Consider the following 57,671-nt stretch of genomic DNA (forward strand, 5'->3'; position numbering starts at 1 on the left):
TGTGCTGGCACCTTTGGGGGCGGGTGCCACCGTGGGCAAAAAGACGCTGCCTTTCACCTGCGCTTGGGCTTGTTGGCCTGTGATCTCGGCCGAGGCGTGCAGCTCGGTCACATGGGGCGATGCCAACAGATCACGCACCGCCAGCACATGCAGCGCCGCATGGCCCATGCCCGGATGTGCCGGTGGCGACATGGGGCTGCATTGCCAGCGCGGCCCCGGGTAGCCTGCAGGGCAGGGCGCGCTGCGGGCGGTTTGCCAAAAAGTGGCGGCTTGCGGTGGGTTGGCGTTGTATGACCTGGCCAACTCGGCCCGGCCCCATGCCAGTGCTGCTTCGGCCGCCAAGTGTGCCTGCGTGGCGTGGCTTTGGTTGTTGCTGGCCAAGCGGTCGACCCATACGCTGCGTGAGCTGTAAAAACTGGCCAGACTGGCCAGCATGACCAGGGTGATGGCCACCAGCAAGGTGATGGCCCCGCTTTGCACCTGGGCTTGCATTTTGGCTTGTGGCTCGCGGCACAACAGAAGGCGACTCATGGGCGCGTGCCACAAACAGCAGGCCAGGGTGTCGCCGGCACATCGTTGCGCAGCGAGATGGTCTGCGACAGGCTCAGGTGGCGTGTGGCATCTCGTGGCCATTGCGCGCTGGCTTGCACCGTGACCGAGCGAGCCACCCAAGGCCCTCGCCTTTCGCACAGCACTTGCCACTGCAGATCCAGCATTTTCAGGCTGCCGGCATCGGTCATGTCGGTCCACACCTCGGGTGTGCAGGCGGTGCGCACTTGCAGTTTGTTGTCTTTCAGGCGAAAACCCACGCAGTCGTTGTTGTCCACTTGGCCGTTCTGGTTGCGGTCTCGACTGAAGTCGATGCGGTCGCCTTGAATTCGGAGGTCTTGGGCATCACCGCAAAACGCATCCTGGCATTGCGCCGGGGATCGGTTTGACCACGCTTGCCCCAAAGATTGGGCCTGCCTGAGTTCCCGCCCCAGGACATCGAGGGCTGAGCGCAGGTCGTGGTGCAGATGGCTGTCTTGCAAGGCCCAGCGGTGCGCTTGCAGGTGCTGCGCCAGCATGTGGCTGCCGCCAGCCAGCACCACCAAGCCGACGCCCATGCCCACCATCAGCCCGACCAGGGTTTCGCCTTTTTGAGGCTTTTGTAGCTCTCTCGGCGGGTGCCGCAAACGGGTGTGACTCATGTGCGGCTCATGTATGGTTCACTGGCGCCAGCAACGGCTGGGGTCGGCGTTCAAATCAGCACCGCTGCTGAGCACCACGCTGCCCGTGGCCAGCACTTGCAGGCGCATCGGGCGGCAAGCGGTGTCGCTGGCTTGCCCACCCGTGGGGGTGGCGGTCAGTGTGTAGCCATCGGCCGATGTGTCTTCGATGGCGATCAGGTAATGCCCTGAAGGCGAGCGGTCAGAGGCCCAGCCCAAACTGGCCAGGTCTGCGGCGTGGCTGTCGTGGGTGCCGCGCCATCGGGCTTGGTCCAGTTGCAATTGCTGCAAGGCGCTTTGCGCATCGGCGCGCCGCGTCTGGCGTTGTTGTGCGGTGTAGGTGGGCAAGGCCACCGCAGCCAGCACGCCCATCAGTGCCAGGCTGATGAGCAACTCGCTCAAAGTCCAGCCTTGAGCGTATTGAGCGTGGCCTTTGCCTGCGCTCTGTCGTCTTCGGGTGTCGATGCACATGCCCAGCTCCCGTGCTGATGATGAGACATTTGATTGTGAATACTTAATAATGACTTGTACAGGCCAATGACACCGAATTCGGCTGCCCGGTTGGGTGTGGCTGGACAGCTTCATCGGGTTTCATCTGGAGAACAAGGCATGCGCAGCTTTCGACGCAATGGCTGGAGTGGCTTTACGCTGCTTGAAGCGCTGGTGGTGCTGGCGCTGCTGGGCACGCTGATGGCGTTGGCCGCGCCCAGCTTGACCGAGCTGCGTCAAAAACACCAAATGCAAAGTCAGGCAGAGCGCCTGCTCGGCAGCCTCATGCTGGCACGTTCAGAGGCTTTGCGCCGCCAACAGCGGGTGACGCTTTGCTTGCGCAGTGCTGGCGATCTTTGTGCTGCAGAGGGCCGTTGGGGGCAAGGTTGGGTGGTGTTTGTGGATGCCAATGACAACGCTGTGCGCGAGGCGAATGAGCCGGTGTTGCAGGTGCAGGAAAGCGTGCCTTCGTTTTTGAAGCTCGAGGGCAACGCCACGGTGAACCGCTATGTGTCTTTTGGCGCAGAAGGGCGCAGCCAAACCACCACAGGGGCTTTTCAGGCGGGCACCTTGACATTGTGCAGACCGGGGCAAGCGGCCATTTGGCGGGTGGTGATCAATGCGGTGGGCAAGCCTAGGCTAGAAACGGCCATGTTGCCTGCTGACACCGAGTGTTGAGTTCGCAAACGGCAGGGTGCTGGGTTCTTAAGCCTTAAGGCCGTGATCAGTTGCGGACTTCGTCCACCAGCATTTTGAATTCGTCGATGTCTTCAAAATTGCGGTACACACTGGCAAAGCGCACATAGGCCACTTTGTCGAGCTTTTTCAGCTCGCGCATGACCAGCTCGCCAATGCGGTGCGACGCGACTTCGCGGCTGGGCAGTGCCAGCAGTTTTTCTTCGATGCGCTCAATCGCACCGTCTACCTGCTCGGTGCTCACGGGGCGCTTGCGCAGGGCCAGGTTCAAGCTGGCACGCAGTTTTTCGCGTTGGTATTCGATGCGTCGGCCGTCTTTTTTGACGATGGCCGGAAAGTTGACTTCCGGCTTTTCGTAAGTGGTGAACCGCTTCTCACACGCCCCACATTGACGGCGACGGCGGATGAAATCCCCGTCTTCGGCCAGCCGCGTTTCCACCACTTGGGTTTCGAGGTGACCGCAAAACGGGCATTTCATCGCCTTGTCCGATCAGCCGTAAACCGGGAAACGGCTGGTCAGCGCGTGCACCTTGGCGCGCACAGCCGCCAAGTTGGCTTCGTCCAGCGGGTTGTCCAGCACGTCGGCGATCAGGTGGGCCGTGGCGCGGGCTTCTTCGTCCTTGAAGCCGCGGGTGGTCATGGCGGGGGTGCCGATGCGCACGCCGCTGGTCACGAACGGCTTTTCAGGGTCGTTCGGGATCGCGTTCTTGTTGATCGTCATGTGGGCCGCGCCCAAAGCCGCTTCGGCCACTTTGCCGGTGATGCCCTTGGCTCGCAGATCGACCAGCATGACGTGGCTCTGGGTGCCGCCGCTCACGATGCGCAGGCCACGCTGGGTCAGGGTCTCGGCCACGATCTGGGCGTTCTTGATCACCTGAGCTTGGTAAGCCTTGAACTCAGGTTGCAGCGCTTCCTTGAAGGCCACGGCCTTGGCCGCGATCACATGCATCAGCGGGCCGCCTTGCAGGCCGGGGAAGATGGCGCTGTTGATGGCTTTCTCGTGCTCGGCCTTCATCAAGATGATGCCGCCGCGTGGGCCGCGCAGGCTCTTGTGCGTGGTCGAGGTCACCACGTCGGCGTGGGGCACGGGGTTGGGGTAGACGCCTGCAGCGATCAGGCCCGCGTAGTGGGCCATGTCGACCATGAAGATCGCGCCGACTTCTTTGGCCACTTTGGCAAAGCGGGCCCAGTCGATGTGCAGGGAGTAGGCCGAGGCACCGGCCACGATCAGCTTGGGCTTGTGCTCGCGGGCTTTGGCTTCCATCGCGTCGTAGTCGATGGCTTCGTTCTTGTCGAGGCCGTAGGACACGACGTTGAACCACTTGCCCGACATGTTCAGGGGCATGCCGTGGGTCAGGTGTCCGCCTTCAGCCAGGCTCATGCCCATGATGGTGTCGCCGGGTTTCAGGAAAGCCAGGAACACGGCTTCGTTGGCCGATGCGCCGCAATGCGGCTGCACGTTGGCGGCGTCTGCGCCAAAGATCTGCTTGATGCGGTCGATGGCCAATTGCTCGGCGATGTCCACGAATTCGCAGCCACCGTAGTAGCGCTTGCCGGGGTAGCCTTCGGCGTATTTGTTGGTCAGCTGCGAGCCTTGCGCGGCCATGACGGCGGGCGAAGCATAGTTTTCGCTGGCGATCAGCTCGATGTGGTGTTCCTGACGCGCGTTTTCGGCCTGGATGGCGGCAAAAATTTCGGGGTCGGCTTGTTCAATCAGAATGTTGCGGTCGTACATGGCAGTCCTTCAAAAGAGATGGAACCTTGGCTCAACAAGGGGGTTGTTGACAAGGGCTGCCCAGGCGAACGGCTGAAAACCCTGGTCTGGGCCTTGAGAGCCTCTTCCGGGCTGTGCGCTTCCCAGTGGTTTGGGGTGCTTCCGAGTTGGAGGGGCACCGCGGTCCACGTCAGAGTGATCTCGTCTTACTGGAAAACGGGGCTCCTATCGCCAGTCGCGCACCTGAATAGTGTATCCCAGCCTTACAAGCGCTTGGCCGGGTTTTTACTGCGGGGGCAGGCGGTCTTTGGCTGACAGGGCTGCGGTGTTTTGTCGTTCCGTGAGTTTTTCAAGCAATTTTTGCTCGGCTAATACCCGTTCGACATACAGCTGCTCGGTGGTTTGTCCGGAGGACATGCCGTAAAGGCGCAAAGCTTCCTCCAGTGTGGCGGTCTGCTGAATCAGGGCCTGCAAATGGCGCACACCGATGCGCAAATTGGTCAGGGGGTCGAAAGCCGACAATTGCCCGCCAAAACGGCTCAACTCATCCACGTGTGCTTTGCGTTCGATTTGCATCAAACCCACATTGCCCTGGCTTCCGGACGCAAACGGGTTGAAACGGGATTCGACCGCCATGATCGCCAGGATCAAGCTGGGCGGCAGTTGACTGCGCTCACCAATTGCCCAAGCTTCGGACACCACGGCGCCCAATGGCTCGCTGGAGACGCGGTACTTGCGGCTCAGCCAACGGGTGACCAACAGTTGGTCGGACGTCAGGTTTTTGAGGCTCTTGGCGGTTGAGCGATGGGCCGCATTGCCGGATTCGGCGGTGTCTGGAACTTCACCTTGTCTGATCTCAAGCCAGCCCAGCAGCACCTCGCTGGCGGAGGCCTGCAGCTCGGGGCGAGACACAAAAGTCAGGCTCACCAGCACGACCACCAAGCCAAGCAAAGCCAGGCTGTGGCGGGTGATTTCTACAAAACCTTCACGGACGTCCATGGCCCAAGTCTGCAGACTCAGACCCAGGCGGGACATGTTCAATGGCGCTGTCATAGCACTTCCTCTCATGCCAAGCGGCAGTGACTTGCATCACTTGAGCGCTTGTTGGTGGGGGGGACGCATTCTGCAAAACAGCCATGGGCTGGTGCAGCTAAAGCCGGGTTCGGCAGCGATATCGGGTTATCCCTAATTCGGGATGTGGACGAATTCTAGGAATATTTAATATCAAGTCAATACTATCAAAGTTTAAAAATATACAAAAAAGAAATATAAAGAGGCTGATGTGTCCGAAATCACAAGAGATTTCCGCCGTTTCATACAAGAGGGCCGGGTCGGACCAAATCCCGGCGAAAATACGAGGTTGTCGACAGCCGCCTTTGAAAATTTTTTGCAAAGATGCCCGGCCCCGACACTGATGCCGTATTTGGCATGGACTGTGTTTTTAAAGTTTTTACCGTGACTTCATCTTCTAAGCCTCTTGACCTCGCCGCTCTTGACCAGTTGACCGGAGGGGCTTTCAATGCCGCCACCTCGGGTGAGCGCAGCGCCCGTTTGCGTGAATGGCTCCTGTCCGAGCCTGCTGCCGACGTGTTGGCCGAGGTGTACCGGGAGATGTCCACACGCGACAAAGGCGCGGCCAAGCTCCTCAAAGAAAAGCTCGACGAGCTCAAACGCGCGCACGGCCAGGAAGCACTGGCCAGCGACTGGGCGCAAAAAGCCGAGCAGATGCTGCAAGCGCCGCGTCTGAACATTGCCGACGCGATGGCGTGGCAGCGAGATGCCGCCAAAGCCGGTGCGCCCCTCTCGCGCGAGCCTCTGGCCAGCTTGAAGGTCCGTTTGGCCGAAGTGGTCAAAGGCGTCGATGATCTGCAGCACCAGGTGATGGTGCAGCGTGAAGCCGCCGTGTTGCTGGCGCAGCGCATCGAAGTGCTGTCCACCAAGCCCATGGCCGAAGCGCAAGCGGCGCTGGCCGGGTTGCAGTCCGACGTGGCGCAGTGGCAATCACAGGCCCAGCAATTGACCACCAACGCCGTTTGGCCGAGTGTGGACATGAAATTTCCGAGCCAACTGGACGCGGCACTGAGCCAGTTGCAGGCGGTCTGGGATGGTTTCTCGGCTGCTTTGACGCTGGCGCAACAAGCCCAGGCCGACGCGACCGCGGCCTTGCCGTCGGTGCCCGTTTGGGCCGATGAAATTCGCCGTTTGCGCGGAGAAGCCGTGGCCGAAGTGCCCGCTGCAGCCGCTGGCGCGACCGAAGCGGTCAAAGAGCCCAAGCCAGCCAAACCCAAGATGGACGCAGCCCAGCGTCAGGCTCTGCGCGAGCAGGCCAACAAGGCTGTGACCGAAGTGCTCGAAGCGCTTGAAAAACAAATCACCGAACCACCGGTGCCTGCCGATGCGCCGGTCGCCTTGCGCGCCGTGCTCAAGACCCATGGCAAAAACCTGGACACCGCCCTCGACGAGCGCGTGCACAAGGCACTGACTGCCACGGGCGATGCCGAAGGCTGGCAACGCTGGTTGGCCGATCAGGTTCGCCAAGACCTGGTGAACCAAGCCGAATCCTTGCTCGATGCCGAAAAAGCCCCCACCGTGGGTGGCCGCAAGATGCAAGACAAGCTGCGCCAATTGCGTGAGAGCTGGAAGCAAACCGACCAAGGCGGCTTGCCCAACCACGCTTTGTGGAAGCGCTTTGATGCCGCGTGCAACGAAGCCTACAAAGCCGTGTTGGCCTGGCTGGAGCAGATGAAAAAAGACTCGGCCGAGCACCGTGCGCAGCGCGTGGCTTTGCTCGATGAAGTCAAAGCGTGGACCTTGGCCAACGCCGAGAGCGACGACTGGCGCGCCCAGTTGCGCGCTTTGCACCAGTTTGCTGACCGCTGGCGCAATGCCGGTCACCTGAGCGAAAAAGCTTTTGGTGAAATGCAGTCGCAGTGGAAGGCCGTGCTCAAAGCCGCCGCCGTCCGACTGGAAGCCGCCCAAAAAGCCAGCGTCGAGCGCCGTCAGGCCTTGATCAACGAAGCCCGTGAAGTGGGTGCTGCACCCGCGCTGCGCGTGGACGCCGTCAAGGCCCTGCAGCAACGTTGGCAAGTCGAAGCGCAATCGGTCCCCTTGGACCGCAAAACCGAACAAAAGCTGTGGGAAGTTTTCCGCGCACCGCTGGACGAAGCTTTTCAGCGCAAAGGCACTGACCGCCAAGCCTCTGCCGCACCGCTGAGCGCACGCGACCGTGCCGTGATCGATGCATCCAAAGCCCTGGACGAAGCCAATGCCGGTGGCGATGCCTCCAAGATTCGCGCCGCCATGGCGGCATTGGATGCCGCTTTGCGCGGTCAAGCCCAAGAAGCGCAGGCCGCGCAAGTGGCTCCTGCCGCCGCCCCAGCCAAAGCGTCTGTGCCTGCACCTGATGCTTCTGCACCAGATGCCGCAGAACCCGATGCCGCAGCCCCTGCACAAGAGAACGCTGAAGACGCCACTCCCGTTGCACAAAACGACGCAGCCGCCTCGGCCGATGCACCAGAAGTGACCGCCGAAAGCGCTGACGCCACCGAAGCTGAAGCCGAAGCACCGGTGGCCCCCGTGGCCCCGCCCAAACCGGCCAAGCCTGTCGTTGCGGTGCGTGGCGATGACCGCCCTGGTCAAAAGAAAACCGAAGCCGCTCCAGCTGGCCGCCGCGATGGCCGTCCCGGTGAGCGCGGTGCCCGCCCAGGTGGCGACCGCGGACCAGGCCGCCCCGGCGAGCGTGGCGGCGATCGCTTTGGTGACCGTGGCCCGCGTGGCGAAGGCCGTGATTTCCGCGAAGACCGGGGTCCGCGCTTGGGTGATGCCGCTTTCCGTGCGCAGCGCGAAGCCATGGAACGTGCCGAAATGTCGCTGCGCAAACTGGCCGCACAAGCCCACGGCGAAACGCTGACCCGTTTGATGACTGCTTGGCAAGATCGCCAAGCCGACGCGCTGCCCAGCGCACAAGAGCTGGGCCGTGCCATCAACGCCGCCACCCGCCAGGCTTGGGCGCAAGCGGTCAGCGCGCAGGCTAAAACGCCAGCCGCCACCGCTTTGTTGCGCCTGGAGATGGCGGCCGAAGTGCCCACGCCTGCCGACAAGCTGAGCGAGCGCCGCATGCTGCAATTGCAGTTGCTGACCCAGCGCAACCGACCCGGCCCCCGCGAAACTTGGGGTCAGGATGTGGCGCAGGTCTTGTCTGGCCCGCACGAAGAGGCCACTGCACGCCGTTTGCAAAACGTCTTGAAGAACCTGCTGCGCGGCTGATCGACCCTTCGCATGCAAAACGGCCGCTCACTGAGCGGCCGTTTTTTTGATCTGTCCCGGTGTCTGCCCGAGCGGCAAGCTGCTTCAGCGCCAATCCAGCCGCTCTGAGCCGCCTGCGCGTTGCAGCCTGAACACTTGCGCCCGCAAAGGGCTGTGGTCGAGCGACCAGTCGCTCAAGACATGCCGTTGGGCCGTGCCCAGCGCATGGTCTGCGGGCTGGTGGGTGTGGCCGTGGATGAGCCGATTCGCCTGCGCCTGCGTCAGCCAGAACAGGCTCATGTCGGGGTCGGCATCGGCAAAGCTCATGCCTTCATGCTTTTGCGATTCGCTGAGCGCCCGCAAGCTGCGGGCAAACTCCTGCCGCTCGGCCAGCGGCTTGGCCAAAAACGCTTGCTGCCATTCGGGGTTGCGCGCTTGCAGTCTGAAGGCCTGATAAGGCTTGTCGTCCAGACACAGTGCGTCGCCGTGGCTGAGCAAAATGCGTTGCGTGCCCAGTTCGAACAAAGTGGGGTCGCTCAGCGCCTCAACGCCACAGGCCCCCAGGTAATCCGGGCCTACCAGAAAGTCGCGGTTACCGGGCATGAAGCCGACATGGGCGCGCTGCGCGGTTTGGCGCAAAACCTCGGCGCAGCTTTGCAAAAACGGGTCTTGAGCGGCGGCATCGTCGCCCACCCAGACTTCAAACAAGTCACCCAGAATCAGCACTGCATCGGCCGGGGTGCGGGCCATGTAGTCACGCCAGGCGTCAAAGGTGGCGGTCTCGGAAGCCTGCAAATGCAGGTCCGAGATCAGGTCCACGGTTTGCCATGTCGCAGGCGCTGTCAGCAAGCCGATGTTCGGCCGGGTGGTGCGCGGGTCAGACATGGCGGGCTACGCTCAGATGGCGACGGCTTTTTCGATCACGACGTCCTCTTTGGGCACGTCACCGTGGCCGCCGCGGTTGCCGGTTTTCACGCCCTTGATCTGGTCGACCACTTCGGTGCCCTTGACCACTTTACCGAACACGGCATAGCCCCAGCCTTGCATGGAGGGGGCGGTGTGGTTCAGGAAGTCGTTTTTGGCCACGTTGATGAAGAACTGGGCGGTGGCCGAGTGGGGTGCCGAGGTGCGGGCCATGGCCACGGTGTACTCGTCGTTTTTCAGGCCGTTGTTGGCTTCGTTTTCGATGGTGGCATCGGTGGGCTTTTGGCTCATGCCAGGCTCAAAGCCACCGCCCTGGACCATGAAGCCGGGGATCACACGGTGAAAAATCGTGTTGTTGTAGTGGCCCTTGTTCACATAGGCCAGGAAGTTTTCGGTCGACTTGGGGGCTTTTTCGGCATCCAGTTCGAGGGTGATGACGCCGTAGCCGGTGATGTGCAGTTCGACTTGTGGGTTGCTCATGGTGTTACTTCAACAAAGTGATGGATTGGATGACAACCGGCGTCCGGGGAACATCGGTCGGGAAGGGGCCGCCAGCGCCTGTGGGCGTGTTGCGGATTTTTTGGACCACGTCCATGCCGGACGTGACTTTGCCAAAAACGGTGTAGCCAGCAAGCTGGGGGTGATTGACCAGCTGGCTGCGGGGCACGCTGGGGTAAACACGGCCCTGGTATTCAAATTTCGTCACCGGATCGCCATCGGGGATGGGCGTGGGGTCCAGAAAAGCGTTGTCCACCACGTTGATGAAAAACTGCGCCGTGGCCGATTGCGGGTCGTTGGTGCGCGCCATGGCCAATGTGCCGGTGGTGTTTTTCAGGCCTGCGGCCAGGGCTTGGCGGCCTTCGTGCTGCACGGGGGCGCGGGTTTTCTTCTCTTTGTATTGGGCGTCATAGCCGCCGCCTTGCACCATGAAGCCCGCAATCACGCGGTGAAAAATCGTGCCGTCGTAGTGCTTGTCGCTCACATACTGCAAAAAGTTGGCCACGGTTTTGGGGGCCTTGTCGGCGTACAGCTCAGCTTCGATGTCGCCCATCGAGGTGCTGATGCGCACTTTGCTCACGCCGCTGGTTTGGGCCTGGCTGGCCGCGGGCAGTGCCAGAGCCAAGGGCAGGGCGATCGACAGGGCGAAAGAGGTCAAAAAACGAAAACGGTTCATGGTGTCCTTTCAACAGGCGCAGCGCGCTTGACGGTGCAGATCACTTCAAAATCTGCTCGGCTGCCTGCAGCTTGCTGGCTGCACGGGGCTGCGATGGCATGGCTTTGTTGGCATTTTGATAGGCCTGAATGGCCAGCGCGATGTAGACATCGCCCAGGTTTTCGAGCGCTGTGGCGTAATCCGGGCGGGCACGCACGGCCGCTTGCAAGGCCTCCAGGGCTTCTGCGTATCGGTTTTGGCGGGCCAGCAAGGCGGCCAGGTTGTTGTGGGGCTCGGGCAATTCCGGGAAAGACCGGGTCAGGGTCAGCAAGGTTTCCATGGCGGCTGCGGTCTGACCTTGTCCGTCCTGAATCCGGCTGAGCAGCAAACGCATTTGCGGGTCGGTGGGCTGGGATTTCAGGTGTTCCTCTGCCTGGGCTTGGGCTTTGGCCCACTGCTGCGTGCCGACCAGTCGGTTCACATCGGTGTAGATGTCCGCTTTGGCACCTGCACTGAACAGCATCAAAATACAAGACAGGACGAACGGGAGTAGAGAGTGCATGCGCGCCAAAAGTATCGAATCTGGGCTGCCAAGAACTGGGAGCGGGGCCCCTGACGGGGATATACTGGACGGTCATTGTAGCGGAGGCCATGTGGCCGCAACGCTGCCTGCGAGACCTGCTGCCCACGTGTATGGCGGCTGCTTTTAAGCTGAATCTCCCGCTTTCCTCTTGCCTGCCCAGAACCCGATGCTGGTCATTGCCTTGTAGGTTTTTTGTGTTCCGAAATTTCTTTGATCTGACATGAGTCTGCGCATTTTCAACACGCTGAGCCGTGCTGTTTCCGACTTTTCGCCTGCCGAGCCGGGCCATGTGCGCATGTACGTGTGCGGCATGACGGTTTATGACCTGTGCCACCTGGGCCATGCCCGCTCGATGATCGCTTTTGACGTGGTGCAGCGCTGGCTCAAGGCCAGCGGCTACCAAGTGACTTATGTGCGCAACGTGACCGACATCGACGACAAGATCATCAAGCGCGCACTCGAAAACGGCGAAACCATCCGCAGCCTGACCGACCGCATGATCGACGCGCTGCACCAGGACGCCGACGCGCTGGGCATTGAGCGCCCCCAACACGAGCCCCGCGCCACCGACTACGTGCCCCAAATGCTGAGCATGATCGGCACGCTGGAGCAAAAAGGCCTGGCCTACCGCGCTGGCAACGGCGATGTGAACTACGCGGTGCGCAAGTTCCCGGGCTACGGCAAGTTGTCGGGCAAGTCGCTGGACGAATTGAATGCCGGTGAGCGCGTGGCCGTGGAGACCGACAAGAACGACCCGCTGGACTTTGTGCTCTGGAAGAGCGCCAAACCCACCGAGCCCGAAGACGTGAAATGGGCCAGCCCTTTTGGTGCGGGCCGTCCTGGCTGGCACATCGAGTGCTCGGCCATGGCCTGCGAGTTGCTGGGGCAGACCTTTGACATCCATGGCGGTGGGGCCGATTTGCAGTTTCCGCACCACGAAAACGAAATCGCCCAAAGCGAAGGCGCCAACGGCCAGACCCTGGCGCGCTTTTGGATGCACAACGGCTTCATCAACGTGGACAACGAGAAGATGTCCAAAAGCCTGGGCAATTTCTTCACCATCCGTGATGTGCTGAAAGAGTTTGATGCCGAGACCGTGCGCTTTTTCATTGTGCGCAGCCACTACCGCAGCTCGCTCAATTACAGCGATGTGCACCTGAACGACGCCAAAGGTGCATTGAAGCGCCTTTACACGGCGCTGCAAGCCGTGCCGCCTGCCGACGTGAAGATCGACTGGGCCGACCCCTTGGCCGCCCGCTTCAAGGCCGCGATGGACGAAGACTTTGGCACGCCCGAAGCGGTGGCCGTGCTGTTCGAGTTGGCGGGCGAAGTCAACCGCAGCGGCTCGGCCGAACGCGCTGGCTTGCTCAAGGCCTTGGGTGGCTTGCTGGGTTTGTTGCAAACCGACCCAACGGTCTATCTGCAAGCGGGCGCAGGCTTGGACGAAGCCGCCATTCAGGCACAAATTCAGGCCCGTGCCGATGCCAAAAAAGCCAAAAACTTTGCCGAGGCCGACCGCATTCGCAACGAATTGCTGGCCCAAGGCATTGTGCTCAAAGACTCAGCCACCGGCACGACCTGGGAGGCTGCGCAGTGACCGTGGCCGTGATTCCCGCTGTGACGCCCGTCACGCCCGCTTATTGGGCCGAGGCCTGCGCGCACTTGGCCAAAAAAGACCGGGTCATGAAAAAGCTGATCCCTCAGTTTGGCGACGCCATTCTGGAAACCCGGGGCGATGCCTTTGTGACCTTGGCGCGTTCCATCGTGGGCCAGCAAATTTCGGTCAAAGCGGCCCAGTCGGTCTGGGACCGTTTTTCGGTCTTGACCAAGCGCCTGACACCCGCCGCCGTGCTCAAGCTCAAGGTGGACGACATGCGGGCGGCCGGTTTGTCGGCCCGCAAAGTCGAATATTTGGTGGACCTGGCCATGCACTTCAGCTCGGGCACCGTGCACGTCAAGGCCTGGCAAGAGATGGACGACGAGGCCATCATTGACGAATTGGTGGCCATTCGGGGCATTGGCCGCTGGACGGCCGAAATGTTTCTGATTTTTCACCTCATGCGGCCCAATGTGTTGCCGCTCGATGATGTGGGCCTGATCAACGGCATCAGCCGCAACTATTTTTCGGGCGAGCCGGTCAGCCGCAGCGACGCCCGCGAGGTGGCCCAAGCCTGGAGTCCTTATGCGACCGTGGCAACTTGGTATATTTGGCGCTCGCTGGATCCGGTTCCGGTCGCGTATTGAGGGTTGGACGAGGCGTCCACCCGATCATGAACAGAGGAGTAAAACTTGGCCAAAAAAACATTTCTCGACTTTGAGCAACCCGTTGCCGAACTCGAAGCCAAGATCGAAGAGTTGCGCTACGTGCAATCCGAGTCGGCGGTGGACATCACCCTCGAAATCGAGCAGCTGAGCAAGAAAAGCCAGCAACTGACCAAAGACATCTACAGCGACCTGACGCCCTGGCAGGTCACCAAAATCTCGCGTCACCCCGAGCGTCCTTACACGCTGGACTACATCAACGGCATCTTCACCGATTTTGTCGAGATGCACGGTGACCGCCACTTTGCCGACGATCTGTCCATCGTGGGCGGCTTGGCCCGCTTCAATGGCCAAGCCTGCATGGTGCTGGGTCAACAAAAAGGCCGCGACACCAAAGAGCGCACCATGCGCAACTTTGGCATGAGCAAGCCCGAGGGCTACCGCAAAGCGCTGCGCCTCATGAAGACGGCCGAAAAGTTCAAGCTGCCTGTGTTCACTTTTGTGGACACGCCCGGTGCTTACCCCGGCATCGACGCCGAGGAGCGCGGCCAGTCCGAAGCCATTGGCCGCAACATTTTCGAGATGGCCCAGCTCGAAGTGCCGATCATCACCACCATCATTGGCGAAGGTGGCTCGGGGGGCGCATTGGCCATTTCGGTGGCCGACCAGGTGCTCATGCTGCAGTATTCGGTGTACTCGGTGATCAGCCCCGAAGGCTGCGCCTCGATTTTGTGGAAAACCAGCGAAAAAGCCGAAGTCGCGGCCGAGGCCCTGGGCATCACGGCACACCGACTGAAGGCGCTGAACCTGATCGACAAGATCGTCAACGAGCCTGTGGGCGGTGCCCACCGCGATACCGAGCAAATGGTGTCCTTCCTCAAGCGTGCCTTGGGCGACGCCTGGCGTCAAGTGGCGGACCTCAAACCCAAAGAGCTGCTGGAGCGCCGCTACGAGCGCCTGAACAGCTACGGCCGTTTCACTGATACCAAAGCGGGCAAATAAAAACTGCAGCTGGGCCGTCAGGCTTCACACATGGCTCCCCGATCGGTGCCTTCCCTCGAACAGGCCCTGGCTGATTTCAGCCCGGGCCTTCCTTTTGCTGTGGCCTTCAGCGGCGGTGCCGACTCCACGGCTTTGCTGTTGGCCTGCACCCGTCGTTGGCCGGGGCAGGTGAGGGCGGTGCACATTCACCACGGCTTGCAAGACGCGGCAGATGCTTTTGAAGCGCATTGCCGTGCGCTGTGCCAACAACTGAGCGTGCCTTTGGCGGTGCGCCGGGTGCAGGCGGGCCATGCCCCCGGCCAAAGCCCCGAAGACGCGGCCCGCAAAGCCCGCTACCAGGCGCTGGCCGAAGCGGTGCAAACCGAGTGGCCCGAGGTGCATGACATCGCGCTTGCCCAACATGCCGACGACCAGGTGGAGACTTTGCTGATTGCTTTGTCGCGTGGCGCGGGCTTGCCCGGTTTGGCCAGCATGCCCGCGCACTGGCAGCGCATGGGCTTGCAGTGGCACCGGCCATTTTTGGCGGTGCCCGGTGCGGCTTTGCGCGAGTGGCTGCTGAGTCTTGGCCAAAGCTGGGTCGAAGACCCCACCAACACCGACGAACAATTCACGCGCAATCGCATCCGGGCCCAAGTGCTGCCCGTTTTGGCCGAGGCCTTGCCCGCTTTTCGCGAGACCTTTGCCCGCAGCGCCGCCCATGCAGCGCAAGCGCAAGAAGTCTTGAACGAGGTGGCAGCGCAAGACCTGGCGCACATCGGCGTGCCCCCGCGCATCGAGGTTTTGCAGCGCCTCGGCCGCGCCCGCCAGGCGCTGGTGCTGCGCCATTGGCTACGGCAGCACCACACCACCACGCCCAGCGCAGCGCAACTGAACGAGCTGCTGGACCAACTGGCCGCTTGCACCACCCGTGGTCATCGGATCCATTTGAAGGTGGGCTCGGGCTTTGTGCAACGGCAAGGCCAGCACCTCAGCTGGCAAGCCGCCTGACCCATTCACCCGGCACACCCCAAGGATTGGGGCAAGGGGTGACCAGTGCGATGCCGGGACGGGTCAAGAACGCGTCAGCCCGGTTGGTACAATCGACGGGTTTTGCTGAGGGCAAACCCTTGGCAAACGTTTGCGATGCGGCCTTGACAGTGCGCATCCGCTTTCATCTTCTATTCATCACTACACATGGCTTTGATCGTTCACAAATACGGCGGCACCTCGATGGGCTCGACCGAGCGCATCCGCAATGTCGCCAAGCGCGTGGCCAAATGGGCGCGCGCTGGCCACCAGATCGTGGTGGTCCCCAGCGCCATGAGCGGCGAGACCAACCGCCTGCTGGGTCTCGCCAAAGAGCTGGCCCCCGCCAAACCCGGCGATGCCTACAGCCGCGAACTCGACATGCTGGCCTCTACCGGTGAGCAAGCATCGTCGGCCTTGTTGGCCATCGCGCTGCAATCCGAAGGCCAGCCTTCGGTCAGTTACGCCGGCTGGCAAGTGCCCATCAAAACCAACAGCGCCTTCACCAAAGCCCGCATCGAGTCCATCGATGACGTGCGCGTGCGCGCCGACCTGAACGCTGGCAAGGTCGTGATCATCACGGGTTTCCAGGGTGTGGACGACAACGGCAACATCACCACGCTCGGCCGTGGCGGCTCAGACACCTCGGCCGTGGCCGTGGCTGCAGCCCTCAAGGCTGACGAATGCCTGATTTACACCGACGTGGATGGCGTGTACACCACCGACCCGCGCGTGGTGCCCGAAGCGCGCCGCCTGCAGACCGTGAGCTTTGAAGAGATGCTCGAAATGGCCTCTTTGGGCTCCAAGGTTTTGCAAATTCGCTCGGTTGAGTTTGCTGGCAAATACAAAGTGCCCATGCGCGTGCTGTCGAGCTTCACGCCCTGGGACATCGACATCAACGAAGAAGCCGCATCCGGCACCCTGATCACTTTTGAGGAAGACGAACAAATGGAACAAGCCGTCGTTTCCGGCATCGCATTCAACCGCGACGAAGCCAAAATCTCCGTGTTGGGCGTGCCCGACAAGCCCGGCATTGCCTACCAAATCCTGGGCGCTGTGGCCGATGCCAACATCGAAGTGGACGTGATCATCCAGAACCTGAGCAAAGACGGCAAGACCGACTTCAGCTTCACCGTTCACCGCAACGACTACGCCAAGACCATCGACCTGCTCAAGGACAAAGTCTTGCCCGCACTGGGCGCGGCCGAAGTCTCGGGCGATGCCAAGATCTGCAAAGTGTCGATCGTTGGCATTGGCATGCGCAGCCATGTGGGCGTGGCCAGCAAGATGTTCCGTAGCTTGAGCGAAGAGGGCATCAACATCCAGATGATTTCCACCTCCGAAATCAAGACTTCGGTCGTGATCGATGAAAAATACATGGAATTGGCCGTGCGCGCACTGCACAAAGCCTTCGATCTGGATCAAGCCTAAGTTATAATTTGACCCACTGGAAACGTGACCGAGTGGCCGAAGGTGCTCCCCTGCTAAGGGAGTATGGGGTGTAGAGCCTCATCGAGGGTTCGAATCCCTCCGTTTCCGCCAAGACCAAGCCCCGCAAATCTTTGATTTTCGGGGCTTTTTCTTTGCCGGTTCAACATCGGCACATCTGCTGCGGAAAACCCCCTTTCAAAACCATTCAGCGCGCCACGCGATATTTTGTATTTGTTGATTTTTTGTCAATGAAGTTGGTTTTGATTTTTTGAATTCAACTTGGTTTCGTGATGGTTTCATTTCTTTAAAACTACTTAAGAAAACAGAATCGACTTCTAAGAACTTTTAAGACATCAAAGAGGTATTAGGTAAGAAAATTGAGGCAATTAGTTTAAAAATTGCCAGAAATGAAAATCGCCCAGAGCCATCACCAAGTTGCGTACCGTCTTATCCAGGCATCACGGTGGACAGTTTGGGCTGCAGCAGCGCTCTTGGTGCAAGGTGTGCAAGCGCAAAGTGTGGATGCGGGCAAGAAGCCTCTGCGGTTTTTTGACCTGACCCAGACCGATGTGCTGGCTCTGCCTGCATTTGAAATTGGCGACACAGATGTGGCGGCATCAGCCCAGCCAGACAACGCCACCGATTTGCCCGAATTCATTCAGCGGGCTCTCGACACCAGTCCGCAGTTGCAGCAAGTCAGGGCGCAACTCGACACCGCCCAATCGGGCCGAAAAATTGCCCGTGCTGACTTGTTGCCCAGTTTGTCTTTGCGCTATGCCACTGGGCCAGAGCGCTCGCAAACGGTCAACCAGGCATTGGACGAACACACCTACAAACAAAATGCCGTTCGCCTGACGCAGCCGATTTTCAACGCCACTTTGTGGAATGAGTTCTCGGGCAGTCGTCAGGCCGAAGCCTCGGCGCAGTACCGTTTGCAATCGGCTTATGACAACGTGGTCATGTCGGTGGTCCGCTCTACGGTCGATGTGGCCACGGCTCGCCTGGTGCTGGATTTCTCCAACATCCAGCTGGCCCAGTTGCAAAACATCATGACTTACCTGGAAACCCGTGTGGCGGTGGGGGCCGCCAGCCCGGCTGACCTGGAGCGTGCGCGCACTCGCGTGCTCAATGCCCGGCAAGTTCGCATCGAGCAACAAGCCGCCTACCGCAATGCCGCACTCGAGCTGGCGCGCCTGACCAGCCTCACGCCGCAAGCCATTCGCCTGCCCGATGTGGCGCGGTTTCCAGCCATCCCGTCCAGCGCTGCGCAATTGCAAACCTTGGCCTTGGAGCAAAACCCGGACATCCGCGCGCTGAAAAGCGATGTCGAATTTCAGGAATTTCGCATCCAAGCCGAGATGTCGAAATACCTGCCCGTGGTGGGCTTCAGCCTGGAGCGTGATGTCAGTAAAAACGTGCAGGGCACCAACGGCCCACACACCGACACCCGCGCCCTGTTGGTTGTCAACTGGGCCACATCCCTGGGTGGTAAGGAGTACTTTCAGGCAGAGCAAGCGCGATCCGAAATGCGTGTTCGCGAGGCCAAAGTCACCGATGAAAGCCAACGTCTGACCCAAGCCATCGAGGGCGATCACGCCTTGCTGCAGTCGGCCGTGCTGCGCATGCAAACCGCCCAACAAGAGCAAGCATCGGCCAGCAGCGTGGTGGAGGCCGTGGCCGAGCAGCTGCGCATTGGTCGTTTGGGCTCTTTGCTGGACGCGCTGGATGCCAGTGAGCGCTACTTCTCGGCGCGCCAGCGGCTGGCGCAATCCATTGGTCAAAACATCAAAGCGCACGCCCAAATCCTGCAGCGCATTGGCCAGTTGAGCGCCATCCAGCCCTGATCACACCCAACCCATTACCCACGCAAAGCACCCATGGCAGCAACATCTGATTCCGGCGAAGCCGCTGACATCTTCTGGCCCGGCTACGTCGACGCCGTCACCAACCTGGCCATCAACCTGCTTTTTGTCATCGCCGTCATGAGCATCGTGGTGCTGGGGGCCACCTTGCAGCTGGCGCAAATGACCAAGAAAAAAGCCATCGAAGAAGCCCAGTCGCATCAAACGGCCACCTCGGCATCGCACACGCAAGAAAAACAAAAAGGTGAGCAACAAAAAGACGCGAATGCACAAAGCAAAGACGAGACCGTCAGCCGCATGCAGCAAACCATCAACGATGTACAAGCCAAGCTTGAAATCACCCAGAAAAAGCTCGATGAAACACAGCGCAAATTGACGCAAGTGCAAGACGTGCGCACCGACGTTGTGCAGGCCAAAGACAACAAACCCACCGAGCCTAAGCAGGCCAACAGCGTGCAAAGCCTCACACAGGCCGCGCTGGTGGTGGTGTTCAGCCCCGATGTGGTGACCCTGTCGCCCGCAGAAGTCAGCGAGCTGATGGCCAAGCTCAAGAAAGTCAGCGCCCTCCAGGCCGGGCGTTGGCAAATCACGGTCATCTCGCCCAAGGGCTTTTCTGAAGCGGCCCGTTTGTCTTTTTACCGAGCCAACGCCGTGCGCAACGCCTTGCTCGAAAACGGTGCCAGCAGTGCAGCGATCGATCTGAAGATCCATGAAAGCACGCAAGCCGGTGCGGACAACAGCAAAGTGCTGTTGCGGTGGGTGCCATGAACTGGCGACAAATGACCACAGACCAGCGGCTGATGCTGGCCTTGGCGGTCCTGGTGTCTTGCGCCATGTTGTGGGCCATTTTGGCGCCAGTGGACCAGATCGTGCGTGCTGAAGGCCGCATCATTGCGGCAGGCCGCGCCCAGATCGTGCAGCACCTCGAAGGCGGCATCGTGCAGCAAATTTTGGTGCGCGAAGGGCAGGTGGTGTCTGCGGGTGATGTCTTGATGCGGCTGTCCGATGTGCAAGCCAACACCTCGGTTCAGCAAGGCCGATCACGTCAACATGCGTTGTTGGCGCAGCAAGCCCGCTTGACGGCTGAGGCGCAAGGCCAAGCCGAGCCGAAATTTTCAGCCGATATCCCCGAAGACATTCAGCGTGAAGCGCTCAATGCCTTCAAAGAGCGGCTGGCGCGTGTGCGCTCTGAGCGGGCCGTTATCGGCCAGCAGCACACCCAGCGACAAGCCGAACTCAGCGAAGCCCGCAGCCGCATCGTCAGCACACAAGTCGAGCTGGACTTGGCCCGCAAGCAGTCCACCATGATGGATGTGCTGGCCAAAAAGGGCGCGGCCTCGCAAATGGAATTGCTCGAATCGCAAAGCCGAACCCAGCGCCTCACCACGACCCTGAACGACATCCAGGCTTCTTTGCCCCGCTTGCAGGCTGCCGTGTCTGAGTTGGCCGCTCGTCTTGACGAAGCCCAGGCGCGCTTTCGTGCCGATGCCCGGACCGAGCTCACGCAAGTCAGCGCCGAGCTGTCCAAGCTCAGCTTGGCGGTGGACGGCGACACCGACCGTCTGGACCGCACCGAAGTGCGCGCGCCGACAAATGGTTACATCAACCGCCTGAACTTCAACACCATGGGCGGTGTGGTCAAGCCCGGCGAAGTGCTGCTGGAGATCACGCCCAACCAAGGCCCCGTGGCCGTCGAAGCCCGTGTGCGCCCCAACGACCGCGCCTCATTGCGCCCCGGCTTGACCACCCGCGTCATGATCGGCGCCTACGACTACGCCGTCTATGGCGCACTCAATGGCCGACTGGTCGAAGTCAGCGCCGACACCTTGCCCGACGAATCCGGCCAGCGCTACTACCGCGTCCTGATCCAGACCGACACCCCCTCGCAGCGCATGGCCTCGCTGGCCATCTTGCCCGGCATGACCGCGCGTGCCGACGTGGTGCTGGGTCAACGCAGCGTCATGACTTATTTGCTGTCGCCTCTGCTGCGCTTCAAGCAGCAGGCCTTCACAGAACCTACTTGATTCACCGTGTTTTGAAGTTACCGAGGACAAAAAATGAAACGACTCCAACTCTATTACTGGTACATAGGCGTCCCTGTTGCGCTGGTCTTTTTGGGCGCACTTGTTTTCTGGGACGCCATCATCAGCACGGTCGAGGGCAACCCGCATCCTCAAATCAACTACATCATCTTCTTGCTGGTCGCGGCGGGCTGTTACCAGATGCTGTCGCATGTGCGCCGCATCAACAAGGAGGGCAGCCTGTTTCGTCAATACCGGCTCATGGTTGACAACGGGGCCACCGAAGAACAGCTGCAGCTGGCCATCTTGGAGATGAGCAAAAAACACGATGTTGTGTCCTTGATCGAACTCATTCAGGGCTTGCGTGGCAAAGCACTGACATCGGTCCAGCACGCTGCCATCGAGTCTGAGATGGAACGCTTCAGCGCCCGCCAGACCCGCCGCCTCATGATGTCGCAATTCATGGGCGGCATGATGGTCGGCATGGGCTTGCTGGGCACCTTCATTGGTTTGCTCGGCGCGCTGGCCGAGATTGGCAAACTGATCGGCTCGTTCAACCTCGGGGCCGGCATGATCGACCCAGTGGCAGCCATCAGCGAGCTGGTAGCCCGCTTGACTGCCCCCATGCAAGCCATGGGTGTGGCCTTCAGTGCATCTTTGTTTGGCGTGCTGGGTTCGCTCATCATGGGTGTTCTGTCGGTGGGCGTGCGCAGTGCTTCAAGCGATCTGGTGTCGTTTGTCCATTCCGACACATCCCTCATGCTGGACATTGCCCAAGAAACTGAAGGCGGCGTGCTCGACTTGAACCCCGTGGCCCAAGCTTTGGGTGAGTTGGCCGAACACTCGCCTTTGTTGCGTGGCTTGGCCTTGGCACTTGACCACTCTGAACGCCGAGTGCGCGAAATGATGATGGGCATGGGCACACTCATGGCCCGACTGGAAACCAACAGCCACGGTACAAGCAGTTTGATCCAGCAAATTGGCCAACAAGCCGACCAGCAAGACCGCCTGCTGTCGCTGGTGGCCCAAATGCAAAGCAGCCAAAACCAACTGGCCGAGCGCCAAGCCCAAATGGCCGATGCCCATGTGCAAATGGCCAAACACCTGGAGCAGCACACCGACACCATGGCACGCGCTCTGGGTGTTCAAAATCAGCAGCATGCAGAACACGCGCAAGCCCAGCAAAACCTCTGGAGCCAGCAAGCCGAGTTGCAAAAAGACATCCTTCAGCAACAAAACAAAACATTCGAAAAACTGTTGCAAGCCCAGCACGACCAGTCCAGCGCACAAATGCGGGCGCAAAACACCCTCTGGCAAACCTATCTGGAACAGCAGCAAAACATGCTGCGCAACAAAGAAGAAACACTGGCCAGCCAAGCCAACCTGGAGCGCCAAAACCGGAACAACCAATGGGGCCAATGGGTTCAGGTGCAAGAAGCCGGACTGCAAAAAATGGTGGACCACCTGTCTGGCACGCAACGCGTGCTGGCCGAATACACCAGCCATGCCGACCGTTGGAGCGAACAACTCCAACTGGAGCAACAACGCCAAGGCCAGGTGCATGCCGACGTGACCAAGCTGTTGCAGAAGAACAGCCAAAACCAGCAAAACGAACGCGAGTCCAGCCAAGCCATGCTCTCGCGCATGGACGCCATGCTGCAAGAAGCCCAGTTCCGCAACGAGCAAATCGTGGCGTTTCTGAGCAGCCTGACCTCGCAGGCTCACCAAAAATCTGCTTGATCTTTTAACGCTGAACCACTGACACCGCTTGCCCATGCCGAACACCACGTTGCCTCCATCTGCCACAGCATCCACCACCGCCCAGCCCAAGCCCGGGGGAGAAGCCCGCTTGATCAACGCGACTTCGGTGGATGGGGCTGCACCGCAATTCAAAATCCCGGTCAATGCGCAAACCATTCAATCGGTTGAATCGGTGGACCTGGATCTGGTGTTGACCACCACCAGCGGCGAAAAAATCATCCTTCAGCAAGGCGCTTTGCAAGCAGCCACACAACCCGAAAGCAAGATTGTCTTTTTGGGGGGCGACAGCATCACCGCTGCCGACCAGGTTAAAAAGCTCGGTATTTTGAAGCCCGTGGAAGGCGGTAGCTTTCGCCTGAAGTCTGGCGACGCCAGCCCCGCCGTGGCCGAAAAAATCACGGGCGATGCATTTGGTCTGGGCAAAGAACTGCAAGACACCATGAGCCAGCTGACCGAGACCAGCAAACAGCTCGAAAAAGTGCTGCAAACCCTGAGCACAGCCAGCTTGACCAACGCCACAGACGAATCCCGCAACACGAGTTCAGGGCCCAGCACCGGCACAGGCGTTCAAAAAATCACGCCACAAAGCGAAAACAAATTTGCGTCGCCATCGCCGGGGTCGCCGCCGCAGCCGGAGGTGGAAAAGTTCACGAGCAACAACACCGACACCGGGAGCGTTTCCAACATCAAAATCACAAGCACCCTCAGGGGCTTGTATGGAGCGCAAGAGAACGTCATCTCCAACGTGCTTGCCGTAGACAAAATTCAATCGAAAGAACAAGGCAAAGAAGTCCTGAAGGGGCTCAGCCAGACGGCATTGCGCGAAATGCTGCCCGATGACCCTCTGCAAGTGCATGTGACAGGCACCGACCCGGTTGCTCTTCAACCGGGTGGATTGGCCGTCAATACGCTCGTCATGCCCGGTGTTCTGAATGCGAGCAGCATCCGTTTTGAATTGCCACAAGGTACGGTTTTGCCTGCAGGTTTCCAGATCTCAGGTCAAACGTTTTCTGGCTCCAGCATGACGATTGCCGTCAAAAGCCTCACTGATCTGAGTTTGGCCATTCAATGGACGGTGGCCGATTTGGGCACCACGATCAACAAGACTGATTTCCAGTTGGGCGTGAAATACCTGGATGACAAAGGTGCAGAACTGGAACAAGGCCGCGCACCCCTCACATTCACCTACGGCGAACTCAAGAATATCGAAGATACCGTTCAGCTTGACGGCAATAGCAACACCAAAATTTTCTTGTCGGCGTATGGGTACAGCTACAAAATTTTGGGGGATAACAGCAACAACAATGTTGTAGCTGGAAGTGGCAATGACACCTTGGATGGCGGCGCAGGGACCGATGTGATGGCTGGCGGCGCTGGCCATGACACCTATGTGGTTGATAACACGGGTGATGTTGTGATCGAAGCAGCCAACGCAGGCACCGACTTGGTGAAAGCGTCTGTGAGTTACACCTTGAGCGCCAACGTCGAAAACCTCACCCTCACGGGCTCGGACAACCTCAGCGGCACAGGCAACGCACTGGACAACACGATCACCGGCAACGGCGGCAACAACACACTCGACGGCGGCGCAGGTACCGACACCATGATCGGCGGTACAGGCAACGATATATACATCGTCGACAACACAGGTGATGTGGTCAGAGAAGAATCAGGTGCCGAATCTGGAACCGACTTGATCAAGGCGTCGGTGACGTACACCTTGTCAGCCCATGTGGAAAATCTCGAATTGGCCGGCACGGACAACCTTAACGGCACAGGCAACGGACTGGACAACACGATCACCGGCAACAGCGGTAACAACGCACTCGACGGCGGCGCAGGTGCCGACACCATGATCGGTGGTGCAGGCAACGACACCTACATCGTTGACAACACAGGTGATGTGGTCATCGAAGCGCCCGGCGCAGGCACAGATATGGTTCAAAGCTCACTCAACTACACCTTGGGTACCAACCTGGAAAACCTCACCCTGACGGGTACGGCCACATCTGGTACAGGCAACACCTCAAACAACGTACTGATCGCCAACAGCAACGGAAACAGCTTGAGTGGCTTGAGTGGCGACGACACCCTTACAGGGGGCGCAGGCAAAGACACACTGGACGGGGGCACAGGCACCGACAGCATGGCCGGTGGTTCGGGCAATGACACGTACATCGTGGACAGCACAACCGATGTGATCACCGAAGCGTTCGGCGCAGGCACAGACACGGTGCAAAGCTCGGGCAACTACACCTTGGGTGATAACCTGGAAAACCTCACCCTGACGGGGACGGCCACCAGTGGCACAGGCAATGAGCTGGCCAATACCATTGTAGGTAACGGTAACAGCGACAGCCTGACCGGTGGCGCTGGCGATGACACTTTGACGGGGGGCGCAGGCAACGACACGCTGGACGGGGGCACGGGCACCGACAGTATGGCCGGTGGTTGGGCAATGACACCCACATCGTGGACAGCACAGCCGATGTGGTCACTGAAGTGTCTGGCCCAGGCACAGACACGGTGCAAAGCTCGGTCAACTACATCTTGGGTACCAACCTGGAAAACCTGACCCTGACGGGGACGGCCACCAGTGGCACAGGCAATGAGCTGAACAACGTACTGATCGCCAACAACAACGGTGACAGCCTAAGCGGGGGCGCTGGCAACGACACGCTGGACGGGGGCACAGGCAACGATACGCTGGACGGGGGCACAGGCACCGACAGCATGGCCGGAGGAGCGGGCAATGACACTTACATCGTGGACAGCACAAACGATGTGGTGGCTGAAGTGTCTGGCCCAGGCACAGACACGGTGCAAAGCTCGGTCAACTACATCTTGGGTACCAACCTGGAAAACCTGACCCTGACGGGGCCGGCCACATTTGGCACAGGCAACACCTCGAACAACGTACTGATCGCCAACAACAACGGTGACAGCCTGAGCGGGTTGGATGGCAACGACACCCTGACGGGGGGCACAGGCAAAGACACGCTGGACGGAGGCACAGGCATCGACAGCATGGCCGGCGGGACTGGAGACGATACCTACATCGTGGACAACTCAGGCGATATGGTTACCGAAGCGTCTGGCGCAGGCACTGGCACAGACTTGGTGCAAAGCTCATTCAGTTACACCTTGGTAGCCAATGTTGAAAATCTCACGCTCATCGGGACTGCGGCATTGACAGGGACAGGAAACGTTGATGCTAACGTCATCCAGGGTAACAACGCTGGCAATACCTTGTACGGACTGGATGGCAACGACACTCTCATCGGTGGCAAAGGCAACGACAGCCTAATTGGTGGTGTAGGCAATGACTCATTTGTCGGAGGTGGCGGTATCGATACGGCTTCATATTCGACAGCGGCAGCGGCAGTGACCGTTTCATTGGCCACAGGACTGGGGACGGAAGGCGACGCTGCAGGCGATGTCCTCTCAGGCATCACCAACTTGACAGGCGGCTCTGCCGCTGACACCTTGACCGGAGACAGCGGCAACAACGCTCTTTCGGGCGGCGGTGGGAACGACACCATGTTCGGCGGTGTAGGCAACGATACTTTGGACGGTGGCACTGGCAACGACAGCATGTCCGGTGGCGCAGGGGACGACTACTACAAAGTGGACAGCGCTACAGACTTGGTCACTGAAAATTCAGCAGAGGGCACAGACACCATCGAAAGCGCCGTCAATTGGACTTTGGGCGCGAACATCGAGAACCTGACCTTGACCGGGACCGCCAACGTGGGCAACGGCAATGCGTTGGACAACGTGATCATTGGCAGTAACACGGCCAGCACATTGAGTGGATTCGACGGCAATGACAGCATCACGGGTGGGTTGGGAAACGATACCTTAATCGGTGGTTTGGGCGATGACACCTTGATGGGCGGCAATGGCTCAGACACGGTGGACTACAGCAGCTCGACCACAGGCCTGACGGTGGCTTTGGACGCGACGAGCAACACCACAGTCAATGCGGGTACACACGGTACAGACACCTTGGGTGGTATCGAAAATATCAAGACAGGTATCGGCAACGACAGCGTGACAGCCACTGGCACAGTAGCCAACGTGATCGATGTCGGCGCGGGCAATGACAAGGTTGTTGCGGGCGATGGCGATGACACAGTTTTTGGGGGAGTCGGTGACGATTCTTTAGACGGTGGTGTAGGCACCGACAGCTTAGTTGGCGGCGACGGCAACGACACATTGATTGGCGGTGCAGGTGCCGATACACTCGATGCCCGAACGGGCAATACCAGCTTGGTGAACGACAGCATCAATGCCGGTGCAGACAACGATACGGTGATCATCAGCCAAGACACGCTCGGGTCGGCTACCGTCAACCTAGACGGCGGTACAGGGAGTGACATGTTGCAGGTGTACAAAGGCACAGCAACAGCCGCCTTAGACTTGACCAGTTTGAAAGCCACCAATTTCGAGACACTCGATGTGTTGACCGACACCACGGGTGGTATTTCGGTTACGCTGAGCAGTGCGGGGGTGCAGCAATTGGTGGGAGCAAGCGCCAGCAGCGTTTTGACGCTGCGACTTGGCTCAAACGACTCATACACTGTGGCCGTTGAATCGGGGGTCTCTGTCTCGCAAGGTCAAAGCATTAAGTTTTACAGCAACCCCGACCTGGCTGCCTCACACCTGATTGCCCAGGTCAATTTTTCCTATGTCTGAGACCCAAGCATCCCCCATCCCCCCCGACCTCTCCAGCCTCAAGTCCTGGCTGGGCTTTGTGTTGCGTGGCCGCTTGGGTTGGCTCACTTTGTCCAGTTTCTTCATCAACCTGGGCGTTTTCGTGCCTTCGTTGTTTGGCATGCTGGTTTACGACAAGGTGGTGCACAACGGTGTGTTCGAGACGCTTTGGGCTTTGGCCATTGGCGTCGTTTTGTACCTGGCCATAGAGCTGTGTTTGCGCACCTTGCGTGTGCGCGACATCGAGCGCGTGGCCATGGCGGTGGACCAGTTGATCGATCAGCGCCTGTTTGCCGCTTTGCTGCAGCCTTCGGCCCGCAGCGGGGCGCAGCCGGGCATGGCGGCGCGGTTTCTCACGCTCTACCGTGACCTCGCTTCGGCGCGAGACTTTTTCTCGTCGCAATACCTGCTGGCCATGGCCGATGTGCCGTTTTTGGTGCTGGTGTTGCTGGTCATTGGTGTTATCGCCTGGCCGCTGCTGATGGTGGTGCTGGTTTGGGTGGGTTTGTATGTGCTGGTGGGCCAGTGGCTCAAAGACCGCACGCTCGCGCAAACCCGCGATGTCAACACCGAGCAGGCCACCAAACTGGCCCTGCTGACGGACACCCTGTCGTCGCTGGACACTCTGCGCACCAGCCATGCCGGTAGCCGCATGCAGCAGCGCTTTGGCGCAACGTCGTTGCAACTCGCCCGCGCATCTCGCAAGCTGCGTTTGTCGGTGGTGCTGCAAACGCATTGGCAAATGGCGGTGTCTTTGCTCAGCTACATCAGCTTGTTGGTGGTGGGCGCTTATTTGATCTTTGGGCAGCACATCACCGTGGGGGCGCTCATTGCTGTGTCCATGCTCAGTGGGCGCACGCTGGGCACCGTGGGCCAGGTCTTGCTGGCCTTGGGCCGCTGGACAGAGCTGCGCCAGTCCATGACCCAGCTGGCACCTTATTTGCAAGCTGCGCCGGGGCAGGGCGATGCACTGCCCACCCTCAGCGCAGCCAGCGGCCCCCAAAGCACTCCAGCATCCAGCGCCGTCATCGACACCCTGCGCCGCCCACCAGGCACGGTGCGCGGCCACATCGCCACACACCAGTTGGTGCACCGCTATGCCAACGGCCAGACCGCGCTGCGCGAGCTCAACCTGACCATTCAGCCCGGTGAGCGCGTGGGTCTGCTGGGGCGTCCCGGTTCGGGCAAGTCCACCTTGCTGCGCATCTTGGCCGGAGCCATTCAGCCCATGCAAGGCGAGGTGCGGGTGGATCACGCCAAGCTGCACAGCATCGCCACGCATGACCGTGTGACCTGGCTGGCTTTCAAGCCGCAAGAAGCGCCGCTGTTGGCGGGCACGCTCGAATCCAACATCTTGCTCAACCTGCCTGACGATGCCACGCCCCAAGAGCGCATGGACGCACTGGCCCACGCCGTCTACATGTCGGGTCTTGACGCCGACTTGGCTTCGGGTGCACTGCGGCTGGACTTGCCTATTGAGGAGTACGGGGCCAACCTGTCGGGTGGCCAGCGCCAAAAGGTGGCCTTGGCCCGCACATTGGCCACGCGCCCCCGCTTGTTGTTGTTGGACGAGCCCACCACGGGCCTGGACACCGAAACCGAAAAAACCATCGTCGAGCGCCTAGCCGCCCTGACCGATGTGACCCTCATCATGGTCACCCACAGCGCAGCAGCGCTGGCCATCACCCAGCGGCTGGTCGTTCTGGACCAAGGCCAGTTGCTGGCCGACGGCCCCACGGCCAAGTTGCTGGTGTCCTGATTAAAATGCTCAATTGATTCTGAATAGATTCCTATGCACATTGCTCTGTTAGAAGACGAAATTACGCTGGCCCATGAAGTCGAGGCGCTCCTGACCGAGGCCGGGCACACCGTTGCGCATTTTGTGGATGGGCATCAGATGATGCGTGGCCTGCTCAAAGACACGTTTGACATGTTTGTGCTCGACTGGCATGTGCCGGGTCCCAACGGCATGGAGGTGCTGCAGCACCTGCGTGAAACACTCAAACTCACCACGCCCATCATTTTTCTGACCAGCAACAACGCCGAAGAGCAAATCGTGCAAGCGCTGGACGCCGGTGCCGACGACTACTGCGCCAAGCCTGTGCGCACTTTCGAGTTCATGGCCCGTTTGTCCGCTTTGCAGCGCCGCACGGCACCACCAGCCCCCATGAGCTTGGGCGGCGAGTTGTTGCCCGGTTACGTGTTTGACCACGTTGAGCGCATCGTGCGGGTAGACGGCGAGCCCGTGGTGCTGACCGAAAAAGAATACGAACTCAGCCGCTTGATGTTTGAAAACCCAGACCGTCCGATTGCCCGCAACCGGATCATGAAAGACATCTGGGGCCGCGAAGAAGACGCACTTTCGCGCACGCTCGATGTGCACATTTCTTGGATACGGCGCAAGCTCAACATTGGTGCCAATGCCGACAACGTCCGCTTGGTCGTGGTGCACGGGTTTGGCTACCGACTCATGAAAATGTCGCAACCCGAAGGGGGAACCACATGACCCGTCTGAACGCCACACGGGCCTCGCAGGCCAGTCGCTGCGTTGCCCGTGTGCTGACCTTGGCTCTGGCAGGTGCAAGCCCCTTGTGGGCACAAACCGCATCAGACCCCGTGCCCGACACCGGGCACCTGATTTACCAAATGCAGCAGGGCGACAGCCTCTTGGGCTTGGTCAACCGGCACATGCAAGGCCCGGATGCGCTGAAACAGTTGGTCCAGGCCAATCGGTTCCCCAATGTCAACCGCATTTCGGTGGGCAGCAAAATCAAAATTCCGCGCAGCCTGCTCAAGCACACACCGGCCACAGCGACCGTGTCCCGGCTCAACTGCAAAACCGTCATCCAGATCGATGGCAACGCCGCCACCCCCATCAAAACTGGCACCGTGTTGGGCGAGGGCGCTGTCTTGCGCATTCCGGCAGGCTGCCAGTTTGCCCTCACGCTCGAAGACGAATCCACCCTGCGCCTCATGTCCGGTGCGGTGATCCAGATCAAGACCCTGCGCCGCAACTCACTGGAGACCTCGCCAGAAGTCAAAGTTGAACTGCTCGACGGGCGCATGGAAATCGACGTGCCTAAAAAGCGCCAAACCGGCGATGCCCCCTTCGAAGTGCTCACCCCCACATCGGTGGCCGGTGTGCGGGGCACGGAATTCCGTGTGGGTTTTGATGCCAAACAACGCACCAGCCAGGTCGAAGTCAAAGTCGGCGTGGTGGGCGCTCGCGGCGAGCTAGAGAAAACCGAAAAGCGCACCGAAGCCGGTCAGGGCGTCGCCATCACGGCCAGCGGCCAATCACAGGACATTGAAAAACTCCTGTCTCCGCCTCGATACGCCAGCGTCGAGCCCCAAGCGGGCGGCAAAGACCTGCTGCTCAAATTTGATGCCGCAGCGCAAGCCGAGCGTTTTTTGCTCATCACCGCAGATGACGCCAACTTCAGCGCCCTGGTCTCTCAAACCCAGCCCACCCAAGCCCAAGTGCTTGCCTCGGAGTTGGGCAGCAAACCCGTGTTTTACCAATGGTCATCGATCTCGGCCTCTGGCCTGATGGGGCAAGCCCAAGACTACGCCATCTGCAAAGGCTACAAACGCCTAGACCACTGGCGCTGCAACGTGCCCTTCAACACCTTGGGGCTCATCAAGCCGCACTTGTTGTTCCAAAAAGTGGATGCACAAGGCCAGGTCTTCGAACTGCTCAACGGCCCGATCCAGGCGGTTGACAACAACTTGCTGGTGTTTCGCGGCCTGCCTTCAGGGGTCTACCGCTGGCGCATCGAGCACGAAGTCTCTGCCGCCATGAAGGCGGGCATCAACGGGCAGTTTGAACTGGTGGCCATCCCCGGTACCGACTGATGAAGTCCCCCCTGTCGGTTCTGACAGACGTCTGGCCCAAATGGAGCCAGCGCCAGTACACCCGAGACGAGCGGCGCTTTTACCTCGAATGGGTGATCGTGGCCGTATTGGCACTCAGCACCCTCAGCCTGTTCATTTTCATGGACTGGGGCAAAGCCCCCGGGCACGTCATTTACGACCAGTTCCACCGCTGGCGTGCCCCCTTGCCCTCCAACGACATCGTCATCATTGGCGTGGACGACGCCAGCCTGGACGAGCTGGGCGGCTGGCCCCTCAAGCGCGTGGTGTATGCCGACTTGTTGAAAAAATTGGCCGATACCGGCAACCAGCCCAAAGCCATCGGCTTTGACATCCTCTTTCCCGACCCCAGCCCCAGCGACGCCGAGCTGGCCGCACAAATGCGCAGGCACAACGCCTTTTTGGCGGTCGAGCAGCCCCGCGTCAATGCTGTGGCCCCGTTTGTCGTGCACAAACCCCAGGCCACCCTGATTGACGCCGCTAAAGGCCTGGCGCACATCAACGTCACCTTTGAAAACGATGGGTTTTCTCGTGGCGCCTATTTGCAGGAAGGGGCGCTGCCGCACCTGGCACTGGCCGTCTCGGGGCAACCCGTCCAAAACTACCTGTCGCATGGGGCCTACCGGCGCTTCAACCTGGTGGACCCCGAGATCGGATTTCCGACCGTCTCGCTCGCCGACGCCTTGTCGGAAGGCTTCCCGCTGGAAGTCCTGAAAAACAAATACGTCCTGATCGGCTCCGTCGCCCCCAGCTTGGGCGACCACTTTCCCACCATCTATTCGGGTCGCCAAGGCTCGGGCACACCGGGCGTCATGCTGCACGCCAACTTGCTCAATGACATCCTGCGCGGCAACCTCATCAGCCCGGTGCCCGTATGGGCGCAGTGGGCGCTCAGTCTGTGGGCCTTGCTCTCGGTGCTCATAGCCCTGCTGGTGCTCAGCCCCTTGGCCGAATTTGTGGTCACCCTGATCACGGCGGGTTCGGCCTTGCTTGTCAGCTTTGTGCTGTTGCTGGCGGCTGACGCCTGGTTTGACCCCGGCCTGTGCCTGCTGGCGATTGGTTTTGTCAAACCCGCCTGGGCCTGGCGGCGCACAGAAATGATCGTCCACTTCATGGGCGACCGAGCGGCCAAGCTCGAAAAAGTCCAGCACCAGCGCAAAACCCTCATCACCGGGGGCCTCAAGCTGCGTCACTTTGCCAGCGACACCGTGCTGCAATACTCGCGCCTGCTCGACCGGGCCATTGGCGTGGCCAGTGAGCGGGTGGAGTTTTTGAACCGGATCGTCAGTGAAATCCCCACCGCCATGCTGGTGGCCGATGCCGAGCAACGCATCGTGCTGGTCAGCCCGCGCATGCACCAAGACATTCCAGCGGGCCTGCTGCAAACTGGCCAGCCGCTCTTGCCGCTCATGTTTTATTTGGGCATGCACAAGACCCATGACCTCAACCAGCTCACCGGCCAAGACCACTATGTCAGCGGTGTGGACACCAATGGCACCATCCGCTATTACATCTTTCGGGTGGCGCAACTGCCTCAAACCGAAGACAGCGGGCTGTGGATTTTTGCGCTGACCGACATCACTCAAATGCGCCAGTTTCAGGCGCAACGCGAACAAACGCTGCAACTGCTCTCGCACGACATGCGCACGCCCATCGCGTCCATCATCTCGCTCAGCCGCCAAAGCTGGGCAGGGGCTGGCAACACGGGCACCGTAACCCCGCAAACCGCCGCCAACATCTACCGCCACGCAGACACGCTGCTCAACATGATGGACGACTTCATCTTCTCCATCAAAGCGCAGGCGCAGGAGTACCAACTGGTGGAGACCCTGGTCGACAGCGTGGTTGACGACGCCATCTACCAAGTCAAAGACCTGGCCCAAAGCCGCCAAATGCGACTCGTGCAAAGCTTTGACGACGAGCCCCAATTTGTCATGGCCGACCAACGCCTGCTCACCCGCATGCTGGTCAACCTGCTGGTTAACGCGGTGCGTTATGGCCAACGCGGCACAGAAATCCACATTGCTCTGAGCCACGACGCCGACCATATGGCCTCTGGGCAAACCATGCCCATGGCCTCGCTGGGCCAAATGGTGCACATCGTCATCACCAACCAGGTGGGTGAGCCCACCGACACCGCCGAACCCCGACACATGGCCTCGCAAGGCTTTGGGCTGGGCTTGTCGTTCGTCAAAACCGTGGTCCGCAAACACCAGGGCCATATCCAGTTTGAGCTGCCCACCACCCCCGGCACCCAGGCACAGGTGCACCTGCAACTGCCCATCTCCAAGCCATTCGGCCAAAACTGATTTTTTGCCGCTTTCCCTTTGGGGAGCTTGGCCCGCAGCGAATGTCGCAAGGTAATAACAACAAAACCATCAATTGATAAATTTGACGTTTTAATAAATTTAAAACGCCATTTAGGCTTAGTTAAGAACCAAAACTGACGTTAATTCTGACAATCACCCAGGCAAAGACTTTTGATGTCTTTGGTATCAAATTCTTGGGGTTTCAGATGAACGCACGCAGTTACAAGACCGTATTTTCCAAACGCCTGGGCACTTTGGTGGCTGTTGGCGAACACGCCACCAGCCAGGGCAAGGCCAACGGCGCAGGCTCCGGCGGGGGGGCTGGCGGGGGGGCTGGCGCATCGGCCACGCTGGGTTACATCGCCGCCCTGACTGCCGGGTTTGCATTTGTCAGCCTAGCTTGGGCCGCCCCGGCCAACAACGCACTGCCCACCAGCGGCACCGTGGTGCAGGGCGCGGCCAGCATGGCGCAAAGTGCCAACCAGCTCAACATCACACAGTCCACCCAGCGTGCCGCCATCAACTGGCAAAGCTTTGACATTGGCAGCCAAGCCCGTGTGCAGGTTTACCAACCCAACGCCCAGTCGGTCTTGCTCAACCGCGTGGTGGGCAACACCCCCAGCCAGATCTTTGGCCAAATGCAAGCCAACGGCCATGTGATCTTGGTCAACCCCAACGGCGTGCTGTTTGGTAAAGACGGCAGCGTCAACGCCGGCGGCTTCACCGCATCCACCCTCAACATCTCTGACGCCAACTTCATGGCGGGCAACATGGTGTACGAGCGCAACGGCAGCACGGCCGGCATCGTCAACCAAGGCAACATCACCACAGCGCCCGGCGGCTACGTGGCCCTGCTGGGCGCTACCGTCAGCAACGAAGGCAGCATCACGACCAACGGCGGCAGTGTGGTCATGGGCGCAGGTGAAACCATCAAAGTGCCCGTGAGCGGCACAGGTCGTATCAAACTGGAGCTGACTCCCGCCGCCATCAACGCCAGCGTGAGCAACAGCGGCAGCATCGTCACCGAAGGCGGCCAGGTCTACATGCAAGCCCTGGCGCTGAACCGGGCGGCGGCGCAAATTCTGCAAAGCGGCAGCGTCGACACCACGGGCGTACAAGGCGGTGCAGTGCACCTGCTGGCCGATGGGGGCAGCATCAAGGTGGATGGCGGCATCACCGCCAACAGCACAGGGGCGGGCAAGAAGGGCGGCGACATCATCATTGGTCGTGATGAAGTGACGGGTGTGCTGGCCAAGTCAACGGATGTCAGTGGGTCAACCATTGAGAGCAAAGGTGGTTTTGTAGAAACATCAGCCCACTTATTAGCGGTCGATGGCATCAAAATCAACGCAGGCACTTGGTTGCTTGACCCTGACAATATTGAAATTACCGATGCCGCTTCTGCGAGTGCTGGCTATTCAAAAATCAGTGCTACTGCTATTTCAACTGCATTAAACTCCACTAATGTTGTCATCAATACAACAGGTTCGGAAACAGGCGTTAGTGACAACTCCGCAGCAGCTGGGGATGGCAATATATTGGTGAGTGCCGCCATCACAAAAACTGGCACTCCGGCAACCAAGCTGACACTGAATGCCGATAACGGAATCACAGTTAATCAGAAAATATCCTCGACTAGTGGCGCGCTTGACGTTGAAATGACTGCCTTGGGTAATGCACCATTGGCAGCCAACAGCCAAGGCATTACCCTGAACGCCGCCATCAATACCAATGGTGATGTGACCCTCAATGGGAAAACCAATAACTCTGGTGCAGCCAGTGCATCTAATGCGATTGGTGTCGATATCAAGTCCGCAGCAGGCATCACCGCGAGGAATATTTCCATCACGGGTAAATCTGAAAGCTCTTTCGGTATTCAGTCAGCTTCACTCTTGAATGCGACAGACAAAGTCACGCTCGAAGGCACCAGTAAAAACTGGGTGGGTGTGACGACCACTGGTGCAATCACTGCAAGCAACGGTTTGCTCAGCATCAAAGGCACTAAAGGCGCAGCAACTGATGCGTCGGGTTATCAAGGCATCAATATCAACAGTAACTTAACAGGAGCAAGTGTTTCACTGATTGGTACCTCATATGGTCATTACGGCGTTCAGGTTCAAAATGTGACGGTTAAATCAACATCTGGCGATGTTTACATTGAGGGTACAGGTATCAACACAGCTACTACAACTGGTCAAAACGAGTCGTCGGGGACTCGAATTGCAGGTATCGTTGATGCTAAGGCTAAAGCCACTATCAAGGGCACTACCAGCGATGCGGGTCTTTATCAGGGCCTGATTATTAGCAATCAGGTCAAAGGCGCCAGTGTTGAAATTACCGGCATCGCGAGTAACCATATTGGTGCTGCAATTAATAACGGTGCTAAGGTCACCGCCAGCGCAGGTGACGTCATGATCAACGGCACATCCAATACCAATGAGGGTTTAGGCGTAGGTAGTCAAAGTAGCAATGGTGGCACAACCATTACTGCTACCAATGGCAGCGTATCGCTGACTGGCACATCAAACTCTTCATTGATCAAATCCGGGACCGCTGGCGTGCGTTTTTGGGGTAAAAACAGCGTAACAGCAGATAAAAATATCAATATCACTGGCACCGTGGATACGCTAGCTAATAAGAGTGGCGTTGGGGTGGAGTTTCAACGCTACCCAAGTGCAACCGATTTAAAGACAACAACAGGCGATATTAATATTACCGGCACACTCACAGGTGGTGGTGGTGGTTCTGGTGTCAGGATGGGCGAAAGCGGATGGGGTGCACAGGCACCGATGATTTCAGCAGGCGGTAATTTCACTTTACGGGGTAACAATCGCGGATCGAATAGCAATGCATCACCCGCAATTTCTGCTTCAGGTGGTATGCAAGTAAGCGCAGGCGGCAATATTGTTGTGCAGGCGGAAACCAATAATGCAGCGGTTGCTGCGATGAGCTTCTACTCGGGGACTGCTTTGAAACTTGGTGTTCCGGACTGGGGTAGTGCTTTACAAGCCAATACATCGTTTATTACTTCTAAAAATGTATTGATTCAAGCCAACCAAGGCGGCATCGTATTCAATAACAGTATCATCCCAACCTTAACCAGTGGTGTAGCGCCTAATCTGTTGACTGCGCTCACTGACATCAAAGGTAAAAACATCACCATTGACAACACTGGTGCGGGTATGGTCACGGGCCCAACTAACATTGTTGGCGCTGGCAGTATCGATGCGACAACAGGCGCTGTTATTACTGCGGGTTCTGGCAGCGCAACTGGAGGTACTTCTGGCATCAGCATTGATGGAAGAAAGATCACGGCCACAGGCAACCTCAATATCATGGGCGTTGCTGCAGGCACTGGAACTGGCATCGGCAGCAACGCTGTCTTAACTGCAGATGGTGTGGTGAATTTAACGGGTAAGTCGGTTGGCGGAACAGGCTTAATATCTGCAGGTGCTGTGAAATCAAATAATGATGCTGTGAGCATCATAGGCACCAGCACTGGATCAACCGGTGGTAGTGGTTCTGATATTCAAGGAACGGTCACAGCTAACTCTAATATCAATTTAGAGGGTTACAGTGGAAATACAAATAACGTTCAAGGTTTACTTATTCGAAACGCTGTGAATTCAACTGCGGGTGATATCACTGTCAAAGGTGAAACCAAAGCCGCTTCGCAACGTGCAGTAGCGATTACTGCTAACGGTGTCAATAATGGCAGTCTGAAAGTGGCTGATGGTAAAAATATCAACATCAATGCTAACACCCTGTTAATTAACAACGTTCCCTCTACTTTTGTTGATGCTGGCCCCAATGGTTCGGTGAACATTAAAACGACAACAGCGGGCAATGAGATAAAGATTGGTTCCCCAGATGGGCCGAATGCAACGCTAGGTAGTCAAGTTCTAGGCATTGATAACGGTGAATTGAACCTAATTAAAGCAGGTAATTTGGTGATTGGTGATACAGCCAGTGCTGGCAAAATTAGTATTGCTGTAGCAACCACAACACAATCACAAACAGGCAATATCACCTTGCAAACGGGTGGCAATATTTCTGTTGATCAGGCGTTGACTGTCGCTGATACAAAAAATCTGACGCTTCAAGCCAAAGGGGATGTGACTATTGGAGCTGAGATTAAGCGAACTGGTACAGGTAACCTTGTGATCGCTGCGGGTCTTGGAAAAGCAGCTGGTGATGGTACTGTGGGGCAAGTTACAACGTCGAATTCGTTTGGCAAAATCACTAACGCCAGTGGCAAAACATATATTTACACAGGTAGCGTAGCTGGATCAGCCAAGATGAGTGATCTCAACAACGCATTCAATACGCTTTATTTAACAGCTTCTGGTGCTAACGCTCAAAACGCACAATCCAATACAGCCACGGCTTTAGCTAACACTATTTCTGGCGGTGCCAATACGCAGGTGATGTACCGTGAAAAAATTGCGGTGGATTTGAGTGCTTCAGGAAATAGCCTAATCAATGCAGTGAAGGCCTATGGTGATGTTTCACAATCAACTGTTAATTCCGATGCACAAACTGCCCTCAAAGCCATCAATGCTGATAAGACATTAAGTTGGAGTCAAGCGGACAACACCTTTAACTTGAGTTCAGACAAGCTGGTTGACACTTTGCGTGTGGATGGTGCTGCGTTCAGCACGGCGCAAAAATTGAGAGCTGGTGGGACTGCTTACGGTACCACTTCTTCCACATACAGCGTGACGTCCTCTCGAGCGCTGCCAACTTTGACAATTAACCAAAAAGCACTGACTGGTTCGATTGCTCAAGGCAATACCACTTACGGTGATTCTTTGGTTGCCGGTACAGCCAGCTTCACCAACAAGGTTGGTAGCGATGTGGTGACTCCCGGCATTGTGATCATCGCCACAGCGGGCAACACCAGTGGCAGCGGTAACCTCAATGCAGGCACATACGCAGGCATCCAGTCCGTGAGTGGATTGACCGGCGCTGACGCCGCCAACTACTCCTTCACCAACGTCAAAGGGGACTACAAGGTCGATCAACGTCAGTTGACCATCGCTCCCGGCTCCGTCGCCACCAAAACAGCCGACGGCACAACCACTGCAACTGTGACCCCCGGCACGTTGAGCAATTTGGTGGGCACTGAAACCTTGGGTGTGGCGGCCACCGGCACGTTCAGTGACGCCAATGCGGGCAACAACAAAGCGGTCAACGCTTTCTACACCCTGCAAAACGGTGCCAATGGCGGGGTGGCCAGCAATTACATTTTGGCCCTGGGCAAGCCCGGCAACCCCGATACGCGCATGACCGGCAACATCCTGGCCAGCGTGAACCCGGTCATCAACCCCACCCCATCGCCGGTGAACAATAATACGGGCAGTCGTGTGAGCGCGGTGTCTGGTTTTGGCGGCAGTGGCGCGGCGACTGGTGTGCTGGATGACAAACCCGTGACCGAGAGCCGCGAGGTGTGCTCCGACGTGTTCCCAGAAAATTGTGAATGCCAGCCCAGCGTAATCACGAGCATCGAGATCTGCTTTGCGCCCAAGCGCGTGGCTGCCACCAAGGAAGAAAAATGAAGAAGTTTGTATGGCGTGATGTGACTTTGGCTTGCATGTGCGTGTTGGGCGCGGTGCCCGTGTGGGCACAGCAAGCACCAGCGGTGTCACCCGGGGTGAACCCCGGCACTTTGCTGCGCAACATCGAGTCGGCCCCCGTTCCGGCCAAGCCTGCCGACAAACCTGCCGTGACCGAGGCGGACGATTTGTCTGACCTGAAGGCGATCGACAAGTTGGTGCGGGTAGAGGTGCGCAATTTTGATGCTTTGGCCCCAGCCTTGAAGCTGTATTGGCAAGACAACATTGGCAAGCCGGTCTCGGTTGAGGCCTTGGCCCAGTTCAAGATTTGGGCCAACGACGAGGCCAAAGAGAGTGGCTTGTATGCCTTTGCCCAAACCGACTCCGAGCCGGGCGAGGGGGGCGATGTGCTGGTGGTGACCATGGTGGTGCCGCGCATCAAGTCGGTTCGGGTGTTTGTGCCTGACGAAGATTTGGCCAAGCGTTATGAGGCCTTGTTGACCACCCGCTTTGCTAAAGACTTTGCGCCGGGCAACGTGGTCGACCCGAATGGTTTGGACCAGCGTCTGGAGGCGGCCAGCTACGATTTGCCCGTGAGCCTGGAGATCGTGATCCGCTCGGCCGGTCCCAACTTGGTGGATTTGGTGGTCAACGTGTCGGCTTTGCCTGCAGAGCCGGGCAAGCTGGCTAATGGTGTGGTGCAAATCAACAATTACGGCTTGAAGTCTTATGGTCGTCCCCAAGTCATGGGCATGGTGAGTGTGGGCGGCCTCACGCCCAATGCACTGTTGAGCCTGACGACCCAGGTGTCTGAAGGCGTGCGATATGGCCGTGCCGAATACGAAGGCCCGGTCGAGGCCTATGCCGGGCGTATGAAAATTTATGGCAGCCGCTCTGACAGCCACACCATTTTGGGGGGCGACACAGCCAGTAAGGGCGTCTCGCAAGAGGTGGGCGCAGGCCTCACTCACATGTGGGGCAACTACAAAAGCTTCGTGTTCAAAACCGTGACCGAAATCGGTGGCCGCCAGACGATTTCTCATTTGGCGCTGGACGATTCCGAGACTGGCCGGGTCGAAGAAACGCAGTTGCGCTTGACGTGGTCGATGGACAACGAGCGCGTTGCCCGCGAGCCATCGCGCTTGGCCGTGACGGTGACAGCCGGTGAATACACGCGTTTGGGCGGCTCTGAGGCTTACAACGTGGAGACCGGCGGTTACGGCAAGTTGAACGTGTCCGGCCGCATGCAACGCAACTTGAGCCGTGACGGAAATTGGCAGTGGGTGGGCCGCTTCAATGCCCAGGCCGCCACCCGCACGCTGGACGGTTACAACCGCTTGGCGTTGGGCGGCGTGAACGGCGTGCGGGCTTACACCGCAGCCGACGGTGTGGGCGACCAAGGTGTGGTGGCTTCGCTGGAGCTGAACCGCCGCTTGTCGAGCAGCCAGATGGTCGGCGTGTTTTATGACGCCGGGGTGATTCGCCCCAACAAGGTCCATGTGGATGGGGGCTTCAACACAACCTATAGCCTGCAAGCGGTGGGTGCGCAGTGGACGGGCAACTTGGGCCGCTGGTACTACAACGCCACTTTGGCCAAGGGCTTCGGCGGCTACAAGCTGGCCGAAGCAGGCCAGGTGACAGAGTCTCAACGCAACCCCTGGCGTTTGTCGGCAGCCCTGTCTTACGTGTTCTGACGGGTTTTTCCCTCGCTCCTTCACCAGCCCGGCCAGTCCGGGCTTTTTCTTTTTCTGAGTCATACCCGCGCATGCGGGTACCCACGGCAGCCGAAGGCATGGACCCCCGATCAAGTCGGGGGTGACGAGTCATGGGTCGGGGGTGACGATTCACAGGCTAGTCGGGGGGTGACGAGACCAGTGTCATACCCGCGCATGCGGGTATCCACGTCAACCATCCATTTGCATTAAATTCATGAATTCATCAAATAAACAAATTTAACTGAAATTAAGCGCTTTTTTTGCACTCAAATTGACAATATAGTTTGCAATATTGAATATTTGCCAATAAAATCAATAAAAGCGCTGTGAGTTGGCAGTTTGTCGTTATCTCAAGGCGTTCAGGCCGCCCATGAAATGGGCTGGCTCTTGTTGATGTCGAATTTTCAATGAACGCGAACTGCTTTAAAACTGTCTTTTCAGAACGCTTGGGCTGCCTCATCGCCGTGGGAGAGCACGCCTGCAGCCAAGGCAAGTCCTCGGGCGAGTCGGCGTTTGGAAGTTCGTTTTTGGCCTCGGCGGGTGTGTTCACTGGGGCCTTGCTTTTGTCGCAAGTCTTTGTGGGCTTGGCCTGGGCGCAGCCCGCGGCCAATGCGCTGCCTACAGGCGGCGCTGTGGTGCAAGGTGCGGCCAGCATGGCCCAAAGCGCGAACCAGCTCAACATCACGCAGGCCAGCCAGCGTGCGGCCATCAACTGGCAAAGCTTTGACATTGGCGCTGCTGCCAAAGTGAATGTGGTGCAGCCCAATGCGCAAGCGGTGCTGCTCAACCGCGTAGTGGGCCAAAGCCCGAGCCAAATCTTTGGCCAGCTTCAGGCCAATGGCCATGTGATTTTGGTCAACCCCAATGGCGTGCTGTTTGGCAAAGACGGCAGCGTGAACGCAGGCAGCTTCACCGCATCGACCTTGGGCATCACCGATGCCGATTTCATGGCGGGCAACATGGTTTACCAACGCAACGGCAGCACGGCCGGGGTGGTCAACCAGGGCACGATTGAAGTGTCACCCGGCGGCTATGTGGCCTTGCTGGGTGCGAGCGTGAGCAACGAGGGCAAGATCATCGCGCCCAAAGGCGGTGTGGCATTGGGTGCTGCAGAGACCATCAAGGTGCCTCTCAGCGGCAGTGGCCGCATCAAGCTGGAACTGACGGCGGGCGACATCAACGCCAGCGTGAAAAACAGCGGCAGCATTGTGTCGGAGGGCGGGCAGGTGTACATGCAGGCGCTGGCCTTGAACCGGGCGGCCGCGCAAGTGATTCAGAGCGGCAGCATCGACACGACGGGCGAGCAGGGCGGTGCGGTGCACCTGCTGGTCGACGGCGGCACCATCAAAGTGGATGGCAGCATCACGGCCAACAGCACGGGCACGGACGACAAGGGCCAAGTGCGCAAGGGGGGTGACATTGTCATCGGGCGCGATGAAGAGACGGGCGCATTGGCGAAAGTAACAGACGTGAGTGGCGCATTGTTGGAGACTCAAAAAGGTTTTGTTGAAACCTCGGGCCATGATCTTAGAGTTGATGATCTTCAGGTCAAAGCGTCTAACTGGTTGCTTGACCCAGACAACATTGACATTACAGGCGACGCAACAGCTGCCACAACGGGTTATTCCAAGATCAAAGCCAGTGCTATTGTTGCGGCACTCAATGCTGGGACAAGTGTCACTGTTAGCACAACGGCAACATCCAGTGTTCATCAGCCTGCCTACTCAGACACGGCTGGCACGGGTGCAGGTGCCGCGGTTACTGGCGATGGCAATATTCTGGTTAACGCGGCCATCGTCAAGTCGGGTGCCAGTGATGCAAGCCTGACCCTGCTGGCCGACAACGGCATCACCGTGCACCAGCGCATTGGCAAAGCCAGCGCTGACATTACATCTACAGGTAAGCTGGATGTGACCTTGACAGCCAGTGGAAATGCGGCTGTTGCAACGGATAGTAGAGGTCTTGTACTTAACAGCTTCATTGATGCCAACGGTGGGGTGGTGACAATTTCTGGCACCAACGTCAATACCAATGGCAGTAGCGTTGGCGTGACGTTCAACAACGGTTCGGGGATCACTGCAGGCTCTTATACCGTGCAAGGTGTTTCGACCTCAACCGCCCAGCAGAGCTATGGCGTGGGTATGTTTGGGACCGTGAAATTCAAATCCACGGGTGACAGCCTCATCAACGGTACATCGTTGGCTCAGAGCACTGCGATGACCTATGGCACCACAATCAGCGATGGTGCCAACGTTTCGTTTGATGCGGGTAATGCCGGTGGCAAGTTGGTCGTCAAAGGTTCCAATGCCGCCTGGGAGACAGGTTTGCGGATCAGTGCCGTCGGTGGATCGGCCACAGTGACGACAGATGGTCTTGTGACCTTGGGGGCCTTGGAGGCCAACTCTCAATTTTCATTCCGTGCGGGCACAATCACCGCCAATTCTGGCTCCTTGACGCTATTTGGGCAAATGGCGGGTGGCGGCACTGCACTGTCCACTTATGACGGTTCCTCTATCACGGCCAACAATGGCACTTCAATCACGATGGAAGGCAAGATTACCGGCACCAATACAGGAACGGCGGTCGGCCTCGGTCAAAACAGTTCTTTGACGATGCAGGCGTTGCAAGGCACCGCAGCAAGTGCCGGTGACATCAAGATCACGGGCACGGCAACCAACGGCACGGGTGTCTATATCAAAAATGCCTCCAATACGACGTGGAGAGGCAGAAACATCGCGATCAATGGTCTAGTTAATACAGCTGTTGGCGGGACGGCATATGGCGTATTTTTTCAGCGCTATGCCAGCATTCCGACTTTTATCGCAACAGGCAATATCAGTGTTGAAGGGACTGTTCAGGGGGCAGGCTCTGGAACTGGTTTGACCTTTGAAATCAGTGGTTGGGGTGGCCAAGCGACAAGCATGACAGCCAGTGGCGACATTACCTTGCGTGGTAACAACCGCGCATCCACTGCCAACACCCGCAATGCGGTTTACATCGCTTCTGGGCTTCAGGCTGTGGCAGGAGGGAACCTTGTTTTGCAGGGGGAAACCAATAACGCCGCAACAACAGCCATCAATGTTGTGTCGAATGCGGCCAGTTCATGGGGTACCTCTCTGTATGGCAACATGACACTGCAGGCAACCGGTAACGTTCTGGTGCAATCCAATCAAGGCAGCATTGTTCTTAGCAACCAATTGGCGAGCACGTATACCAGTGGCGCTTTAACCACTGAAACCAAAATTACCGGTCACAACATCACCATCGACAACACCGGCGCCGGCATGGCGACGGGTGCTGGAACGGCTGTCACGGGCACCGGTGGCACTCAAGGTGCAACGCTGGGCTCAGGAAATATTGATGCAGCGACAGGCGTCATTACACGAGGGGCAGGCAAATCCACTTCCAGTACAGCGGGCGTCAGGTTGACAGATGGTCGTGCCATCACTGCCAAAAACAATATCAATATTTTTGGTGCAGGGACAACGGGTAACGGTGTTGAAATCAGTGGCGCTGCCGCGCTGTCTGCCAACGTGGCCGGATATACGGGCAATATCAATATTGCGGGCGAAAACACCAACGCCACTGTTGGGAATGCAGCCATCAACATCAGCAATGCTTCTGCGACCATCACAGCACTCAACTACACCACCTTGACATCCAGTGGTGTTGGTTCCGGCACTTCTTTGGTCGCAGCAGGCAATATCACCGTGGGTGGTGAATTGCAGGTGGAAAATCTTGCTGCGGGAACGATTTCCGGTGTGATCGGGGGCACGGGCATGCTCCGGAAAAGAGGAGGAACTGGTGCTGGTACCCTGACATTGACCGGTGAAAACACATACACCGGAGGCACCACGGCCAATGGTGGCATGTTGCAGGTGGGCAACGGCGGCACCACGGGCACATTGGGAGTAGGAGGCGCTATTTCGGTAGGGGCCGCACTGAGTTTCAAGCGTTCCAACACGCTGGAAATTTCTCAAAACATCAATGGTGTGGGGCAGATCAGTCAGATTGGGACTGGGACAACCATACTTAGCGGTACCAATAGCTACTCGGGTACAACGACTATTAGCTCGGGTGGACTCCAGATCGGTCATTCAGGAACAACGGGAACTTTGGGGGCTGGCGCTGTAAGCGTCGCCAGTGGCGCGAACTTGTCATTCAAAAGATCGGGCACATGGACTGTTGCCAATGCCATCAGTGGTGCAGGTAATTTGACGCAAGAGGGTTCGGGAACCACTGTTTTGACTGGCGCCAACATTTACACAGGCACGACCACCATCAGTGCCGGTGCCTTGCAAATCGGTGATGGAGGAACCAGTGGTGCATTGGGTTTGGGTGCTGTGGTCAACAATGCCAGTCTGATTTTCAATCGTTCAAACGCTTTGACAATCGCCAATGCGATCAGTGGCAGTGGTGGGCTGATTCAGCAAGGTACTGGTACGACTGTTTTGTCTGCAGACAATAGCTATGGAGGCACCACGGTGGTGAGTGGTGGAACGCTGCAAGTGGGTAATGCAGGTGCCACAGGTACGTTGGGTGCGGGCGCAGTCACGCTCAGCAACAACGCCAATTTGAGTTATGTGCGTTCGGCGGACACAACCATTGCAAACAATATCTCCGGTGTGGGCAGCCTTTCCGCCAGCATCACGGGCGTGGGCAGTGATTTGACCATCGCTAATGCCGTCGCATTGACAGGCGGGACAGTCAATTTGGCTGCAGATGGTCACCTGACTGTGACGCAAACTGTTGGCACAAGCAACGCTACCAGCAGCGCAGTTGTCATGACATCGGGCAAAGCCACTTCGGCAGGTACTGCGAGTGGTGGAGACATCAGCTTTTCGGGCAGTGGCGGTGTGAGCGTTGGCGCCAGTGGGCGTGCGACTTTGTACACGGGTTCGCTGACTGGCAGTACAGGTTTGGGCATTGTCGCAGGCAACAGCCGCTACAACAGTGACGAACTCGCGAGCAATTACACGAGTGCGCTGGGCACAGGCGTGTACGCGGTCTATCGCGAAGCCCCGACGCTTTCGATCAACGTCAACAACGCCAGCAAAACATACGATGGCGTTGCTTTTGGTGGTGGAAATGGTTTGGTGGAGTCAGGCGCGACGGGTCTCAAAAACGGAGACTCTCTTTCGAGTGCCTTGTCTTCGGCAGTTTGGAGTGGTGCAGCTCAAAATGCTGTGAATGCAGGGACTTACACCTTGAGCGCCAGCGAGAGTATTGCAGGCAAGAGCGCCTTGGGTTACGTCACCACCTACAACGATGGCGCGCTGAACATTGCGCCCAAAAGCATTGCGGTCACCGGTATCACGGTCGATGCCAAGCCGTATGACGGCAATGCGGTGGCCCGTATTTCTGCGGCGAGTTTCAGTGGTTTGGTGCCAGGCGAAAGCTTGGGTTTGAGTGGCGCTGGGTTTTTTGACAGCCCGAATGTGAATGGTGTGTCCTTGGCGACAGTGCCCAATGTGGGCCAGCTCACGCGTGCCAATGGCACGGGCGATTGGGGCAATTACAGCCTGAGCGCAACGGGTGCTGTGAGCACCAGTGCCATCGGCAAAATCACCCCCGTGGCTTTGACGGCCCGCGTGAACGACTCTGCCGTGTTTGTGACCCAGTCGGCCAGTGCAGCGCCTGACATGGGCGTGGCGTACACCGGCTTTGTGAATGGCGAGTCGGCCAGCTCGGCGCTCAGTGGTTTGGGTGTACGCACGTATTCTGGCGCAACCGACTACCCCACGGCGGGCAGCTACACCGGTGTGTATGGCTTGTCTGCTGTGCCCACTGCCAACCATGGCAACTACAGCGTGTCGGTGATTCGCGGGGCGCTGACGGTGGTGCCCGCTGACAAATTGTTGATTCGCGTGGACAGCCAAACCAGTGCCTATGGCCAACAAAGCGCTGCGGTCGATGGCGTGGCGAGCCCGGGCACCGTCGGGGCTTATTACTGCCTTGATGCCGCCTTGGCTTGCAACGGTGCGAATTTGGTCAGCCTGAATTTGACGCGTCTGTCGTCCAACCGCTGGAAGGCGGCAGACAGCACGGGCAGTTTTGTGGTGTTTGATACCGCCATCTCTGGGGCCAGCTATTCCACAGGCGGTTACCTGAATGTGGGCAATTACCGGTACACGACTTCCGAGATCAGCCCTTTGTCTTTGCCCAATGGCAACTTCTCTGGCCGCTTCAGCAATGCAGGCGTTTTGACGGTGGATGCACAGCCGATCACCGCCAGCTATTGGGCGGCTGACAAGAGGGTGGATGGCACGGTCAGCGCCCAGGTGGTGTCGACGACGAGCGGGTTTTTGGCGGGTGACCAGGTTTCTGACCAGTGGACCCGTGCCTCTTTTGCGACCGCCAGCGTGGGTAACTATCAAACGGTCTCGGTCAATGGCGTGCAGTTGTTGGGAGCAGACCGGACCAATTACCGCTTGGTGAACCCCTTGGCGCTGACGACGGCCAGCATCTTGCCCATCGATGTGCCAGAGGAACGCCAGCCTGCTCGGCCGCAGGTGAAGCCGGTGGTGCTGTGGTTCGATGTGGGCAACACCGTCGGCGCAAAGCGTGTGATCCAGTCGGAAGTGCTTGTGCGCGCCGGTGCAGCGGTGGGGTTTGATGAGGGGGCCAGCTCGGCAGCCATTGCTGCTGGTTCAGGTGGTGCAGGTGCAGGTATTGCCAATGCGGGCAGCGTGACCCCCAGTTCTAAGCGCGCCGATGGCATGGCCGCTTGCGTGAGCGAAGTGCCTCTGAAAACGGCGCAGGATGTGGAGCCTTCTTGTGTTTGCAAGCCGACGCCCATTGAGGGCGTGCAGCTGTGCATGGAGCCTCGGCTGGTTTCTCCGCTGGTTTCACGGGCTTTGTAAAAGCAGCTTGGATAGATTGATGTTCAGCTTTCAAAATCATCGATTTTTTATAAATAAATTAAATTAATCGAATTAATTGACTTATTGATCCATTGATCACTATTTGTCGTTGAAATGTGACAATATAGTTTGCAGTTGTGTTAATTTCTATTTAAAATTGCGAAATTCGCTTTTTTCGGTCAAAACATCCCTAAATGACAAGACAGACAAGTCTTCCAAGCCTGCCGCTGAGCAGGTCGCTTTTTAATTTCCAATGAACGCCAACTGCTTTAAAACTGTTTTCTCAGAACGCATGGGCTGCCTGGTCGCGGTGGGCGAACACGCCTGCAGCCAGGGCAAGTCCTCGGGTGAGTCGGCTTTTGGCGAGGCCGCTTTCGTCGCTTCGGTGTTGGCTTTGGCGGGTGTGTTCATTGGGGCCTTGGTCTTGTCGCAAGTCTTTGTGGGCTTGGCCTGGGCACAGCCCGCGGCCAATGCGCTGCCCACAGGCGGCGCTGTAGTGCAAGGTGCGGCCAGCATGGCCCAAAGCGCCAACCAACTCAACATCACCCAAGCCAGCCAGCGTGCGGCCATCAACTGGCAGAGCTTCGACATCGGTTCCAGTGCCAAAGTGAACGTGGTGCAGCCCAATGCACAGGCCGTGCTGCTCAACCGCGTGTTGGGCCAAAGCCCGAGCCAAATCTTTGGCCAACTGCAGGCCAATGGCCATGTGATTTTGGTCAACCCCAATGGCGTGTTGTTTGGCAAAGACGGCAGCGTCAATGCAGGCAGCTTCACGGCATCGACCTTAGGCATTTCGGATGCCGATTTCATGGCGGGCAACATGGTGTACCAGCGCAACGGCAGCACAGCTGGTGTGGTGAACCAGGGCACGATTGGCGTATCGCCCGGCGGTTACGTGGCCTTGCTGGGGGCGAGCGTCAGCAACGAGGGCAAGATCATTGCGCCCAAAGGCGGCGTGGCCTTGGGCTCTGCCGAAACCATCAAGGTGCCTCTCAGCGGCAGTGGCCGCATCAAGCTGGAGCTGACTGCAAGCGACATCAACGCCAGCGTGAAAAACAGCGGCAGCATTGTGTCGGAGGGCGGGCAGGTGTACATGCAGGCGTTGGCGCTCAACCGGGCGGCAGCGCAAGTGATTCAGAGCGGCAGCATTGACACGACGGGCGAGCAGGGCGGTGCAGTGCACCTGTTGGCCGATGGCGGAACCATCAAGGTGGATGGCAGCATCAAGGCCAACAGCACAGGCACGGACGACAAGGGCCAAGTGCGCAAGGGCGGCGACATCGTCATCGGGCGCGATGAAGAGACGGGCGCTTTGGCCGGGGCCACCAACGTGAGCGGTGCGCAACTGGAGAGCAACAAGGGTTTTGTGGAGACGTCGGGCGATTGGCTGGCGACGTATGGCACGCGTGTGCTGGCCAAAGATTGGTTGCTGGACCCGACCAACATCACGATTGCTGCAAGCGGTGCCACCGGCACGGCGTATTCCAGCAATTACACCGCAGGCGCAGATTCGGTCATTTTGGCCTCTGACATCAACGCCAGCTTGAACGCAGGCACTGGGGTCACGATTGCTACCAGTTCGTCTGGAGCGAGTGCGGGCAACATTGCCGTCAACGAGAACATCGCAAAAACAGTTGGAGCCTCTGCCTATTTGACCCTCAGGGCCCATGGCGACATCACGGTTGCGTCCAACAAAACCATTACCTCCACTTCTGGCAATTTGTCGGTGACGCTCAACAGTGACTTTGATGCCAATGGTGCTGGGGTCATTGTGATGAACAGCGGCTCAGGCATCACCAGCAACGGGGGCAATATTGCTCTTGGCGGCGGAAGTGCAGGATCCGCAGCCAGTTATGCAGCTGGCTATGCTTCTGCTTTGACGGGTGTTTCATTGACCGCCAGCAGTTTGAATGCAGGCGGCGGAAACATCAGCATCAAAGGCAAAGGCACCACCGTTTTCACCAACACCAGCAGTATGAGCGGGGTGAACTTGAATGCGGCCACCATCTCCACCTCAGGCGTCGGAACGATCACCATCGACGGCGTTGGGGGCAATGGCAATGTCTCTAACTTGAACGTGGGCATTGGCATGACGAACAGTGCCACGATCACGGGAGGAGCGGGTGCCATTACGTTGACGGGTACAACCAGCACCACCGCTGGAGGCTATTACAACAGTGGCATTTGGGTCTATGGAAATGGCAGCACGGTGACTGGTGCAGGTGCAATTTCATTGACGGGAACTGGCGGCGGTTCGACCTATGGCAGTTTGAACCAAGGTGTCAGGCTTGAGGGGGGGCGGGTGACAGCCACAGGCACAGGCACTGTGACTGTGGTCGGTACCCCAGGAGCGATTTCGGGAACGGCGGGGCCAAATGCCGGTGTTGAAATTTCGGGTGGTGGTTATGTGCAAACCAATGGCGGTAGCATCAGCATCACGGGCAACAGTGGCAGTGCCGGGTTAACTGGCGTCCTACTTCAGTCAAGTGGCTCATCGGTGACTTCGTCGGGTGGCAGCATCACTTTCACGACAGACAGCTATTCAGGTGACAACAGCGCAACAATCAACGCAGGCTCTGGAACCGTCACCATTCAAAACAACACCAGCACCACAACCGTGAATGTCGGTGGCACAGCCACCGACACACTGACAGGCACACTCGGTTTGGACGTGTCGAGCACTGAGCTGGGCAAGATCACCGCCGGAAAAATTGTGGTGGGCCGCAGAGATGCAACGGGCTCTGGCGCTGTCACTGTGAGCGCACTCAATATGGGTGCCATGGGCAATACCGGGGGCGACCTGTCTGTTCTCAGCAAAACCAATATCGCCGTCAACGATTCCATCACCAAGACCGCTGGTACAGATGCCACCTTGAGCCTATTGGCTAACGGCAACATCACCTTAGCGACCAACAAAACCATCACGGCCAGCACAGGCAAACTCAATGTGCTGCTGAACAGCGATTCAGACGCCACCAGCGGAGGTGCGATTGTCTTCAACACGGGCTCGGGCATCACCAGCAATGGCGGCAACATCACCTTGGGTGGTGGCACTGCCTTAGATGGCACTGGCTTTGCCGTTGCCGATGGCGTGAGTTCACTTCAGGGCGTTTCACTGAACACCGCAGCCATCACTGCAGGCGGCGGCAATATCGTGATGAACGGCAAAACAGCTGCCACTAACTATGTGGGCAGCCTTTCCAACATCTCTGGTGTGTACATGTCGGGTGGTTCGATCTCCACCACGGGCAGCGGCACGATCAACCTAACCGGCAATAATCAAAACACCGATACGCAATCACAAGGCTTTGTCTTGTCTAGCGGCACGATCACTGGCGGCTCAACGGGCGCCGTGACGATCACGGGTGATTCCAGAGGTGTCACCAGTTCATCTTTTACCTACGTTAGGGGCGCATTGGTGAACGGTACCGTCACATCGACGGGTGGCAATATCGGCATCACAGGTTACGGTGGTGCAGGCGTTCAATACGACTATGGCGTTGATGTAAGCGGTAGCGTCACAACGACCGCAGCAGGCGCAGTCAATATCACCGGCACAGCAGGCGCAGGTGCCTCTGGCGGTAACGTGGGCGTCAACACCAGCGGAGCAGGCAACATCTCATCTGTCGATGGTGCTATCTCCATCACGGGTACAGGCGGGATCGGTAACGGCTCACAAATTCGAGACCATGGCGTCTTTGTTGGCGGCAGCAATGCCATCCGGTCTACTGGCACTGGCAACATCACGGTAACAGGCACAGCAACCAACACTGACAACGGCTACAGCCAAGGTGTTGTCATCAACGCAGGCGGTTTGAATGCCAACAGCGGCACCATCAAGATTGATGGCACAGTCCCGCAAAACTACCAAGTGGCGGACTACATCAACGCCCCCATCACCTCAACATCGGGCAATGTCTACATTCGCTCTGCCAGCGCCAATATTCAAAACACAGCGACTGGCACGATCTCTGGCAACAATGTCTCTATTGACAACACGGGCGGCACAATCGATGTCAATGGTGTGATCACGAAGGGTGCTGGCGGAGCGAGCACTTGGAATGGCGTGATCAGCCAAAAAGGGGTTGATATCCAAGGCACTATAACTGCTGCGAATAACCTCAATATTTACGGTAACCAAACTGGTTCTGATACGGGTATTTCGGTTGGCGCGGGCTTGACCGCGACGGGCAACGTCAACATTTTTGGCAATGTGGCCGCAGCCACGAGCACTGGCGTCAACTTGACCAGTGCGGGTTCGATCACCAGCTCGGGTACGGCAGCCACCATCAACATTGGCTCCAATTATTCGATTGCCAATGCTGCCGCCATCAAAGCCACAGGCACAACCGGCACGGGCGCCAACATCAACCTGACTGCCACCGGCGGCACGATCACAGGTGCGGGTGCGATTGGTGACACGACCAACAAAAATGCGAGCGTGACGTTTACGCAAGCTGGCACTAGCACTTATTCAGGCGCGATCAATGCCGCCAACTTCACCAAAGCGGGTGCGGGTTCTCTCACGCTTGAGTCGTGGATTGCCACCCCAGCGGTGGCCACCAACGTGTCCAACGCCTACACGGTGAATGCCGGCAGCTTAACGCTTGCACCCGGCGGCACGTATGCCCAGCTCAACCCAACCAGTGTGAACGTCGTCAACGCTTCGACATTTGCCATCAGCAACGCTAGCAATGGCTGGTGGAAAAATACGGCCTTCAAGTTCACAGGTGGCTTGGGTGGGGGCACGATGAATTTGGGCGGAAACCCCATTGGCGCATCGGGCACCACCAACACGTTCAGCACCAGTGGTGGTGCCACCAACACCATCACAGGCTTGCTCAATGCCAACAGTGCCACCGTCAATATGAACCTGACAAGTGCCACCAGTGGAACCACGCTGTTAGATAGCAGCTTTGCCGCCCTGGCATTTACCCAAAATTCTCAAGGTGGTTTTGGCTTGCAAAACGGTGGAACGGTCAACGTGGCTGGTGGTGGCAGTTTGTTGTTCAAAGACAAATTCGGCGCCACCAACCTCAACATCAATGCTGGAGTCGTTCAGATGGGCGACGGGAGTGCCGCCACGACGGCTGCAACCGCCGATTTGGGCGCAACCAACGTGGCCATTGCCAGCGGTGCGAAACTGATTTTCAACCGTGCGGAAGCTTATTCAAACGCATCAATCGTCTCGGGCTCAGGCAGTCTGATTCAAGCAGGATCAGCAACATTGACCCTAACGGGCAACAGCAGTGCGTTTGCAGGTGCAACCACGGTGAACGCGGGTAAAGCGCTGGCCATAGGCACCGGTGGCTCATTGGGGGCGGCAGGCAGCACCCTGACGCTGACGGATGCCTCATCCAATCTGTCGTTCACCAACACATCCGGTGTGTCAACGGTGGCCAGCACCATCAGTGGTGCAGGCACGGTGACTGAAAATGGTGCGGGTGGGTCAGGCTTGCTCTTGGCTAACAATACCTACACCGGCACCACAACGACAACAGCGGGCACCTTGCAAGTCGGCAATGGTGGCGCTGTGGGCTCATTGGGTACCGGGTCGGTGGTGGACAACAGTGCCTTGGTCGTCAAGCGCTCGGACGACATCACGATTTCCAATGCCATCAGTGGATCGGGTACCTTTACCCAAGCGGGCACTGGCAAGATTCTTTTTGCCAACAACAATGCGGGTTACACCGGCCAAACGTTTGTCGACGCCGGCATTCTTTCCTTTGGCACACCCTCAACCAGCGGAACAGCTGCGACCCAATACTGGTCCAGCCAGTTCAACATCGCAGCGGGTGCCGTGTTGGACTTTAATTCGCCGATAGTCGTCACGTTGAACAACAGCGGTACAACTTTCACAGGTGCAGGCACGATCACCAAAACGGGTGCGGGTGGTTTGACCTGGAACAGCACAGACACCACCTTCAACATGCTGTCGGGCTCCCTGATTGATGTGAAGGAGGGCACTTTCGTAGGCAGTGCCAGTTACCACGGCAAGTGGACCAATAACCTGTCGAGCTTGAACGTCGCCTCTGGCGCATCGTTTCAGGGCGTGGAAGGAGACACTCGCATAGATGCCTTAACAGGCGCGGGCTCTGTTTCTTTTGGATGGTCTACCCTCGGCAGCCTGACTGTGGGCGTGAACAACACAGCAGCCGGCGCATACAACACCACAGCGGGCACAGCCACCTTCTCGGGTGCGCTGAGCGGGCCTGCGCCTTTGAACAAAATCGGCACCGGCACGCAAATTCTGACGGGTGCCAACACCTATACGGGTGCTACCACCATCAGTGCGGGCACTTTGCAAATTGGGGATGGGGGCACCACGGGCACTTTGGGAACCGGTGCAGTGACCGACAATGCTTCATTGGTATTCAACCGAAGCAATTCATTGACTGTGGCCAATGCCATCAGTGGCACAGGTACATTGAACCAAAATGGCTCAGGCACAACAGTGCTGACCGCGACGAACACATACAGCGGCACAACCACGATCAATGCAGGCACTTTGCAAATTGGCAGTGGTGGCACGGCAGGGACGCTGGGCACCGGTGCTGTGGTTGACAACGGCATCTTGGCGATCCATCGCTCGGATGAAGTCTCGCTCACGCAAGCCATCAGCGGTGCGGGATCCGTGCTTCAAATGGGCACTGGCACAACCAAGCTGGTCAGCAATGCAAACACCTTTACCGGTGGCATCACCATCAGCAAAGGTGCTGTGATGATTGGTAATGGTGGCGGCACGAACGGCAATTACAACCTGAACTCGGGCACTGGCACGATCACTTTGGGTGATTCGAACACGGGCAGCAGTAACGTGGCCCTGCAAATTGAATCCGGTACTGGCTTGGGTCAAACCATGTTGAACAACAGCATTGTGGTCAGCAGCTCAGGGACAGGCACAGCGACGATTGGGTCGGTTGTTGGCTCTGGAAGTGGCACTTATACCGAGGTCAGAAGTTCATTAACCTTGAACCGCGATGTCATATTGAATGACGGCACGACGGACCGATTGGGCTACAGCGGAACAATCACGGGCACCGGTAACGTTTCGATCACAGGTAACCGGGTATCCATGGGAACGCCCAACGCCAATGGCATTTCCAGCAACAATTTTGTGGGCAATCTGACGATTGCGTCGGGTTCCATATTGCAAGCAGGCTCCAAAAGCCTTTTCCCCACCACTACCAATGTGATCAACAACGGTACATTGAGACTGCTGGATGGCAATTACCAAGCCATCAATGCGCTGTCTGGGACGGGCACCATCGAGACCTTGAATATTTCGGGTGGGCTGCTGACCAATTTGAGCATCGGCAACAACAATGGTGGTGCGACGTTTTCTGGCACGATCACAGGCAGCAACCCTGTTTTGTCACTGACCAAAAACGGGACAGGCACACAAATTTTGACGGGTGCCAACACCTATACGGGTGCTACCACCATCAATGCGGGCACCTTGCAAATTGGCAATGGTGGCAGCGCGGGGACATTGGGCGTCAACGGCACGGTCTACAGTGCCGTGTCTGTGGCGGCCAATGCCAACCTAGATTTTTACCGCACTGACATAGGATTGAACATCCCGAATGCCATTTCTGGTGCGGGCGTGGTCAACTTCAAAGGCACAGGCGTTTCGTCGCAGAGCAGCTACACCCTCACAGGTAACAACAGTGGCTTGAGTGGGAACATCAACGTTTCCTCTTCGCGTATCTCGATCAATTCAGCCAATCAGGTTGGCACAGCGGCGATCACCGTCAACAGCGGCGCTGCTTTGTATGCAAACGGTGGATTTACCCTTAACAACGCGCTTTCATTGGCGGGTAATGGCTGGCTTGAAAACACGTATGGCCAGTTGGGGGCTTTGCGCTTGCAAAACGGGACCAATTACGCTGGAGCCATCACGTTGGCTGCAGATGCGCGCATTGGTGCTTACAACTCCACTGGCACTGTGTCGGGTGTCATCAGTGGCTCTAAGAATCTTGAATTCAACTCAAACACCGGAACCGTCACGCTAACGGGCAACAATACCTATTCAGGCACGACTGCCATCAGTGGTGGCACGGTGCAAGTGGGCAATGCAGGCACCACAGGCACTTTGGGCGTGGGTGACGTGACCTTGAGCAACAGTTCCAATTTGAACTATGTGCGCTCAGCGGCCACAAGCATTGCCAACAACATTTCGGGTACTGGCAGCGTAGCAGCCACCATCACCGGTGCGTCCAGCACATTGACGGTGGACCACACGATCAACTTGACCGGTGGCACGGTGAATCTGGTGACGGACGGCAACTTGTCTGTCACGCAAACCATCAACACCAGCAATGCAACTGCCTCGGCGGTATTTTTGGAATCAGGCAAAGCCACCGCGGCCGGCATGGCCACAGGCGGCGACGTGACGTTGTCTGGCAGTGGTGCCGTGACGGTGGGCTCCGGCGGTCGCATCACTTACATGACAGGCTCGGTTGCAGGCAGCACCGGCTTGGGGGTGCCCGCAGGCAACAACCGCTACAAGAGCGACGAAACGACGACCAGCTATACAACGGCTCTGGGGGCAGGGTCTTATGCCATTTACCGGGAAGCGCCCACGCTGACGGCCACCTTCAACAACGCCACCAAGACCTACAACGGCTTGAGTTATTCAGGTGGCAACGGTGTGGTGCTGACGGGCTTTGCCAATGGCGACACGGATGCCAAGTTAGGCACCATCAATTACAGCGGAACCTCTCAAACCGCCATCAATGTAGGTGATTACGCGATCAGCGGCAGCGCCGTGAGTGGCGTGGGCTATAGCCTGGCCTACACAGCGGGCACGTTGACGGTCAATAAGGCGAACCTGGTTTTGTCGGGCACGCGTGTGTACGACGGCGGCAAGACATTTGCAGGTCAATATCTGACTGCCGCAGGCGTGAACAACGAGGCTTTTGCTGTCACGGGTTTGGGTGATGCAACCAACCTGAGTAGCAAAAATGTTCAAACCAATCAGACGTTGAACAGCGTGACGGGTTTGGCTGTAGGGGCGAGTAATGGCACAAACACGGGCCTGAGCAGCAACTACAACGCACTGAGCACCGCCAGCTCCAGTGTGAGTGTGTCCGTCAAGGCCGCCACGGTGACCGGCACGGCCACCAACTTGACTTACAACGGCAGCTTGCAAAACCAGCAGGTAGCCACCTCCAATGGTTTTGTGAGCGGTGACGCGGTCAGCATCACCGGCTTGGCGAGTGGCAAAAATGCCGCGACTTACACGTCCAATCTGAGCGTGACCGGCGCAGATGCAAACAACTACAACGTGACCTACACCAATGCCGATCTGGTCATTGGCAAAGCCAACCTGGTGTTGTCGGGCACGCGCGAATACGACGCGGGCAAGACCTTTGCCGGTCAATACCTGACCGCCACAGGCGTGGCCGGTGAGTCATTTGCCATCACGGGCACAGGCGATGTCAGCAACCTGAGCACTAAGAATGTGCAGACCAACCAGGCGTTGAGCAGTTTGACGGGCTTGTCCTTGGGGGCTAGCAACGGTAGCAACGCAGGCTCGAGCAGCAACTACAACGCCATCAGCACTACTGGTTCCAGCGTGAGCGTGACCGCCAAGGCGGCCACAGTGGACGCGACACCCACCACCGTGACCTACAACGGCGCTGCGCAGACGCAAACAGCACCAACCACGAGCGGGTTCATCGTGGAGGATGTGATCACGGTTTCCGGTGTGGCTTCTGGTCAGAATGCCGGCACCTATGCTTCCAGTTTGGCGGTGGCGGGGGTTGATGCTGGCAACTACAACGTGACCTTCAACAATGCCAATCTGTTGATTCAGAAGGCGGCCTTGACGGCCACGGGTAACAGCAGCTCCGTGACTTACAGTGGTGGCAATCAGAGCGTTGCGGGCTTCACGGTGTCTGGCCTGCAAGGCAGTGACACAGCAAGCAGTCTGAACAACATCACAGCCTCAGGTGCCAGCGGCACCAACGCGGGCAGTTACACCAACACCGTGACGGCAGGGCTTGAAAAGAACTACACGGTCAGTACGGTCAACGGCGCATTGCAGATCGCCAAGGCCGCTTTGACGGCCACGGGCAACAGCAGCACGGTCACTTACAACGGTGGCAACCAGAGCATCGCGGGTTTCACGGTGTCTGGGTTGCAAGGCAGTGACACGACCAACAACCTGAGCAGCATTGCCGCCTCGGGTGCCACCGGCAAAAATGTGGGCAGTTACACCAACACCGTGACGGCTGGCACAGAGACCAACTACACCGTGACCACGGTGAACGGCGCTTT

At 58.2% G+C, this 57,671-nt stretch carries 31 protein-coding genes, 1 tRNA gene and 1 riboswitch (2 of these 33 cut by a window edge); of the genes, 22 read left to right on the forward strand and 10 right to left on the reverse strand.

Translation table 11 applies throughout. From position 1 onward, the window contains the following. The 3 genes in view from B9Z33_RS09270 to B9Z33_RS09280 are tightly spaced (at most 18 nt apart) and all read right to left on the reverse strand, a layout consistent with a single transcriptional unit that may run on beyond the window. Positions 1 to 531 carry the start of a hypothetical protein gene (locus tag B9Z33_RS09270; RefSeq protein WP_233252780.1) on the reverse strand. 735 nt of this gene lie to the left of the window's left edge, so 531 of the gene's 1,266 nt are visible here — the first part of the coding sequence; it begins with the start codon at positions 529 to 531; the stop codon falls past the left edge of the window. Then, the gene (locus B9Z33_RS09275; RefSeq protein WP_108286711.1) at positions 528 to 1,190 is read right to left on the reverse strand and encodes a PilW family protein; all 663 of its coding nucleotides are present in this window, start codon (positions 1,188 to 1,190) and stop codon (positions 528 to 530) included. Before B9Z33_RS09275 ends, B9Z33_RS09270 begins: the two co-directional genes overlap by 4 nt. 18 nt (positions 1,191 to 1,208) lie before the next feature. After that, entirely contained in the window at positions 1,209 to 1,679 is a 471-nt protein-coding gene (locus B9Z33_RS09280) for a type IV pilin protein (RefSeq protein ID WP_158270201.1), read from the reverse strand. 138 nt (positions 1,680 to 1,817) lie between these two features. Here B9Z33_RS09280 and B9Z33_RS09285 point away from each other — a divergent pair, with 138 nt between their 5' ends. Next, complete coding sequence (locus B9Z33_RS09285; RefSeq protein WP_233252781.1) at positions 1,818 to 2,375, forward strand: GspH/FimT family protein; 558 nt, start codon at positions 1,818 to 1,820, stop codon at positions 2,373 to 2,375. Between the two features lie 46 nt (positions 2,376 to 2,421). On the opposite strand, the gene nrdR is transcribed toward B9Z33_RS09285, so the two are convergent. The 3 genes from nrdR to B9Z33_RS09300 form a co-directional block, all read right to left on the reverse strand. Further along, positions 2,422 to 2,871: a transcriptional regulator NrdR gene (gene nrdR / locus B9Z33_RS09290; protein ID WP_108286714.1), complete on the reverse strand. Its 450-nt coding sequence runs from the start codon at positions 2,869 to 2,871 to the stop codon at positions 2,422 to 2,424. A 12-nt stretch (positions 2,872 to 2,883) separates the two neighbouring features. Next, the gene (glyA, locus tag B9Z33_RS09295) at positions 2,884 to 4,128 is read right to left on the reverse strand and encodes a serine hydroxymethyltransferase (RefSeq protein WP_108286715.1); all 1,245 of its coding nucleotides are present in this window, start codon (positions 4,126 to 4,128) and stop codon (positions 2,884 to 2,886) included. Positions 4,129 to 4,179: 51 nt separating this feature from the next. Then, positions 4,180 to 4,356, reverse strand: a riboswitch (ZMP/ZTP riboswitch). 36 nt (positions 4,357 to 4,392) lie between these two features. Then, entirely contained in the window at positions 4,393 to 5,160 is a 768-nt protein-coding gene (locus B9Z33_RS09300; protein WP_158270202.1) for a transglycosylase SLT domain-containing protein, read from the reverse strand. Positions 5,161 to 5,562: 402 nt separating this feature from the next. Here B9Z33_RS09300 and B9Z33_RS09305 point away from each other — a divergent pair, with 402 nt between their 5' ends. Beyond that, positions 5,563 to 8,373, forward strand: coding sequence for a DUF349 domain-containing protein (locus B9Z33_RS09305; protein ID WP_233252782.1), 2,811 nt, complete (start codon positions 5,563 to 5,565; stop codon positions 8,371 to 8,373). 84 nt (positions 8,374 to 8,457) lie between these two features. On the opposite strand, the gene B9Z33_RS09310 is transcribed toward B9Z33_RS09305, so the two are convergent. From B9Z33_RS09310 to B9Z33_RS09325, 4 genes are read right to left on the reverse strand one after another with little or no spacing between them, the layout of a single operon-like run. Then, positions 8,458 to 9,237: a UDP-2,3-diacylglucosamine diphosphatase gene (locus B9Z33_RS09310; RefSeq protein WP_108286718.1), complete on the reverse strand. Its 780-nt coding sequence runs from the start codon at positions 9,235 to 9,237 to the stop codon at positions 8,458 to 8,460. Between the two features lie 12 nt (positions 9,238 to 9,249). After that, the gene (locus B9Z33_RS09315; RefSeq protein ID WP_108286719.1) at positions 9,250 to 9,756 is read right to left on the reverse strand and encodes a peptidylprolyl isomerase; all 507 of its coding nucleotides are present in this window, start codon (positions 9,754 to 9,756) and stop codon (positions 9,250 to 9,252) included. A gap of 4 nt (positions 9,757 to 9,760) precedes the next feature. Next, entirely contained in the window at positions 9,761 to 10,450 is a 690-nt protein-coding gene (locus B9Z33_RS09320) for a peptidylprolyl isomerase (RefSeq protein WP_108286720.1), read from the reverse strand. Between the two features lie 40 nt (positions 10,451 to 10,490). Next, on the reverse strand, positions 10,491 to 10,991 hold the full coding sequence (locus B9Z33_RS09325; RefSeq protein ID WP_108286721.1) for a tetratricopeptide repeat protein: 501 nt from the start codon (positions 10,989 to 10,991) through the stop codon (positions 10,491 to 10,493). Positions 10,992 to 11,232: 241 nt separating this feature from the next. Here B9Z33_RS09325 and cysS point away from each other — a divergent pair, with 241 nt between their 5' ends. The 20 genes from cysS to B9Z33_RS09425 form a co-directional block, all read left to right on the forward strand. Continuing rightward, positions 11,233 to 12,609, forward strand: a complete 1,377-nt coding sequence (gene cysS / locus B9Z33_RS09330; RefSeq protein ID WP_108286722.1) for a cysteine--tRNA ligase — start codon at positions 11,233 to 11,235, stop codon at positions 12,607 to 12,609. Further along, positions 12,606 to 13,256: a DNA-3-methyladenine glycosylase gene (locus B9Z33_RS09335; RefSeq protein WP_108286723.1), complete on the forward strand. Its 651-nt coding sequence runs from the start codon at positions 12,606 to 12,608 to the stop codon at positions 13,254 to 13,256. The genes cysS and B9Z33_RS09335 overlap by 4 nt, the downstream gene beginning before the upstream one ends. A 45-nt stretch (positions 13,257 to 13,301) precedes the next feature. Continuing rightward, a complete protein-coding gene (locus B9Z33_RS09340) occupies positions 13,302 to 14,276 on the forward strand; it encodes an acetyl-CoA carboxylase carboxyltransferase subunit alpha (RefSeq protein WP_108286724.1) in 975 nt (324 codons plus the stop codon). A 30-nt stretch (positions 14,277 to 14,306) separates the two neighbouring features. Further along, complete coding sequence (tilS, locus tag B9Z33_RS09345) at positions 14,307 to 15,263, forward strand: tRNA lysidine(34) synthetase TilS (RefSeq protein ID WP_108286725.1); 957 nt, start codon at positions 14,307 to 14,309, stop codon at positions 15,261 to 15,263. Between the two features lie 186 nt (positions 15,264 to 15,449). Then, on the forward strand, positions 15,450 to 16,712 hold the full coding sequence (locus B9Z33_RS09350) for an aspartate kinase (protein WP_108286726.1): 1,263 nt from the start codon (positions 15,450 to 15,452) through the stop codon (positions 16,710 to 16,712). An 18-nt stretch (positions 16,713 to 16,730) separates the two neighbouring features. Then, positions 16,731 to 16,823: transfer RNA gene (locus tag B9Z33_RS09355), tRNA-Ser, on the forward strand. 296 nt (positions 16,824 to 17,119) lie between these two features. Beyond that, positions 17,120 to 18,556: a TolC family protein gene (locus B9Z33_RS09360; protein WP_108286727.1), complete on the forward strand. Its 1,437-nt coding sequence runs from the start codon at positions 17,120 to 17,122 to the stop codon at positions 18,554 to 18,556. A 33-nt stretch (positions 18,557 to 18,589) separates the two neighbouring features. Beyond that, on the forward strand, positions 18,590 to 19,342 hold the full coding sequence (locus B9Z33_RS09365; protein ID WP_108286728.1) for a hypothetical protein: 753 nt from the start codon (positions 18,590 to 18,592) through the stop codon (positions 19,340 to 19,342). Then, positions 19,339 to 20,598 carry an HlyD family type I secretion periplasmic adaptor subunit gene (locus B9Z33_RS09370; protein ID WP_108286729.1) on the forward strand — a complete coding sequence of 420 codons (1,260 nt, stop codon included), beginning with the start codon at positions 19,339 to 19,341 and terminating at the stop codon, positions 20,596 to 20,598. The genes B9Z33_RS09365 and B9Z33_RS09370 overlap by 4 nt, the downstream gene beginning before the upstream one ends. A gap of 33 nt (positions 20,599 to 20,631) precedes the next feature. Continuing rightward, positions 20,632 to 22,335 carry a hypothetical protein gene (locus B9Z33_RS09375; RefSeq protein ID WP_108286730.1) on the forward strand — a complete coding sequence of 568 codons (1,704 nt, stop codon included), beginning with the start codon at positions 20,632 to 20,634 and terminating at the stop codon, positions 22,333 to 22,335. A gap of 34 nt (positions 22,336 to 22,369) precedes the next feature. Next, complete coding sequence (locus B9Z33_RS09380; RefSeq protein ID WP_108286731.1) at positions 22,370 to 24,931, forward strand: calcium-binding protein; 2,562 nt, start codon at positions 22,370 to 22,372, stop codon at positions 24,929 to 24,931. Next, positions 24,829 to 27,054 carry a calcium-binding protein gene (locus B9Z33_RS09385; RefSeq protein WP_199220319.1) on the forward strand — a complete coding sequence of 742 codons (2,226 nt, stop codon included), beginning with the start codon at positions 24,829 to 24,831 and terminating at the stop codon, positions 27,052 to 27,054. The genes B9Z33_RS09380 and B9Z33_RS09385 overlap by 103 nt, the downstream gene beginning before the upstream one ends. Continuing rightward, on the forward strand, positions 27,047 to 28,831 hold the full coding sequence (locus tag B9Z33_RS09390) for a peptidase domain-containing ABC transporter (protein ID WP_108286733.1): 1,785 nt from the start codon (positions 27,047 to 27,049) through the stop codon (positions 28,829 to 28,831). The genes B9Z33_RS09385 and B9Z33_RS09390 overlap by 8 nt, the downstream gene beginning before the upstream one ends. 33 nt (positions 28,832 to 28,864) lie before the next feature. Continuing rightward, on the forward strand, positions 28,865 to 29,578 hold the full coding sequence (locus B9Z33_RS09395) for a response regulator transcription factor (RefSeq protein ID WP_108286734.1): 714 nt from the start codon (positions 28,865 to 28,867) through the stop codon (positions 29,576 to 29,578). Continuing rightward, positions 29,575 to 30,927 (forward strand): FecR domain-containing protein, encoded by a 1,353-nt coding sequence (locus B9Z33_RS09400; protein WP_108286735.1) that lies wholly within the window; start codon positions 29,575 to 29,577, stop codon positions 30,925 to 30,927. The genes B9Z33_RS09395 and B9Z33_RS09400 overlap by 4 nt, the downstream gene beginning before the upstream one ends. Then, on the forward strand, positions 30,927 to 33,254 hold the full coding sequence (locus B9Z33_RS09405) for a CHASE2 domain-containing protein (protein ID WP_108286736.1): 2,328 nt from the start codon (positions 30,927 to 30,929) through the stop codon (positions 33,252 to 33,254). Before B9Z33_RS09400 ends, B9Z33_RS09405 begins: the two co-directional genes overlap by 1 nt. Positions 33,255 to 33,460: 206 nt before the next feature. Continuing rightward, positions 33,461 to 38,812, forward strand: coding sequence for a filamentous hemagglutinin N-terminal domain-containing protein (locus B9Z33_RS09410; protein ID WP_108287080.1), 5,352 nt, complete (start codon positions 33,461 to 33,463; stop codon positions 38,810 to 38,812). Further along, positions 38,809 to 40,503, forward strand: coding sequence for a ShlB/FhaC/HecB family hemolysin secretion/activation protein (locus B9Z33_RS09415; protein ID WP_108286737.1), 1,695 nt, complete (start codon positions 38,809 to 38,811; stop codon positions 40,501 to 40,503). The genes B9Z33_RS09410 and B9Z33_RS09415 overlap by 4 nt, the downstream gene beginning before the upstream one ends. Positions 40,504 to 40,931: 428 nt before the next feature. Continuing rightward, entirely contained in the window at positions 40,932 to 47,387 is a 6,456-nt protein-coding gene (locus B9Z33_RS09420; RefSeq protein ID WP_108286738.1) for an autotransporter-associated beta strand repeat-containing protein, read from the forward strand. 253 nt (positions 47,388 to 47,640) lie between these two features. Continuing rightward, positions 47,641 to 57,671 carry the 5' portion of a YDG domain-containing protein gene (locus B9Z33_RS09425; protein WP_108286739.1) on the forward strand. It continues 5,698 nt past the right edge of the window, so only the first 10,031 of its 15,729 coding nucleotides appear in the window; it begins with the start codon at positions 47,641 to 47,643; its stop codon lies beyond the right edge, outside the window.

It is taken from the genome of Limnohabitans sp. T6-20 (assembly GCF_003063505.1).
Classification (GTDB): Bacteria; Pseudomonadota; Gammaproteobacteria; order Burkholderiales; family Burkholderiaceae_C; genus Limnohabitans_A.

What these genes read in the sequence shown, in the direction of transcription:
- B9Z33_RS09275 (WP_108286711.1), bottom strand. Translation starts at nt 1,190, where the DNA reads ATGAGTCACACCCGTTTGCGGCACCCGCCGAGAGAGCTACAAAAGCCT.
- B9Z33_RS09280 (WP_158270201.1), bottom strand. Translation starts at nt 1,679, where the DNA reads ATGTGCATCGACACCCGAAGACGACAGAGCGCAGGCAAAGGCCACGCT.
- B9Z33_RS09285 (WP_233252781.1), top strand. Translation starts at nt 1,818, where the DNA reads ATGCGCAGCTTTCGACGCAATGGCTGGAGTGGCTTTACGCTGCTTGAA.
- nrdR (WP_108286714.1), bottom strand. Translation starts at nt 2,871, where the DNA reads ATGAAATGCCCGTTTTGCGGTCACCTCGAAACCCAAGTGGTGGAAACG.
- glyA (WP_108286715.1), bottom strand. Translation starts at nt 4,128, where the DNA reads ATGTACGACCGCAACATTCTGATTGAACAAGCCGACCCCGAAATTTTT.
- B9Z33_RS09300 (WP_158270202.1), bottom strand. Translation starts at nt 5,160, where the DNA reads ATGACAGCGCCATTGAACATGTCCCGCCTGGGTCTGAGTCTGCAGACT.
- B9Z33_RS09310 (WP_108286718.1), bottom strand. Translation starts at nt 9,237, where the DNA reads ATGTCTGACCCGCGCACCACCCGGCCGAACATCGGCTTGCTGACAGCG.
- B9Z33_RS09315 (WP_108286719.1), bottom strand. Translation starts at nt 9,756, where the DNA reads ATGAGCAACCCACAAGTCGAACTGCACATCACCGGCTACGGCGTCATC.
- B9Z33_RS09320 (WP_108286720.1), bottom strand. Translation starts at nt 10,450, where the DNA reads ATGAACCGTTTTCGTTTTTTGACCTCTTTCGCCCTGTCGATCGCCCTG.
- B9Z33_RS09325 (WP_108286721.1), bottom strand. Translation starts at nt 10,991, where the DNA reads ATGCACTCTCTACTCCCGTTCGTCCTGTCTTGTATTTTGATGCTGTTC.
- cysS (WP_108286722.1), top strand. Translation starts at nt 11,233, where the DNA reads ATGAGTCTGCGCATTTTCAACACGCTGAGCCGTGCTGTTTCCGACTTT.
- tilS (WP_108286725.1), top strand. Translation starts at nt 14,307, where the DNA reads ATGGCTCCCCGATCGGTGCCTTCCCTCGAACAGGCCCTGGCTGATTTC.
- B9Z33_RS09350 (WP_108286726.1), top strand. Translation starts at nt 15,450, where the DNA reads ATGGCTTTGATCGTTCACAAATACGGCGGCACCTCGATGGGCTCGACC.
- B9Z33_RS09360 (WP_108286727.1), top strand. Translation starts at nt 17,120, where the DNA reads ATGAAAATCGCCCAGAGCCATCACCAAGTTGCGTACCGTCTTATCCAG.
- B9Z33_RS09365 (WP_108286728.1), top strand. Translation starts at nt 18,590, where the DNA reads ATGGCAGCAACATCTGATTCCGGCGAAGCCGCTGACATCTTCTGGCCC.
- B9Z33_RS09370 (WP_108286729.1), top strand. Translation starts at nt 19,339, where the DNA reads ATGAACTGGCGACAAATGACCACAGACCAGCGGCTGATGCTGGCCTTG.
- B9Z33_RS09375 (WP_108286730.1), top strand. Translation starts at nt 20,632, where the DNA reads ATGAAACGACTCCAACTCTATTACTGGTACATAGGCGTCCCTGTTGCG.
- B9Z33_RS09380 (WP_108286731.1), top strand. Translation starts at nt 22,370, where the DNA reads ATGCCGAACACCACGTTGCCTCCATCTGCCACAGCATCCACCACCGCC.
- B9Z33_RS09390 (WP_108286733.1), top strand. Translation starts at nt 27,047, where the DNA reads ATGTCTGAGACCCAAGCATCCCCCATCCCCCCCGACCTCTCCAGCCTC.
- B9Z33_RS09395 (WP_108286734.1), top strand. Translation starts at nt 28,865, where the DNA reads ATGCACATTGCTCTGTTAGAAGACGAAATTACGCTGGCCCATGAAGTC.
- B9Z33_RS09400 (WP_108286735.1), top strand. Translation starts at nt 29,575, where the DNA reads ATGACCCGTCTGAACGCCACACGGGCCTCGCAGGCCAGTCGCTGCGTT.
- B9Z33_RS09405 (WP_108286736.1), top strand. Translation starts at nt 30,927, where the DNA reads ATGAAGTCCCCCCTGTCGGTTCTGACAGACGTCTGGCCCAAATGGAGC.
- B9Z33_RS09410 (WP_108287080.1), top strand. Translation starts at nt 33,461, where the DNA reads ATGAACGCACGCAGTTACAAGACCGTATTTTCCAAACGCCTGGGCACT.
- B9Z33_RS09415 (WP_108286737.1), top strand. Translation starts at nt 38,809, where the DNA reads ATGAAGAAGTTTGTATGGCGTGATGTGACTTTGGCTTGCATGTGCGTG.
- B9Z33_RS09420 (WP_108286738.1), top strand. Translation starts at nt 40,932, where the DNA reads ATGAACGCGAACTGCTTTAAAACTGTCTTTTCAGAACGCTTGGGCTGC.